54 protein-coding genes and 1 riboswitch (2 of these 55 cut by a window edge) are annotated in these 57,671 nt (G+C 39.6%); of the genes, 7 read left to right on the forward strand and 47 right to left on the reverse strand.

The annotated features are described in order from the left end of the window. Positions 1 to 3,734: the 3' portion of a polymorphic toxin type 8 domain-containing protein gene (locus ACE04G_RS16980; RefSeq protein WP_449005018.1), read on the forward strand. Its footprint begins 1,177 nt before the window's first position; the window shows 3,734 of its 4,911 coding nt (coding positions 1,178-4,911); its start codon lies beyond the left edge, outside the window; its stop codon occupies positions 3,732 to 3,734. Positions 3,735 to 3,753: 19 nt separating this feature from the next. Then, the gene (locus tag ACE04G_RS16985; protein WP_376034865.1) at positions 3,754 to 4,128 is read left to right on the forward strand and encodes a DUF2750 domain-containing protein; all 375 of its coding nucleotides are present in this window, start codon (positions 3,754 to 3,756) and stop codon (positions 4,126 to 4,128) included. An 802-nt stretch (positions 4,129 to 4,930) separates the two neighbouring features. Here ACE04G_RS16985 and ACE04G_RS16990 read toward each other — a convergent pair. Both ACE04G_RS16990 and ACE04G_RS16995 read right to left on the reverse strand, forming a co-directional pair. Further along, a complete protein-coding gene (locus ACE04G_RS16990) occupies positions 4,931 to 7,027 on the reverse strand; it encodes a CAP and S-layer homology domain-containing protein (RefSeq protein ID WP_449005017.1) in 2,097 nt (698 codons plus the stop codon). 364 nt (positions 7,028 to 7,391) lie between these two features. Further along, positions 7,392 to 7,685: a hypothetical protein gene (locus ACE04G_RS16995; RefSeq protein WP_449005016.1), complete on the reverse strand. Its 294-nt coding sequence runs from the start codon at positions 7,683 to 7,685 to the stop codon at positions 7,392 to 7,394. 160 nt (positions 7,686 to 7,845) lie between these two features. On the opposite strand from ACE04G_RS16995, the gene ACE04G_RS17000 reads away from it, so the two are divergent. Then, on the forward strand, positions 7,846 to 8,136 hold the full coding sequence (locus ACE04G_RS17000; protein ID WP_449005015.1) for a hypothetical protein: 291 nt from the start codon (positions 7,846 to 7,848) through the stop codon (positions 8,134 to 8,136). A 252-nt stretch (positions 8,137 to 8,388) separates the two neighbouring features. Here the strand turns inward: ACE04G_RS17000 and ACE04G_RS17005 are convergent, their stop codons facing one another. The 4 genes from ACE04G_RS17005 to ACE04G_RS17020 form a co-directional block, all read right to left on the reverse strand. Beyond that, a complete protein-coding gene (locus ACE04G_RS17005) occupies positions 8,389 to 8,961 on the reverse strand; it encodes a hypothetical protein (RefSeq protein ID WP_449005014.1) in 573 nt (190 codons plus the stop codon). Positions 8,962 to 9,018: 57 nt separating this feature from the next. Then, the gene (locus tag ACE04G_RS17010; protein ID WP_449005013.1) at positions 9,019 to 10,308 is read right to left on the reverse strand and encodes a competence protein CoiA family protein; all 1,290 of its coding nucleotides are present in this window, start codon (positions 10,306 to 10,308) and stop codon (positions 9,019 to 9,021) included. Between the two features lie 219 nt (positions 10,309 to 10,527). Continuing rightward, positions 10,528 to 11,382, reverse strand: coding sequence for a hypothetical protein (locus tag ACE04G_RS17015; protein ID WP_486094557.1), 855 nt, complete (start codon positions 11,380 to 11,382; stop codon positions 10,528 to 10,530). 259 nt (positions 11,383 to 11,641) lie between these two features. Further along, a complete protein-coding gene (locus ACE04G_RS17020; RefSeq protein ID WP_449005011.1) occupies positions 11,642 to 11,986 on the reverse strand; it encodes a hypothetical protein in 345 nt (114 codons plus the stop codon). Positions 11,987 to 12,420: 434 nt separating this feature from the next. Between ACE04G_RS17020 and ACE04G_RS17025 the strand changes: the two genes are divergently transcribed. Continuing rightward, positions 12,421 to 13,194: a hypothetical protein gene (locus ACE04G_RS17025; RefSeq protein WP_449005010.1), complete on the forward strand. Its 774-nt coding sequence runs from the start codon at positions 12,421 to 12,423 to the stop codon at positions 13,192 to 13,194. A gap of 1,208 nt (positions 13,195 to 14,402) precedes the next feature. Here the strand turns inward: ACE04G_RS17025 and ACE04G_RS17030 are convergent. From ACE04G_RS17030 to ACE04G_RS17055, 6 genes are all read right to left on the reverse strand, one after another. Further along, the gene (locus ACE04G_RS17030; protein ID WP_449005009.1) at positions 14,403 to 14,942 is read right to left on the reverse strand and encodes a hypothetical protein; all 540 of its coding nucleotides are present in this window, start codon (positions 14,940 to 14,942) and stop codon (positions 14,403 to 14,405) included. Further along, positions 14,935 to 15,606 carry a hypothetical protein gene (locus ACE04G_RS17035; RefSeq protein ID WP_449005008.1) on the reverse strand — a complete coding sequence of 224 codons (672 nt, stop codon included), beginning with the start codon at positions 15,604 to 15,606 and terminating at the stop codon, positions 14,935 to 14,937. The genes ACE04G_RS17030 and ACE04G_RS17035 overlap by 8 nt, the downstream gene beginning before the upstream one ends. 183 nt (positions 15,607 to 15,789) lie before the next feature. Then, complete coding sequence (locus ACE04G_RS17040) at positions 15,790 to 15,960, reverse strand: Spo0E family sporulation regulatory protein-aspartic acid phosphatase (RefSeq protein ID WP_486094558.1); 171 nt, start codon at positions 15,958 to 15,960, stop codon at positions 15,790 to 15,792. 122 nt (positions 15,961 to 16,082) lie between these two features. Next, positions 16,083 to 16,247, reverse strand: coding sequence for a hypothetical protein (locus ACE04G_RS17045; protein WP_449005007.1), 165 nt, complete (start codon positions 16,245 to 16,247; stop codon positions 16,083 to 16,085). After that, complete coding sequence (locus tag ACE04G_RS17050) at positions 16,244 to 17,617, reverse strand: helix-turn-helix domain-containing protein (RefSeq protein WP_449005006.1); 1,374 nt, start codon at positions 17,615 to 17,617, stop codon at positions 16,244 to 16,246. Before ACE04G_RS17050 ends, ACE04G_RS17045 begins: the two co-directional genes overlap by 4 nt. A 272-nt stretch (positions 17,618 to 17,889) precedes the next feature. Then, entirely contained in the window at positions 17,890 to 18,681 is a 792-nt protein-coding gene (locus tag ACE04G_RS17055) for a LytR/AlgR family response regulator transcription factor (RefSeq protein ID WP_449005005.1), read from the reverse strand. A 182-nt stretch (positions 18,682 to 18,863) separates the two neighbouring features. Here ACE04G_RS17055 and ACE04G_RS17060 point away from each other — a divergent pair, with 182 nt between their 5' ends. After that, positions 18,864 to 19,097, forward strand: coding sequence for a hypothetical protein (locus tag ACE04G_RS17060; RefSeq protein WP_449005004.1), 234 nt, complete (start codon positions 18,864 to 18,866; stop codon positions 19,095 to 19,097). A gap of 124 nt (positions 19,098 to 19,221) precedes the next feature. Next, a riboswitch (cyclic di-GMP riboswitch) is annotated at positions 19,222 to 19,310 on the reverse strand. A gap of 84 nt (positions 19,311 to 19,394) precedes the next feature. Here the strand turns inward: ACE04G_RS17060 and ACE04G_RS17065 are convergent. From ACE04G_RS17065 to ACE04G_RS17155, 19 genes are all read right to left on the reverse strand, one after another. Continuing rightward, positions 19,395 to 19,895 carry a hypothetical protein gene (locus tag ACE04G_RS17065; protein WP_449005003.1) on the reverse strand — a complete coding sequence of 167 codons (501 nt, stop codon included), beginning with the start codon at positions 19,893 to 19,895 and terminating at the stop codon, positions 19,395 to 19,397. A 94-nt stretch (positions 19,896 to 19,989) separates the two neighbouring features. Beyond that, positions 19,990 to 20,511, reverse strand: coding sequence for a hypothetical protein (locus ACE04G_RS17070; protein ID WP_449005002.1), 522 nt, complete (start codon positions 20,509 to 20,511; stop codon positions 19,990 to 19,992). Positions 20,512 to 20,625: 114 nt separating this feature from the next. Then, positions 20,626 to 21,600 carry a site-specific integrase gene (locus ACE04G_RS17075; RefSeq protein ID WP_449005001.1) on the reverse strand — a complete coding sequence of 325 codons (975 nt, stop codon included), beginning with the start codon at positions 21,598 to 21,600 and terminating at the stop codon, positions 20,626 to 20,628. 17 nt (positions 21,601 to 21,617) lie between these two features. Beyond that, positions 21,618 to 22,154, reverse strand: a complete 537-nt coding sequence (locus ACE04G_RS17080) for a hypothetical protein (protein WP_449005000.1) — start codon at positions 22,152 to 22,154, stop codon at positions 21,618 to 21,620. Between the two features lie 339 nt (positions 22,155 to 22,493). Further along, a complete protein-coding gene (locus tag ACE04G_RS17085) occupies positions 22,494 to 26,249 on the reverse strand; it encodes a hypothetical protein (protein ID WP_449004999.1) in 3,756 nt (1,251 codons plus the stop codon). Between the two features lie 529 nt (positions 26,250 to 26,778). Continuing rightward, a complete protein-coding gene (locus tag ACE04G_RS17090; protein WP_449004998.1) occupies positions 26,779 to 26,997 on the reverse strand; it encodes a hypothetical protein in 219 nt (72 codons plus the stop codon). Positions 26,998 to 27,029: 32 nt separating this feature from the next. Beyond that, entirely contained in the window at positions 27,030 to 27,464 is a 435-nt protein-coding gene (locus ACE04G_RS17095; protein ID WP_449004997.1) for a hypothetical protein, read from the reverse strand. Positions 27,465 to 27,959: 495 nt separating this feature from the next. Continuing rightward, a complete protein-coding gene (locus ACE04G_RS17100) occupies positions 27,960 to 29,009 on the reverse strand; it encodes a hypothetical protein (RefSeq protein WP_449004996.1) in 1,050 nt (349 codons plus the stop codon). A 199-nt stretch (positions 29,010 to 29,208) separates the two neighbouring features. Next, the gene (locus tag ACE04G_RS17105; protein ID WP_449004995.1) at positions 29,209 to 29,463 is read right to left on the reverse strand and encodes a hypothetical protein; all 255 of its coding nucleotides are present in this window, start codon (positions 29,461 to 29,463) and stop codon (positions 29,209 to 29,211) included. 55 nt (positions 29,464 to 29,518) lie between these two features. After that, a complete protein-coding gene (locus ACE04G_RS17110) occupies positions 29,519 to 29,731 on the reverse strand; it encodes a hypothetical protein (protein WP_449004994.1) in 213 nt (70 codons plus the stop codon). Between the two features lie 291 nt (positions 29,732 to 30,022). Further along, positions 30,023 to 30,697: a hypothetical protein gene (locus ACE04G_RS17115; protein WP_449005112.1), complete on the reverse strand. Its 675-nt coding sequence runs from the start codon at positions 30,695 to 30,697 to the stop codon at positions 30,023 to 30,025. Positions 30,698 to 30,805: 108 nt separating this feature from the next. Continuing rightward, entirely contained in the window at positions 30,806 to 31,327 is a 522-nt protein-coding gene (locus tag ACE04G_RS17120) for a tyrosine-type recombinase/integrase (RefSeq protein ID WP_449004993.1), read from the reverse strand. Between the two features lie 43 nt (positions 31,328 to 31,370). Next, entirely contained in the window at positions 31,371 to 32,093 is a 723-nt protein-coding gene (locus ACE04G_RS17125) for a hypothetical protein (RefSeq protein WP_449004992.1), read from the reverse strand. Positions 32,094 to 32,328: 235 nt separating this feature from the next. After that, on the reverse strand, positions 32,329 to 33,192 hold the full coding sequence (locus ACE04G_RS17130; protein ID WP_449004991.1) for a hypothetical protein: 864 nt from the start codon (positions 33,190 to 33,192) through the stop codon (positions 32,329 to 32,331). 25 nt (positions 33,193 to 33,217) lie between these two features. Further along, a complete protein-coding gene (locus tag ACE04G_RS17135) occupies positions 33,218 to 33,979 on the reverse strand; it encodes an abortive infection family protein (RefSeq protein ID WP_449004990.1) in 762 nt (253 codons plus the stop codon). Between the two features lie 28 nt (positions 33,980 to 34,007). Further along, a complete protein-coding gene (locus ACE04G_RS17140; protein ID WP_449005115.1) occupies positions 34,008 to 34,196 on the reverse strand; it encodes a hypothetical protein in 189 nt (62 codons plus the stop codon). Positions 34,197 to 34,562: 366 nt separating this feature from the next. Continuing rightward, entirely contained in the window at positions 34,563 to 35,090 is a 528-nt protein-coding gene (locus tag ACE04G_RS17145; RefSeq protein WP_449004989.1) for a hypothetical protein, read from the reverse strand. A gap of 863 nt (positions 35,091 to 35,953) precedes the next feature. Then, on the reverse strand, positions 35,954 to 36,994 hold the full coding sequence (locus tag ACE04G_RS17150; protein WP_449004988.1) for a M48 family metalloprotease: 1,041 nt from the start codon (positions 36,992 to 36,994) through the stop codon (positions 35,954 to 35,956). Positions 36,995 to 37,037: 43 nt separating this feature from the next. Beyond that, a complete protein-coding gene (locus ACE04G_RS17155; RefSeq protein WP_449004987.1) occupies positions 37,038 to 37,949 on the reverse strand; it encodes a tyrosine-type recombinase/integrase in 912 nt (303 codons plus the stop codon). A 433-nt stretch (positions 37,950 to 38,382) separates the two neighbouring features. Here ACE04G_RS17155 and ACE04G_RS17160 point away from each other — a divergent pair, with 433 nt between their 5' ends. Further along, a complete protein-coding gene (locus ACE04G_RS17160) occupies positions 38,383 to 38,799 on the forward strand; it encodes a C40 family peptidase (protein ID WP_449004986.1) in 417 nt (138 codons plus the stop codon). Beyond that, on the forward strand, positions 38,796 to 39,524 hold the full coding sequence (locus tag ACE04G_RS17165) for a hypothetical protein (protein ID WP_449004985.1): 729 nt from the start codon (positions 38,796 to 38,798) through the stop codon (positions 39,522 to 39,524). The genes ACE04G_RS17160 and ACE04G_RS17165 overlap by 4 nt, the downstream gene beginning before the upstream one ends. A gap of 293 nt (positions 39,525 to 39,817) precedes the next feature. Here the strand turns inward: ACE04G_RS17165 and ACE04G_RS17170 are convergent, their stop codons facing one another. From ACE04G_RS17170 to ACE04G_RS17245, 16 genes are all read right to left on the reverse strand, one after another. Continuing rightward, entirely contained in the window at positions 39,818 to 40,510 is a 693-nt protein-coding gene (locus tag ACE04G_RS17170; protein WP_449004984.1) for a hypothetical protein, read from the reverse strand. A gap of 15 nt (positions 40,511 to 40,525) precedes the next feature. After that, complete coding sequence (locus ACE04G_RS17175) at positions 40,526 to 41,077, reverse strand: protein kinase domain-containing protein (RefSeq protein ID WP_449004983.1); 552 nt, start codon at positions 41,075 to 41,077, stop codon at positions 40,526 to 40,528. A gap of 55 nt (positions 41,078 to 41,132) precedes the next feature. Next, the gene (locus ACE04G_RS17180; protein WP_449004982.1) at positions 41,133 to 41,324 is read right to left on the reverse strand and encodes a hypothetical protein; all 192 of its coding nucleotides are present in this window, start codon (positions 41,322 to 41,324) and stop codon (positions 41,133 to 41,135) included. Between the two features lie 179 nt (positions 41,325 to 41,503). Further along, entirely contained in the window at positions 41,504 to 41,704 is a 201-nt protein-coding gene (locus tag ACE04G_RS17185) for a hypothetical protein (RefSeq protein ID WP_449004981.1), read from the reverse strand. Between the two features lie 1,094 nt (positions 41,705 to 42,798). Continuing rightward, positions 42,799 to 43,659, reverse strand: a complete 861-nt coding sequence (locus tag ACE04G_RS17190; RefSeq protein ID WP_449004980.1) for a ThiF family adenylyltransferase — start codon at positions 43,657 to 43,659, stop codon at positions 42,799 to 42,801. Further along, positions 43,652 to 44,947 carry a hypothetical protein gene (locus tag ACE04G_RS17195; protein WP_449004979.1) on the reverse strand — a complete coding sequence of 432 codons (1,296 nt, stop codon included), beginning with the start codon at positions 44,945 to 44,947 and terminating at the stop codon, positions 43,652 to 43,654. The genes ACE04G_RS17190 and ACE04G_RS17195 overlap by 8 nt, the downstream gene beginning before the upstream one ends. 47 nt (positions 44,948 to 44,994) lie before the next feature. Further along, positions 44,995 to 45,726 (reverse strand): hypothetical protein, encoded by a 732-nt coding sequence (locus tag ACE04G_RS17200; protein WP_449004978.1) that lies wholly within the window; start codon positions 45,724 to 45,726, stop codon positions 44,995 to 44,997. After that, entirely contained in the window at positions 45,723 to 46,445 is a 723-nt protein-coding gene (locus ACE04G_RS17205; protein ID WP_449004977.1) for a hypothetical protein, read from the reverse strand. Before ACE04G_RS17205 ends, ACE04G_RS17200 begins: the two co-directional genes overlap by 4 nt. Positions 46,446 to 46,477: 32 nt before the next feature. After that, positions 46,478 to 46,810, reverse strand: a complete 333-nt coding sequence (locus tag ACE04G_RS17210) for a hypothetical protein (RefSeq protein WP_105410403.1) — start codon at positions 46,808 to 46,810, stop codon at positions 46,478 to 46,480. A 552-nt stretch (positions 46,811 to 47,362) separates the two neighbouring features. Beyond that, positions 47,363 to 47,710 carry a hypothetical protein gene (locus ACE04G_RS17215; protein WP_486094559.1) on the reverse strand — a complete coding sequence of 116 codons (348 nt, stop codon included), beginning with the start codon at positions 47,708 to 47,710 and terminating at the stop codon, positions 47,363 to 47,365. A 220-nt stretch (positions 47,711 to 47,930) separates the two neighbouring features. Next, entirely contained in the window at positions 47,931 to 51,101 is a 3,171-nt protein-coding gene (locus ACE04G_RS17220; protein ID WP_449004975.1) for an RCC1 domain-containing protein, read from the reverse strand. A gap of 13 nt (positions 51,102 to 51,114) precedes the next feature. Next, positions 51,115 to 51,687, reverse strand: coding sequence for a WxL domain-containing protein (locus ACE04G_RS17225; protein ID WP_449004974.1), 573 nt, complete (start codon positions 51,685 to 51,687; stop codon positions 51,115 to 51,117). A gap of 18 nt (positions 51,688 to 51,705) precedes the next feature. Next, complete coding sequence (locus tag ACE04G_RS17230) at positions 51,706 to 52,887, reverse strand: WxL protein peptidoglycan domain-containing protein (RefSeq protein ID WP_449004973.1); 1,182 nt, start codon at positions 52,885 to 52,887, stop codon at positions 51,706 to 51,708. Positions 52,888 to 52,940: 53 nt separating this feature from the next. After that, entirely contained in the window at positions 52,941 to 56,267 is a 3,327-nt protein-coding gene (locus ACE04G_RS17235) for a DUF5704 domain-containing protein (protein ID WP_449004972.1), read from the reverse strand. Positions 56,268 to 56,281: 14 nt separating this feature from the next. Next, the gene (locus ACE04G_RS17240) at positions 56,282 to 57,229 is read right to left on the reverse strand and encodes a stalk domain-containing protein (RefSeq protein ID WP_449004971.1); all 948 of its coding nucleotides are present in this window, start codon (positions 57,227 to 57,229) and stop codon (positions 56,282 to 56,284) included. A gap of 311 nt (positions 57,230 to 57,540) precedes the next feature. Then, positions 57,541 to 57,671, reverse strand: partial view of a hypothetical protein gene (locus ACE04G_RS17245; RefSeq protein WP_449004970.1) — the final stretch only. Its footprint extends 916 nt past the window's final position; the window shows 131 of its 1,047 coding nt (coding positions 917-1,047); the start codon falls outside the window, past its right edge — the gene reads right to left on this strand; the stop codon is at positions 57,541 to 57,543.

Genomic DNA, 57,671 nt, shown 5'->3' on the forward strand with positions numbered 1-57,671 from the left:
TAGATATCACACTGAATAGTGTCAATAAAGCCTGGACGGAATACTCTGCATCCTGGATGTATGCAGATACTACGAACTTGTGGAGTAAACAGGGTGGAGATTTCAATGCTTCGCAAGTCGCTACAACTGCTGTCGGACCTTTAACATCACTTTCAGCAAACTATAAGTGGTCCTTGCCTGCCAATATGCTAGAAAAGTGGATCAATGACCCCACAACAAACAAAGGGTTTATGCTGAAAAGCAATTCAGAAACAACAAACAGCTACAAGAAGTTTATATCCGGTGATGACACGGCCAATCCGGATTACACGCCGCTTTTAAGCGTGACATACACCTCTGCTAGCCGACTTGGTCTAAAAGATTATTGGACATATGATAGTCATCCGATAGCTAACGGAACTAGTTATACCAATTTGGGCACGGGGAACAATATCATCCAGTTTAATGATTATTCCTTAACTGGTAGAGGAGATACCTCCGTAGACTTCATGCGGACATATAATTCAAAATCTAGCGAGTCTTCACCGTTTGGCTACGGATGGTATTATACGGGTGGTGAAACCATCGTAGATGCTTACAAAACCGGAGACGTATTGTTTACAGACCACACTGGATCTGCTTATGAATTCAAATATAACGCAACAAACAATACGTATACACCTTCAGCGGGCGATTATCTGACACTAAAAAAGGTGAAAAGTAGCGCAGGGGCCACGACCGGTTATGAGTTAACAGACAAACATGGATACCTGATGCATTTCGATACGGTCTCCAATGATGATCAAGTAAGCATTACTCAAGCCAAACTCAGTTATGAACAAGATATGCATGGAAACCGAATAACGTATAAAAGGAATGGGAACGGAGCAATAACGGGTATAGAGGACCCATCAGGCCGTACCATCACATTTGAATATACTTCAGATGGGTTAGTTGATTATGCCATGCTAGAAGGGCGTAAGACGGATTATACGTACCAAAATGGAAAGCTAGTCACTGTAGATCAGTATAGTGAGGATGGTACTTACAGCCGAACTCAGTTTAGTTATGGCGGCAATTACATTAAAACTATCTTTGACCCGAATAATCGATTAACCACTTTTACCTATGATCAAGAGTACTTGGTTAAAGTGCAGGAACCTTCAACGGTTTCGGTTACAGATGCAAGTGATCGGCCGGCAACCCAGTACAAATACGACAGCGCCGCTCGTACAGCAGACGTAACAAATGCAAATGGCCATACGACAAACTATACGCTGAACGCTAACTTCGTGGCAGAGAAAATCGAAAATGCTAAAGGTGAAATTACCCAGTATGTCCTAGATGAAAACTACAATGTCAAGAAAGTAACCAACCCAGATGGAACTGTTGCTGAGCAGACATATGATAGTAAAGGTAATGTTCTGACTCAAACCGATGAAGTCGGAAATGTTACAACATACGAGTACAATGATTTGAATCACATTGCTAAAGAAATTGACCCTAAACAGAATGTGACTAATTACTCGTATACCGTAGCTGGTGATTTGGAAACCATTGTTGACGCCAAGCAAAAGGTTACGCGTTATGAATATGACACCTATGGAAACTTAAAAAAGACGACGTATCCAGACCAATCGATAGAAACCTACAGCTACGACGATAAAGGTAACGATATTAAATCGGTAATAGATGCAGCAGGAAACACAACAACAGTGACAACAGATACGGTTGGGAATATGATCGCAAATACCGACGGAAATAACAATCGTACCGATTACCATTATGATAAGTTAAATCGTTTGAAAACTGTAATTGATCCGAAGCAAAAAGAGACAACGTATGAGTATGATACAGCCGGAAACTTGACTAAAATGATTAATCCAAAACAGGCTGTAGTTCAGTATGAGTACAATGGGCAAAATCAGTTAATGAAAAAGACAGATGCCATTGGCAAGGTGACAGATAACAAATATGATTCAAATGGCAACCTAATGGAGACCACGACTCCTAATGGGAACACAATTTCTTCAACATTCACGGCTTTGGATCAACTCAAAACTATAAGTATAGATGGGCAACAAAAGTGGTCTTATGAATATGATGAAAATGGATTACTGGTCAATGTAAACAATGGTGCTCGTTCCTTTACGTATAAGCCTGATGGATTACCTGAAACAGAGGTAGATAGAGGGCATCAAAAGTCATATATCTATAATGCGAATAGTGGACTTCAGGAGCTCTCATATTCAACCGGTGCACATTCGTCTACTGTAAGTTATGATTACACCGAGTTAGATCAAGTCAAAAGCATTAGCAAGGATAATCAAAACCTCGTTTCTTATCAGTACAATGATATGGCTGCAATGGAACAAGCCGATCGGGCAAACGGAATTGTAACCAAGGCTCACTACGATACTGGGGAACAGTTGCGCACTTACGGTGATTACTCTAGTACAGGGAGTGTAATTCGGGAGTACGACTACACGTATGACTCCAATGAGAATGTAAAAACAATTCATTCGGAATTAGGCGATACAACCTATGAGTACGATGCGCTTAACCAACTCGAACAAGAAACTCTACCCGATGGGACGACGATTAAATACAGGTATGACGATGTAGGTAATCGGACACAAAAAGTAGTTGTCATCAATGGGCAGGAGCAAATCACTGTATACGAGCATAATAACGCCAATCAATTAACTTATGTTAATGGACAAGCTTATCAGTATGACCATAATGGAAACCTAGTAAACGATGGTAAACAAACGTATATATATGATGCACTGGATCAATTAATTGAAGTGCAAGATCAATCTGGTCAGAGAATACAAAAATACAGTTATGATGAGAATGGAAGACGTATTCAGTCCACTGGTCAGTCCGGAACAGTGAATTTCTTCTACGATGGCGATGAAGTCATCTATGAAACGGACGAAAATAATAAAACACTTCGAGAGTACACATGGGATGATAGTGGAAGTCCGGTAGCAATGACTAAAGATGGATTGACCTATTATTACCATTTGAATGGTCATGGAGATGTCGTCAGTTTAACAGATCAGGCTGGTAACGAAGTAGCACAGTATGAATATGACGCATGGGGGAATATTGTAAATCAGAGTGGCTCGCTTGCGGATGAAAACCCATACCGTTATGCTAGTTATAGATACAATGCAGAAACTGGATTGTATTACCTGATGTCAAGAAACTACAATCCGCAGCTTGGTTCCTTTATCTCGTTGGACTCGGAACAAGACTTGGATCTAGATAACCCGCTGAATCGAAATGGATACAGCTACGGACTAAATAATCCAGTTGCATATGTAGATGATAATGGAAACAACCCATTTATAATTTATTTAGTTATTTTCGTTGTTAAAGTTGTCGTTAAGGAAGTTGTCAAAACAGGAGTCAAGAAGGCTGCGAAAAAAGCAACTGTAAAAGCAATAAAAAAGGGAACATCATCTGCAGCAGCAAAGAAGACGGGGAGGTCAGGAAAACAAGCTAGACTCAAAGAAATAGCAAATGATGCTAAGGTTTCAACTTCATTACGAGGAGAAATCAAACGTGATCTAAATGAAATTAAAAGAAAAAAACGCAAAAATGTAAGAGTCCCTCAGGGATACCAAATGCAGCACAAACGTGGTTTCGAGGCAAGAAAGGGTTACGGTTACGAACACAGTGTTTTAAATATTACAAAAAACCATAAGACACAACATAGATACGATAATAATGGAAAAATAAGATAAAACATCATTAGGAGGAAATATGAATCAGAAAGAATTTGAATCTGTCATCAATCTCCCTGCAAATATTCGTTATGAATACTTCATCAAAAGAGTAGTAGATTCAGAAGAAGTGTGGGGCCTTTATGAGAATGGTTGGTCAGTTACTGAAGATGATGAAGGTAATAAATTACTTCCATTTTGGCCTAAGAAAGAATTCGCGGAATACTGTGCAACTGATGGTTGGGAAATTTACTCAAGTAAAAGTATGGATTTGTACGAGTTCATAGACGAGTTTCTACCCAATTTAAAAAAAGAGGGTTTTAAACCTTCAATATTCTTAAATAATGCTGATTCTGCTGTATTAGAAGTCGATATACTGATTGAGGATTTAAAGACAGAACTTGAAAAATACTAACAGATTTGATAATGGCCGTTCCTAGAACTTTGCTCGATCGGGGACGGTCGAATGATTTTTTTATCTGAGATGTATAATTAATCAAATAATGTGTTACAATAATACCATAAAAAGAGCAGAAAAACGTAGACAAGTAAAGAGTGAGTGTAATGCTAACAGCAAAAAGCGCCGATCTCAGAAGACGAGATTCGGCGTATTTAAGTCTACAGACTATTAGTCAAAATACGGCTTTTGTGCACATGTCTAAACATAAAAAAACGATATTATCGTCAGGTCTCTATATCCTGCGCTAAATATCGTGATTCAGTACCTTATTCCATAGGTACTTTAATTGCTTGCTAAGATAATATCATAACAAAAGTAACAAGTCAAAAACCTATCTATGCCCATACATCATTCTGTTTTTGTCTTTGGCTCGGGATAAGAACTTGTACCGATAAAAAAATCCACTTAAATAGCGACTCTCAAACAGTTATCGGTATTTGTAATTATGTTACCCAACAGTATCGTTTCTCATACATACTTTAAATTTATTATTGATTTCTTTTAATTCGACGTTCTCTAAGCAAACCAATGCAAGGCCTGTTACAAAAATTGAATAAATCAAAGAATTAATTAAATTTGGATGAGTAATGACCTTACATATCAGGGTTTCTTCTTACCTACACACCAAATCCTAATACTATCTTTGACTTTTGCTCCAAGTCGGACTTTCTCGACACGAAGAAGCCTCCGATCCAAGTCGGAGGCTTCTTCGTGTTTTAATGTTAGTTTGCGAATGCGCTCGTAGGGCTTTATTTTCTTAACTTGAATACTCGGACGCGTTCATTGTGCCTCTTTTGACCCCAATGTAATAGATGACTTCTTCCGTTCTCAGGTTCACATCCAGGATAGCATCTCCATAAGTACCTGTGGACGAAATTGAGAATCGCCCCAATGAATCGGTCTGCACTGAAATTTTATCTAGTATCTCCCCGCTTCGCCTATTATTCTGGTGTTGATTGATTTGGATCTCCAGCTTCTTGTTCGCCTGTTCCGCGAATTGTCCCTCCACCTGCAGCGTACCTTCCTCACGGAATTCAGCAATTAACATCTTATTGCCAAGCACCGGTTTCTTATATACTTCAGGAAAAGGACGTTCAGGTAGCTTCTTCTCAGACGTAATCGTTTTAGGTGCGCCGACCAAATACTTCATGCGGGACTGCAATTGCATCAAGATCACCGCTGCCTGTGCCCGAGTAACGATATCGTTGGAACCGAACGTCCAGACTTGGTTACCTTTGGTTCCGCGCATATAATCACGAGCCAGCACGTATTTTTCCGCATTCGGAAAATCGAAGTTTACGCCGTCTGCTGACGCGATCAGTCCAGCCACTCGATTGCGGTTAATTGGCTTGTCCCGAAAGTCGCTTTTTCCCGGACGTGCACTGAACAACAACAGGTTGCGGGCTTTCGCCACGTTATAGGCGCCTTCCGCCAAGTGCTTCTTCTTTTTGGAAGCGTACGATTCGTCATCGACTTTGTAGGTGCGCAGCAGCATGATAAGAAACTGTTCTTCGCTCACGGGATCTTCTGGGTGGAATTTGCCCTTTGCATCCGCTCCGGCGACGCCCGAACGAAGCGCCCACTCGATCGCTACTTGATCAGAGCGTCCAGCGATATCTTTCACCTTGGCCGGATTAGTTGCTGGATAGATCTTACTCTTGAGACGTTCGAAAACTCGTACCGGCACCGTGCCACGTACTGCCCCGGAGCTGAACGTCACCTTGTAAGTGCCAGGCTTAACCCCTTCGAGCATTCCGTCTGCGGAAACTTTCAAACCGACAGAGGAACTGCTGGAGTAGGCAATCGGCGTTTTCGGGGTTCCATATGTGCCATCGCCGTAAGAGGCAACGATCTTGATCGGCAGCTTGCTTCCCGGATTCAGCATAAATTCATCATATTGGGCGGATAAGCCATGAATCGTGCGTCCTTTGCCAGTCGTGAACGACCAGGTCTTGCTGCGAAGTTCCGACTCTTTATAAAGCGTATAATCGAGCTTCACCGTATAGACGCTGTACCCGTCTAGCACATCCTTGGGAAACAAGAACACCGTATCGCCTTGCAGTTCGCTGTAGTACGGAACTTCTTGCCCTTGCGAGTCCACGATGCTCGCTTCGAACGAGTCGATGCCGAGGCCTGCCGTAGCCGAGATGATGCCACCTGAGTGTTCAACACCGAAGCGGTCAAGCGGATTTGGAATCTCCAATCCATAGAATCCAATGTTGGCTCCTTTCATGCCGTCATATGGATACACATTGGCTTCCGGGTCTTTCTTCTGGATTTTCACGTAAGCCGGGTTCATGACCGCAGTACCACCTTGCAACCCGATGCCGACCGATGTATACTGGCCGTCCAATATAATCTTGCGATGATAAGCGGTGCTTAGCCAGGAATCAATCGCTTCCCTTGTCGTTTCTTTTTCAAAAGACATGACTTCAGCTACCGAAATGTTTGGCCATCCTGCTGCTTTGCCCCGGTCTCCAGGCGTCGCTCCTGTAAACCCTGCCGTACCGGGCTCCTCCCGATGCGCTGACAATCCTTCGAACTGAGTGGTATTGTAATAAGCCGCGTGCGCCTGCGACGCCTGCGTCAATCTCGCATCCAGCTCCAACGGGCCTACGCCTACCCTTGCCCGAATCTCGTTCAGATAAGCCAATCCATCGAGCTGATCCTGCGAGTACCCTCCTTGCGAATCCATCCTAGCCGATGCCGCCGATGCGCGTTCTGCCGGATAAACCGGTACGATGACCGTTAGGGCCAAGACCGAGGCGAGCAGACAGGAGGCCCACCTGCGCCCCGATCTTCGGCTGATCCCCCGATTTGGCAAGTCGTTCTTGCTGCGTTTGCTTACGTTCATTGTGTCTCCCCTCATCTTTCCTTTTTTACGAATCTTGCTGCGACTGTAAAGCCTTCGCCTATTTCTCCTGAATTTTCTGCCTCAGCAAGAAAGCTTCAGGCGCAGTTAGTTGGGGCTATTATGTTGCTTGTTGAGATTTTAATTACATCATCTTTTATTTAGAGATATTCATCTAATCGGAAATCGGACGTTGTTCTAGTCCATTCCGGTAATCGGAATAAGTTCAGGTACTTGGCTCGAGACACAAACTTGTACCGATAAAATAACAAAGCCGCTAAATTAGCGACTTCAGTTAGACTATGTACTTATCCTTCGACACTAACTGTAAAGAAAGTAAATAAGATTCATAAACAAATACCAAGTCCTACTCTTTTAACCTATTGATTAACTCTTCCGCTTCCTTCAATTCTTCAGATTCAAAATCATCCTTGTAATTGTCAAACAAACGAAGTGCTTCTCGGTAACTATCCTCTGCATTTTTTTCATATTCATCTTTGTAAGCTTCCGCTTCCTGTAGTTGGTGTTTAACCGAACTGTCTTGTATCTGATTTTTCAAACCAGATATAATGTTTGCTTTAAGTTCTGCAAAGCCAAAATTTCTTTCATATATAATTACATTATCTCGTATGTCTTTTAAAATTTTTGAAGCAATAGACATTTCATTCCCCCCTTAGTATGTATGAAATAACTTTACCATATTTTAGCGGTGAAATACCAAGAGAATATACACTGTGATCTAATTCCTATGATACAATACAAGGAATTGTGTTTGACTATCTATATTTTGTAACTTTTTAATCTAAAGGAGATTTAGATAAATGTGTATAGAAACCATTACTCTTAAAAATAACTTAAATGAAAATTTTACAGTTACACTACGCTATATATGTTCTGATGTTTTATCCGTTGAAGTATTGAGGGAAAACCGAGTATTCATTTCAAAAAATTCCGATCCAAAGAACAGATCAGAAAAAGATGACAATTCTCTTGCTGACAATTCTCCTCTTAATGTTGCATTAAAATTTGAGGAAGTTGTTGAATTCATCAATGACAACACTCATTATACTGGTGATGAAATACAAGATAGTATTGTTGCTCTTTTCACTTAATTTATTTTGCAAGGCCTCCTTAATATATCTAATAATTTCTCCGAAAACTATATCCCAAATTCGTCCACAACCAATCTCTCAGACATATACAAAAGGACGGCTGTGGCTATCCTTTTGGGTTCCTTACGTGATTTACCCCTGCATCACAATTCCCTAAAAGTTTAACTCTAAGCCCTGTGTTCTCTATAATTTTAAACTCATTATATATACCATTAACTACTTAGTCATGTTGTTTTCCTAAACGCAATCTTCTTAAACAACATCCTTTACGTTGTTAATCTTAAGAAGATAAACTACCTTCTCAGTACGTGTTTCGGGTTTCACCCTAGTAACACCAGATACATCAAACCGTTCAATTACCCAGCTAGGAACGTCTGCCGCAGGATCTGGACTTGCCACTCTTAACAGGGAGCTTTCGGGATCAAAAACGAATTCTAGATACTCTCTGTCCGGTCTGTACCCTTCAGGTGAAAAATGGTCTGTAAGTACAAAAGCCCGTGGAACTTCCATTTGCCCAAAATAGTATCTCGGCTTTGATATTAACTCAGTTAATCCATTAAATTGTGCTTCTTCGCTATCTCCTCGTGGATAGATAATTCCTGCAGCCACATTATTTTTATGATCTTCAACCTTTTTGAACAATTCATCAATAGAATGACATTCTTCATCTTCTTCCTCACCAGTAATACCGTTACTCCAACCGGCACTCCAGGTAATCCAAAGGTTTCCCTTATTTTCTTCATCTACTTCGACTACAGTAAACGCCCAAATCTGTCCATTTACAACACAATCGTATGTACTGCCAACCTTGAATGTTTCCTTCATCGTTAACCGCCCTTCCATACTATAATTGTTTGAACTACGTCTATTCATTATAACAAACTATAAATCTACAATCTCAATAAGATGTATTCTCACATTGGGATCCGATATTTTACCCAGTGCTTCAAAAGCCATTTTCTTAATATCACGAAGGTCCCATCCCTTAAAAATAACCAGCTCCCTGTTATGTCTCAAATATTGCGCCAGTAAGGCGGCATCCTCTACAGAGATGTACTTTCGTTTAAGCCTTTCGATGAGGTATGTAACTGTCCCATCATCCCAATAGATCACGGGAAGATCCTTTTGAGGTTTGTTCTGTCTCACAATTTGTGGTAATGGTATTTCAACATCATTCAATGCATGGGTGTCCTCTGTTCTTCCTTCATCAATTTGCGTGAGGCGATCTACCCCCTTAGCAAAATCTGATCTAAAAATATCCATTTGCCGATTTTCGAAATCATCATTAGATAACTGAAGGTAATCCTGGATTACCAAAGCTTCAGTAAGTTGCATCTTGTACCCCGTAGTTACAGCAAAAGCTCGGTATGGGGGCTCAAGTTCATCAAAGATGATTCGATGAACAGAAAACGATATTCCATCAGACGTAGAATGAACATAGTACAAGCTGCGGACATCATTATGGAGAATCTGTTTCTCATTATAATTAAAAACCTCTGATATCGAGTAAGTATCGTTACCAGATAGATTATTCAGTAGTTTATCCCATTTGTGATCCCAATCTGTTTTGGTACTAAGAAGGGTCTCAGATTCCCAAAGAAACAAAACTCTATACGATAAATCTAAACTCAGCTCTTGATCCTCTATAAACCAGATATTATTTAAGCCTTTCTCATCGAAATATTGATTCCTTTTTCGAATTATCTTTACGAGTGACTCATCACCCTTCTGATATACATTGGTCAGGACTGATATACCGAACTCATAGTTGCCCTTTTTTACGATGATATCAGGGACAACCTTCCAACCTCCTTCAGCTTTCGCTTTATAGCCATGCTCCACTTTAAGATCAGGTTTATATCTCTCCTGCGTTCTCAAGTCATCGTAGATGACGTCCCGTATTACCGAGTGCTGAGCTGATTCTCTCTTCACTTGCTGCTCGTATTGTTCATATGAACGGGCAACTGTACAGGACTTCCCCTGTTTATGTGCAAAATGAGGTTCATTCATGTTCCCCGCACGAAGTATGAGATATTCATCACAGAAAGGACATCTAAAACCATCTTTTCTCCCCTTTTTCCTGATCTCTGTGATAGCCAGATCTTTCCGGGGATACTTATTGAATTCGTCAAACAGAGAGATTAGAGTATTCTCGTAATTGGCAATTTGCAAATCATTCCACTCCTTTCCAACGTACTCTTTTTTGGTAAGCGACTAGTTCAATGTATGGTAATTCCGGCGCATCATGATTACATTTAAGTCCTAAACTCTAATCGTAATTCTACAGTCCCCCTCACTTTAAAGATAAGATAATAAACAACGGCATTCGCTTGAGGGCTTGATTTCGTCTTCAAGATTCTCCAAAATCTACATCCAGAGCAGGGTTTGTCATTATACTCGAGTTTGTTCATACTGTTTCGTAATGTTATCTTTAAGAGATTTCCACCGCTCAAGTGTTTCACCCAAATTTTCAACGACATCCTGAACAGTCGGTCCTTCAATATATTTAATAGAAGACTGTGAGTAAACCTCGTAGCTCGTACCCCATAAGACGATATCACCTAAATCGAGATCATCATCAAAATCAGGGTCAGCAAGATTCACTATAATTTCTGTAGTACTATCCAACGACTCTAAGAATTCAAAAAATAACTGCCGATTTAAACCGTCATAAAAAGGGCCTCCTGCATTATAAAAGTCTACCAGAATATCGTAGAATACCGACCAGCCATTGTAAACCTTACCATTCCCGAAGACATGAGGATCTATTTTTTTTAATTGAGTAATGACGTCATTCAATTCCATCATCGTGTTGTACTCAATTTCATTCATTTTTTTGACAATAACAATTGGGGAGTCTTGTTCTTCCTGCACTTTGATAGGTTCAACTAATTTAGTTTTTGCCATTTCTTTATATCCGATTGTGATAACAACGATGCCAAGGCCAAATAGTGTAGCCCAATCTCCAGCTCTTTGCACAATCCAAAACCCTGTTAGATTGTTGAGTACAGGGATTAGTAATAAAGAGACGAGAGATGCGATAAGAAAAACCAGACCGCTAACAAATGTGTTAGTGGCCCACTTTTCATTGTTTTTCACATCGCTGTAATAATCCGCTAAGGTAAATAATGCTGCAGCTATGGATAGTAATGCAATAAACAATGTTGGAACCTCAATGATCCATCTCATAATAGAAATGACTATATAAAAATAGCCTATCCCTATAGTTATAATTATCGATTTCAATTTATAAATCCGCTCCTGATTAAAGATTTAAAGTTTATTCATGAATTTTGGGCATACTGAAGCTTCCATACATTATCTTGGCTATAAGATTGCAACATCTCTCAGGCTCAATAAAAGACAAACAACTCCAAGGTCAATCTTAACTAGGAAACGTTGAGCCTGGCCCCCACGTTAGGTACCCTTTTTTACTATCTAAAGGACCACACCCGAACCAGGCTTTCATAAGATCCAGTAGAACGAATATTGGATTGTTTAGCCATTACAATGAGTTCTCTATGATGTCTTCCAGTTGTTTTCTAAGATTTTCAATTTCTATAAGAAGTTCTTCATACCGTTCTTGGCTGTTACAGGATCGGCATTCTTTTTCCAGTTCATCTATTTCCGTATTTAGAATTTCACGCATTAGTATCCTTTCCATCTCTTGATTCGCGGAAGGGGTAAAATATACATCACTACACGATATACACTTAAGAGCAGAGAGCTCCGGCATCTTAACCTTCTTCTGCTCATTAATTTGGACTTCCGTAGATTGTCTTGTTTCTTGCAAGTCTCCTCCACATTTAGGGCATGTTCCCATTATCATATCTACCTGTCCTTCCTCCATTAATTTAACCCGTGTTCTGATAACAAGTGAGTTAACATCTTTATAAGAATTTATTATTTTGATTTGTAAACGGTAATCTGTTTCAAATTTACAAATTCATTTGTTTTCACCAGGCATTGGGAGCAGTAGGTCTTATTGTTGCTTGACGAGCGAGGTGGTTCAGTGTACTTCGAAAAGCAAGTTGGGCATGAAAATACTCGCGAAGGAACCTTCCCTTTTTTGTTCCAGCGTCCCTTCTTTTTCATGATAGAATGTGAGGTTTTAAAAGACAATTCCTTACCCCCTAAGTTATATGCTATATTACCTTTAATATACAACAACAACTATTAATAGACCATTAATTAAAGTTGTACAAATTGTACTGGCAAAGATACCACCCAGATACTACGAATAGTATCTGTCCATGGATATATATAGTTTAAGGGAGGAATTTGATGTTAAGCATGTATGGAAGATACATACGTCCAGTAAAAATTAATAATAAACCAGAAAAAATACTGTCAAATGAATCAGTTCAAGACCAGATTATTAAACGAGATCTGTACTCTCTATTAAATGAGAATTCAAGAAGTAAAATGCTCATGAGTACTACAGCTAAGGTTTTTGAATGGATTGCTGTAATAAATTTAAGTTTATTAATTTTATCAATCTTCGGTAACCTAATCTTCTCATGGTGGACTGATAAAGAGACACCCGGTTACTGGGGTATAATTTTTTTAGTCATGTTCTTAGGAGGATTCGTCGGTCTTATTGGATCAGGTACTGCTTCAAATTTATTTGTGAAAAAGGAATATCGCGAGCTCTCCTTTCTAGTTAAGTACTGGATCTTAAACTTCAACAAAGAAGTCCTCTTCTCTATCCAGTGTAGTGTTATTCATAAATACTTAAATAATAATAGCAAGATGGATAAGAATTACATTGATTACCTTATTGCCTACTACACAGAACGAAGCGATAGCCTCCGCAAATTGCGATGGTTGCCAGTAGCCATTTTCACAGCTTTTTTATTCCCATTATGGAACATCTCATTGAATAAACTTTTTGCTGCTTCTAATTTAAGTACTGCAATAGGGATTATTTTAAGTCTTATACTTGCAGCAACTATTATAGTCTGGCTATTTCGAAAAGTTATTGAACCAATAATTTTTTATAAACCGATTAAATATCTTCAATTGGCGACGATTCTCCGGACAGTAAAAACATTCTAAATTCAACAAACGCAAGATACCCCTGGGGTTAACACCAGGGGTATCACTATCTCTCAGTAATTAAGTAAGCATAAGTTAATGCATATTAATCTGAATTATTCTAGTTAAACCGGATACTACATATGGTATGTTCAAACTTCGGAAGTTTATTGATGAATTACGTAGAAACACGATTTATTTTTCTATATTTTTTTAAAAATCCTTCGTTTATAGCCTTCTTACTCTCCCATAGCACTTGAGTCAGGTAAGGTATTTTGTTACTACGTATATCTACTAAGCCCTGTTTACAAAATAGCATATGTTGGGTTACAGTATGATAGTAGCAGCTGTGGTGCCCTCTATGAAGGGAGGGGACAGACATTAGTAAGATTATCTTAATTATAATTATGGTTACCTATGCAGCAGAATTTCTAACAACGGCGTTGAATTTAGGTACAGCATCAATAAAATTTATTCATACCCTTCGCACATTCTTTTGGCCGAGTAAGTCTTCTTCTCGTAAAAAAAAGAAGCATTAACAGCTACCAACTGTTAACGCTCCTTTTTGACTTTCTTAATGCATTACTGCTAGGACATCTTTGACATGGAAACCTAGCTGTAAAAAAGAGTGGCACTACTGCTACTACTTTAATCTGACTTTATGTAACGTTACTAGGGGTAACGTTACTCATAACGTTATGGCAATTATAGCACCACTATATAACATATACAATGTATATGCAACCTTGGGTTAATAGTGAATTAATTCTGAACGATCAGTTACATTTCTTGAACGCAATCACTTTCTATACTAATTTTAATGAGAAGACTCGCTATATTATAGTAGCCAGTCTTCATTGTAGTTTGGTATAAATGCCTCTAAGTAACCATAGAACCTTTCACTCAATCCACTAATTACATCAATTAGTTTTGGAGTAATAAATCAACAATTCCCGCTAAACCAAAAAGCACCAGCAACATTAAAGCGATTAAGGGTATCCCTATTGCTCTCTCTAATTCGTTCTTTTCATTCACTCTCATCTTCTTAAGCTATAGTCCGATCATACGTTCATAGGCTTTACTTTTAACAAATCGGTAACCCACAAACATAACTATAGCTAGAAGAAGACCATATAACCCCAAAGTGTTCGAGAATTGACTAACTCTTTCTAGATTTCCATTGACGTTTTCCATATACCCTCCATCTTTAAGATATACATTTAAAATCTTTATACATTCAAGGGCAACTTTCTTTTTCCAGGGTTCATGACACAGTGAAGAACAGGATATTTTTTACGTTTCCATGCCTCTACCTTATAGAAAGTAACAATAAAACAAGTTGCTCTATAGAATAGCGCTTGTAGCCAATTCGCCGGTCGGATCTCTAATGCAACATTTAATCTTTTCGCAAGTTCATCAAGCCGGTGCTGGTCGTAATGATTAGTATAGAAGAATACACTAACATCCATCTTCAAAGCAATTCTTCGAATTCTGGCCACTCTTATGGCTATCGTATTCCAATCTGTGAGGGATCCAATATGAAACTCAAAATTATTAAATAACCGATTGTACCATATTCCGTGTCCGTACTTTTTACTCGAAATAATCACCTCAACCGAAGGATAAATAATTGCTAAGGCAATCATAATAAAGATAGGGATAGCGGTACCGAGATAATTAGCAAGAGAAGCAAAATAAGTCGCAACACTAAACATAATTAGTGTAATTAACACTGCAAATTCTAAAAGCTGCATTCTTATTTTATTCATTTAGGTTCTTCTCCTCAGTTTTTTTTGAGTTGTAGCTTTCGTAAACTGATTTCACCAAGTCTTTAAGTCGTTCTGATTCTTTTCTTCCTCCCCCTATGTACTGACATTTCATAATATTGAACACCAAACCGTCATTATAAAATACATGTACATCTTCTTCTTTAGTGTAGTAATTGTACTTGCCCACTACATAATAGAAGAAATCATCACCTTTGCATTTGAAAGCAAGAGCATTTCCATCCGTGGGCTGACTAGCTTTGTAGATATTATGTTTGGTTCCCATATCTTTAAAATTATCAATGATAACATGGAAGACAGCAAAAAAGTCTATTGTGGACATTAAATCTGTTACAACATGCTTGACATCTACTAAGTGATTCTCATTTAGGTAAGTTAAGTACTTTAAGTGTATACTAGTTGACCACTCGAAGGGTCTGCTCATTTCTTCGGCATACTCCATCTGAATTGCCCAGTGAGTTGCATGAATCCAGGTGCAATCGTTTTCCTCTTTAAATTGAATGGCCTTCCGAAAAGTTTCGAGTGCCTTTTTATCAAAACGCTCATTATTGCTCATTAAATTCAACTTTTGAAGCTCACTACGAAAATTATCGACCGTCCCTCTCCTTTGACCTGTTGATTCCATTACATCATTTACGGTAAACATTCTAAATCCCCCTTAATGATTAATATAGGTCTAATTCTACTACAATTAGACTATGCAAACAATCAAAAAGATACCCCAACATTAAATGATGGGGTGAACGCAGCAATAACTTCTATCTAGCTGGACTTATCAGATGATAGATAATGTAATCTAATTCAGGGAATCTACCAGATACAAGACGAGTTAACTCTCATTGATGCGATTTATGTAATTTTTATAGTGCTGATTTATTACTTCATCTAATCGTTCGGATTGCTTTATGACTAAAGGGTGTGCAAGCCCATATGCGTTTACTAATTTATTTAGGCACTCTCTCTCTTGTTCCAAAGTGCTCATGTCTGAATTTTTAATCATAATGATTCACCTCATTATATATCCTATCGGTTTCTGCTCAAATTATTGACTTAACCACATGAACAGAAATTCAAAATAAAAAGCCTCCATTACAATGGAGACTTACGTAGGCCACTAAACTTCTACCAACCACCTTCACCGTGTGAAGAGGTAGTTACTATAGTGTTCAGAGAAACGGGAACAGCAGGTTTAGTAACATCCGTATTTGCTGATACCTGGTTTAATGGGCTGAATAACAGGATTGCCAGAGCCACAAATGCGGAAACTAGTACTGATTGGCTTTTCATCTGTTTAATTGAACCTCCTTTAAAATTGCTTTGTACCTATGGAGATGCTCTTCTGTTGCTGAATCCCTTATTTCATCAAATAAACAGAAGCATCTTACCATACAAGCATCATTTTTGATCTTAGCAGAGATTGCTAAACTATCTAGTATAAAGAGAATTCCAACCTTTGGGCGTAAACTCTTTGAGAAATACTCCCCTAAGTCGGCTAGGAAAATTACAAACCTGTCATTGATAATCTGTGAAGAATACGATCCTACTTTACATTGTGAAACCACCTGAGATTGGATTGTTTCATCAAACCGTTCAAGTACATGATCGATGTTCATGTCATATCTCAGAGCAGCCTTAACTATCTTAAAAAGTGCACGCAATATTTCACTGTCGTTAGTCGCAAGGGATTCCACATAATCATCGAGTAAATCAGTTTCCCCTGACATTAACCTGTAAAGAGTTTTGTTAGCAGTAGCCCATAATAGAAATTGTTTTTTTGTTTGCTCAGCTGCTACATCACCTTCTACAATCCAATCATGATTCTCGTACATTGCAACATGTTGCAATGCTTCATTGTAATCTTGTTTCTCTTCAGCAATAGCCCCAAGAATTAAGTAAGAGTACAAAATATAGCCAAAGAGAGGTTTTTGTGGGGTTACTTCTCTTCTATCTTGTCGCTTACGATTATGATTTTGCTCATACAGAATTTTCGCAATTCTCCCCATTTCGCTACCAAGACTCATTGCTTTATCCCAACGTCTAAGTGACAAATACAGATTCGCAAGATCCTTTAGTGCATCTAGCTGTTCGGATTCACTCAGTCTTGTAACAAACGGTTCAAATATCAAGCCACGCTCTAAATTTAGGTCTTGGTCATCATTTAAAGTAGACTTAAAAATTCTGTATTGGCATATAGCCAGTCTCTCTGCATGTTGATAACGCTCCCCCTCGGAGACTTTCTTGTAAATAATTAATGCAACAGATTTATCCCCTTCTGCGTATAACATTTCTGCAAATTCAAAAAGCGAGGAGATATAATATGATTTTTCCAGCATCAAATCAACAACTTGTTCAACACATGCGAGTTTATTCAATTCCGCGCATCGTGCAATGAATGGTCTTAATCTTCTCCAATCCGTTGAGGGATCCTGCATCAGCTCTTCAACATAGAGGTCATAGAAAGCCCCTTCTTCTAATCCCATAGTTGAAGTCAATTGGTCCAGGGTTCTGATCGGTATAGGCTTCGATCCATTAATGATTCTACTCAAGGTACCTGAATTAATTCCTGATTTCTCAGCAAAATGATAAATAAGTAGTTTATTCTGATCTATGTAGTGTAGCAATTCTGTTCGGATCGTCTTTATATTATTTGATTCCAAGTGAGATTCCACCTCCACAGATAATAAACCATTTTTTATGAGTTTTTCTCTTTATAAGTAATACTATGGATTAATCTACCATAGGTCAATGCCTTTTATGCGGAATTTCTGATTCTTTTAAATTTAGCAGGACAACGAACTGATCTTTATAACATACGCGGTACCCCTAACAAAACATTGTACTATGAAATTTGAAATAAAAAGCAAATAGACCAGGCTAATGAGCTGGTCAAATAAATACATTGATGATTAGCTGTCCACACTATAAGGTGTTAATCTTCATTTGATATATTTAAAATATTCGAATCATTGTTACTGAGCCTGTAGGCCTCTTCAAATAGTTTGCGTTTGCGTCTTGGCAAGTCAATTTCAACAGCATTGTGCAATAGGATGATATAATTCCCAATCGTATTCTCACTAGCAAACACTTTAGACACATAGTTCATGTTAATGATATTTGACTGATTAGGCATAAAAAAGCTGCTTGAGCATTGACTCATGATATCTTTGAGTGAGCTGGTAGATATGATCTCATCTTCACTGCCTTCAGCATAAATGATAGTCCGATGCTCACCTTTAAGCTTACTTGCATAAATAAGATTATGCTCGTTCACATAGATGGTCTTGTAACTCGATTTCAGGCTAATGATTCTCCCAGGGGATCCATGTGTAATGCTCAGGTCTCTATTCAATGTCATTCTAACCTTGTCTACGGCTTCAGTCATACGAACTAAATTCACAGGTTTATTCAAAAAATCAAGGCAATTCAGCTGAAGCCCTGCTAGCATTAACTCTGTATTCAATTCATCAGCCATGATGATCAAATAGGGTTTAACTCCATAATCAATTAGTCTTTCATATGCAATCAATCCCGGAGTTCCGTTAAGATCATTTTTTAAAAATACAATATCTGGCTTGTAACGGATACAATCGTCAATTAGCCATTCGCCTGACGCGACGGTACTTAGAATGGTAATCCCTATCCTTTTTGCGTAAACCACCATTTGTTCCCGATTTTCAATGTTATCTTCAGCAATAATTGCGGTCAATATTTTGTTTGGCACGTGGACTTCCCCCTATTACTGTTAAATTCGCTGTTATTCGACAAATTTTTCTCCATATAAGGCCAACCTTCGTCCAAATATGCCATATCATACTAACGACCCATTCATGCGGTATAATCGTACTAAAAGTAGTACATTTTCACTACAAAAAAAATTCACACACTATCCACGGAGGGCAATATATGAACAGCAGAGAAGTAATGATTTTGGTTGAAGAAGACTATTCTTCTAAGAACGTCAGCGCATACGCTCCAGAGTTTCGGTTGAGCGTTGTTGGAGATACAGAGACGGAAGTCCTTGAAAGTATAAAGGAACTTATCAACTTAGAATTGGACAAGTCAGTGAACGTGAAGAGATTCTCTTCTAAATTTGTTACTATGGCATTGGAATCTACTCTCCCATTAACAGCAGTGTAGGAAGTTCTTATAACAATCAGCTCCCGGCCGCCAATGAACAGGGGGAGCTGATTTTTTGCAATAAAAAAGGGCCTCTCTGAAGAGATAAGCCCATTCCACCGGTTTAAATCAATTGATTTTCAACTTCGGTAACCAGGCTGTCATAGTTCCAACAGGAACATTAGACCCTCGGCTTTGCGTCCTCACTTTTCAGTAAGTTTGCCATTTATCGTACAATACATTGTATAACATCTTTATTTTTTAGCCAAGTTATCTCAAATCTAAGAGGGAAATATTGTGAACATCTTTTCACTGTATTTATGAATGTAGATTTGTGGTTATCCATGCTTTTCCATAGATAGTATCTACTTTGTTACGTAAACGATTCGGATATAGTAATTTACCACAGTATTTGCAGTTCAATTTAGTTAAATCATCTCTTAGAGTAGATACATACCTGGCACCGCAGACACACTGAACTTTGTATGAGACTTTAGTTATAGCAACTACGTCCAATTTTGATTCATTTTGTGGAAATGTTTTTGTTTCTTCGACTACTTCTTTATTTGGTTCTAAGGTATTACCATGCTCACTATTCTTCTTAATTTTAAATACAGAAACAAGTTTGGGATTTAAACCTCTGATATATCCACCTTCTGTAGTGATATATTTACGACCATCCTTATAGTGTTTGAACCATTCCTTTTGTTGAGCATTGTTCAGTTCTATGTTTCCGGTGACCCCACTATGAAGTGTATACATCATTGTTTCGGTACTTTTCTCACTATCAGTACTCCGCGTATTGTTGTCATTGAACATATGTAGGATCGTTCCCCTTCAATTTTCTTTAAGTTACAAACAATATAGGGTTTAGCTGAATAGAATATAGATCTAAGTAAACCAGCTTGATATGTTATTTCTCTTTTTTATCTGAAAAGTCCTTAAACAGTCCTATGACATCAGTTGCTAAGAAAAGTGGGAGCAATACAACCATTAAAGCAGGATTAGTAAGAAGCACTATACCAAACAGGACAACAGCAGCTGCACCAATAATATTTTTTGTCGTTTGAACAGCAGCCTTAACACCAGCAACCGTTAATTCCCCGCTCTTTCTAACTTTAACATCAATTTCATTTATAAAAAGTTGCACCTTCTCTGGTATTGCAATTCCCATCTCAACTGCTTTTTCAAGTACGTTACCCTTTAGAATAACATAAGCTATGGCAGTAGTTAATGACTCAACAGATCGCGTAGGCATACTTCTGAGATAGTTCATTCGTTCTTCTTCTGTTTTTAGAAATAGCAGGGCTCGAACCGGCTTAGGAAATTGAAATTTTGCTTTCACGCTTTGCAATGCATTTTTCCATTGAAATTTCGGTGCTGGGGAGTCAATACTATCAATTAACTCATCTTTACTTACAGTAAAGGTTCCCATCTCCTAAATCAACTGTGTAGCCATCTTCAGTTTTCACTACCGTATACTCACTCATTAGATTCCTCCTGTTAATAAAATTATATCAAGTATTCATAGCATAATACTACAATCTATCTAAAGACCGATATTTTGAGCAGCATTCTCGGTAAATAAGGAACCCATCCGAATATATCTTCTAACCATAGCATCTGAAGCATGACGTGTTTGTTCTTTTATCGACCTTTCACTTTTACCAAGCATAGCAGCTGAGGTAGCAAAACCTGAACGTATACTGTGGCCGGCATAAAGTGCTGGATCCAATCCTACAGCAGCTACATACTTCTTAATTATCAGTGCTACGGCCTTGTCTGAGAGTCTCTTTTCTGAAACATGGCTATGTTTATTAACAGGTCTGAATATTGCTCCATCAGTGATACCTGATTGTTTTATCCATTCATTATAACTACGGACAGGACAAGTCTCTAAACGTGAACCATATGGAATACCAATGAATTCACCTTTCCCCTCCTGGTCTGTTTTCGATTTTGCGATCCGCATAATCATCCCTTCAGGAGTAGTTCGGATGTCCTTCACATCAAAATTCACTAATTCGGACCTTCTGTATGCCCCGCTAAAGCCGATTAATAGCAGAGCCCTATCGCGATAACCTATCATTCTATTCTCCGGAACATGCTGTAATATCTCTTTTAATGTGTTAACTGTTATTGGATTCTTTCCTACTTCTGCAGAACCATGAATTCTTTTAATTCCGGACCATATCGTTTTGATATGAATAGTATTAGGCGATTCTAGTTTCTTCATTATATGTGCTCGAGATATTGAGGAGATTCTACGTTGAATCGTACTAACTTTATACCCGGATGCAGCTAAACTTGTTAAATAGGACCCGTAAGCTTCATCGGTGGTTGGCAAGTATGGTTGCTCATACTTGATACACCATGACTTAAAATGTGCCCAATCACTTTTGTAAGATATAACTGTGTTGTCCGCTTTTGCTTTGGACATATAGTGTTTACTCTGCTCTAAAAGTAGCTCCAGGTTTAACTGGGGGTTTTCTATGTCAGTAGAATCATATTTTATAAGTACCAACTGCTACCACCTCCAATTTAGGACTGCTTTAACCCATCTTGCTTTTGAATATATTTGAAGTATAGATTCTTCTTAAATTCATCAACCTCTTCTTCCAAATCCATCAGCCGTGCATGTAAGGTATTCATCTCACATTCAGTTTTTTGACGAATATTCATAAAAACTCTTCTAATTTCCTTTTCTTTCTCTTCTATATAAAGAAGCTCATCTTCAGACAGTAAATCGATATTTAAATAAGCAGAAACACTAGCCTGAATTTTCTCTATTTTCAACTCATTACTGATTACTGCTCTGTGGTTACCACCACTGCAAACTACGTGATGTGCAGTGTCCGGAAGAAGAACAAGGTGCAGCCCTCGGGGGGTTGGATCCTTCCACCCATGCTTATTGACTTTATTTCGAAGACTCTCTAATTGTGATTCCACCGGAATTCGTGATAAAGCGATAATGGACTTTGGATCAATCGTTCTAATTCCTAATTCAATGGACATGTACAATCCGCTACTCTCATATTCTTCAATTAAGGAATCTGATGATTTCCAGTTTTCATACATGTAGTATGACTCAACTCCTTTTTTTGTAATATTGAGTACTTAAATGTATTTAATTAAGCAAATTGGGCATTATACATAGAAGTGTAAATTATCAATATAAAGATAATCATACTCAACTTAGTTAACATACATATTATTATGTAAAGTATTTTTAAAATGTAAGTAAGTTAACTCTCGTAAGTTCCAATACCTTTAAATTATCGGAACTTATGATTTCTCAATTATATCACAGAAAAAAATGCTGTTCAGAAGTAAAGTTAGTTTCAACTACTACTGACAGCAATTTATAAATTAAAATTCAGAAAATCTTGTTCTATACATTTAATAACTGAATTAAAGCTAACCTAAATCTTCTCTTAATTCAGCACTCATATCTTCATGTTGAGCCTCTCTAATATATCTGTCTGCAATAGAACGAAGAATTGCAGTTGTTCTCGGCCAACGCACACCTGAAATTCTTGCATATTCATTGTATCTATCAGCCAATTTCATTTCCTGAAGACCTCCTTCATATACTTGTTTAGTCACAAAATCCCTACTGTTGTACACTTCTCTCGTAAATGCACTTTCAATATTAATATCGCTAAATTGTTCTATGACATCTCGAACAGCTTCGTGAGGCCACCCGCCATCCTCTCCTAGAATAGAGGCACTCAAGACTTCTCCAATATACATAGCTCCATACTCACCTCTACCTGAATCTAAAGTTGCTTGGAGCGAGTTACTTACCCAATCTAATAACTCTTGTTTGTTAATACTGTTATCCCCCCTTGAACCTGGTAAAGTACGCCATGATTTGAGAAGATCCTCACCTTGAGATGCACGTCGACGGTCCTCCGAGGAAACTTCTTTCGATTCCCCATCTTCTGCGTTATAAACAAGTGATAGTACTTCAACAAAAAAATCTGGATTACGGGACAATTCTCGATGAAGAAACTTAGGAGCATGATTAAATCGTTCGAGTATAGGGAGATATGCCCATTCCAAGGATGCTATTATTCCATCGTCAATTTCTTTGCAATTCTCAAGTGTACTAAGCAACTCAGAGATTTGGTACGGGGACGAGTGTGATTGCAAATGGCCTATATTAGATACACCGAGCAATTTTGTCAATGCTTCAACAATTTGATTCGGTTTGGCACAGGATTTTCGTAGTGCTAATAAGTCGATTGCAGAAAATGGAAGTTCAAAGTGCAAATACATATCCACGGCAGTTTCCAAGTCTTCTACTTCTATAGATAAAGGAGAAACTATTGACCAGTACCTTCTTTCAACATTATCACCCATTTCAACCAGTAGGCTCCAAGTGCTTTTATTAGCAGGTAAGAAAATTAATATCTCTGCTTGTTTATTTGTTCCCCAATCGCTTGCAATTTCTAACTTTTCAAAAACCCAGTTAGGCCCAAGACATTTAGTGCTACCAAATATATAGCCACGCGCGAATTGAGCATAATTGTTATCGGTAGAGGCTAGATATTTTTGAAGAATTTCATCCTCTTCTTTAACTATCAATCGGATTTCTCCAAGCGCTGTACCAAGCTGATATGGTTGCTCAACATTATCTAAAAGAAAAACTATTTCCTCAATTCCCCCTCTAGCATAAATACTAGATAATGCATTTATTCTTACTTGATTTAACTTATGATCACGCTCTTCCCAATCTCCTTCTCGACCTTCTGGCAACTCTGGCGAATTGCTAAATAACCAACTATAAAGAGCGGATGTATCGACTGGTTCAAATTTTCCGAAGATCTCTTCTAATCGGTCTACTTCACACTTAGAAAGAGCCCAGTCAGCATCAGGAAATGAACGATGTTTTGATAATTCTTTTCTGAGCGAATTCCAAATAAGTGCCTTATCTTCCGCGTTAAGGTCTGTATCGCCTAAAATATTAAGTTCATTTAATACAACTTCTAGGTCTTCGAGAGGTAACATGGGTAAAGATTGAATGATTTGATTCCAACGAACCCCAGAGTTCCCTACTTCCGTTAATAAAATCTGTATAAGCTCATGAGTCATTTTGTTATACTCTGATCTTATAATATTCCTCTTATGATCCGGGGCCCAATCTCTCCATTTTGGTTTCGCTGTACTATGTGAAATCCCATGATATTGTGGTAACAATATACATAACAACTCCCAAGTTACATCTGGCTCCCTTTGTACAAGTATCCTTAGGACATCAATACGTTGATCAATAGAAGCGGCAGTTTGCGGATTCCATGTTAAAAATATTTCGCGAAGACTATTTATGGGCCTATTTTGTAATTTTCCACCAGGATCTATTCTACCTAACTTTGCTAACAATAGTGAGGCTCTCCTAAGGTATTCAGGATTCCATGCAATTGTCTCCAGTGCCCAAAGTAAACCAGTATGTGGTGATGAAACAAACATAGGGTCTTGTTGATCATTGAAAAGCTTTAAAATTACCTCTTCATTCGTAATTTCTCCTTCAAGCGCTTGAAGAAATTGATCTGGTGCTGCCTCCGCAAGAAGCGGTAGAACAGAGCATAATGAAGACCACACTTGAAAATTACCCTTTGAACTACTGAATAATTCATATATTATATTAGAGGCATGAACTCTTAATGATAAAGCAGGACTAGCCCAATCTTCCTTTGATCCCATGAATGCTAGTGTATCCGCAATGTTTCTGATGAAAATCCCTGAATAATTAGAGGTATAACCGAGCACCTCCGCCATCCACTGTTTCTCAAAAGGTAGTTCTAATTTAGGGTCAGTTGCACCAAGAACCTTGAGAGCAACCGATCTGAACTTTTCCAAATCTGCCAAGGTAACATATCTTCTCAAGAGAGACCAGGCGTCCTCTTTTGAAATTATATACCAGGCGTGATTTATACGACGTATAGGAGGGTCTGATTCGTTTTCCCATCGAAATAGAAGTTCATTAAGCTTATCGTATGAACATTGTGCTAACTCATTAAGACTCTCTTGATCACCATCTTTAGTATCACTCCAACCACCTGCTAATAAAAGTGGAACCAAAGATCGCGCTTCACCTGGCAGAGCCCATAAAGGCTGCCTAATCTCTGGACTGAGCGCAGTCCGTCTACGAAATGTAGTAAGTCCTCTTCGAGCTAAAAGTCCAAGTTCACGTGAGAGTTGTTCATTTAAGCCCTTGTCAATAAGAATGGAGGTCACTCTTTCACGTGAAAGACGGGGTATCTGTTTAGTGTCCTTCGTTGTACTATCTGATCGACCCAAAGGTATCATAACGTGATGCCCATTCCTAATGGCACGACTCAAACCTTCAGAATCAAATGAGGGAATCAGTATTAAATTATTTTGAGATGATGACAAATAGGTCCAAGCTTCTGAATTATTCACTACTATTGCTTTTGATAAGTTAAAGTCCCTATCTAATGGGGAAAGCAAACTAATCGATGCAGCAAATACAGCTATAGCTTCATCACGTGTTTCTGCTTGTATCGTTAGTGGAGAATTTGCATTTCTAAGCCATTCTGATATTTCTTCTTTAATACTCTCGCGGCCAGCTAGTACCATTTCTGGTGGGATCGTCGGCTGAGTTTCTTCGGACCAATCAATCCAATAATTACTTAAGTCAATACAATTTTGAGGGTGCTTACCTAAATGCATAGATAACCAGACATGAACAGTGGGATTTTGGCTTAACCAAGTTTCGAGATCATCAGCATCATATACTTGTATATCCTTCCAGATCCCTTCTTTCTTCCTTCCTTCTGTCCATTTATCTTTATCCCTCCATCTCCTTAATGTAATAAAGATATACGTTGTTTCATTGGGACTCATAAATAAAGGATCCGTACTTCGTTTCTCGTAATCAGTGTCCGCTTTCACTTTAACGCCTCTACTTACACCCATTTCCCAGACCGTTGTACCTTTTGGAAGAAAACTATCACCATCCTGAGCCACAGTAACTCCATCCCAACCTCCAAGGCTTACTCCTTCACCAGCAGCAAAACTAATCTTATCAATATTATCGCTGCTAGAGAGTATTAAATTTCTAATGAGCATAGGGAGTAAAGCTTGCGAGTCGCGTCTATCTGCCCATTTGACTAGATCAGTTGCATCAACTAGTATTTTAGAGTGCACGATATTTTTCCTCCTATTTGTCTCGTTCATCTAGCATTTATAAAAATAAAATTATATATATACATTCACATAATATAGTACGCAGAAATAACTTGTCACTCCTAATCCTTCTATAGTTGATCATACGATGTATAATGGTCTCTGATTCGGTTATTTGAAAATAAATGGACATGATTTGTTGGCTAAATAATTGGGTTGTTGTTAAAGTATATCATGACTTTTTGCAAACTATACAAGACTATTAATCGTAAAATAACCAAGAGGGTCACCTCATTGAGATGGCCCTTTTGAGCGAAGCAGCTTTTATAATACTATTATATCCTCTTATGTAGATTGTATGCTAAGATTCTCAAAATGAATTAAACAATATTTCCGTGTGCCCATTATAATGAAGTAAAAAAGCACCACCTCATACCTGAAGGGCATGAAACTGTGCTTCCGCTTATACTTTATCAGTCGGTGTAATATTCACTTGATGAGTTAACAATATGACCGTATTTTCCTGAATGGTGGATTGTGATAGATTATATTACTCACAACTTTGCATATGATCGTTATAACAACTATCGCAAGGAGTACTGTCTGTCATTTTCTTGCCTTGATCCGTTAATTCTTTAGCCTTATCTCTAGCTTCAACCTCTGTATCTAACTCCAAAAAGTTGAAGTAACAACCACCTAAACTGCAAATATTCATAGGTATTAACCACATATTACTTTCATCGTCTTGAATACAATCGAAATTCGACATACATTATCCTCCTCTCTAATGTACTCTTATTACTATGAAACTTTTATTTTTATTCCTAATTTATCAATAGTGACTGAATCTCGAGAGAATTGATTCACACGATTCTTGGATTCTATGTTGATCAAATCTTCAGCGTTTGATCGAGCTGCAGACAGGCTTGTTCCTTTTACACCTAGCCTTAAAGCAGGAATATATGCTGTTACGCTACATCCTTCTTCCTGTACCTCAAACATCACGAGGAATTCATCTCCTGTGATTCCTTTTATCGAATCGATAACTGCCGTTTCTTCAGGCAATTTATTTTGCCTGCTTTCTAATTCAAGTTCAATCAATTCGATAGCTATTGCACGTGCTTCTTCTATGCTGTCTCCCTGCACACCAAGACTCAGGGATGGTACATATGCAGTAACATTTTTCTCAGCTTTCTCTTCTTCAAACATAACCAATAGTTCTATAATATTATTCATGTATGGATCCCCCTTAAATTTCGTGAAATTGAGCTGCTACCAGGATGGGCAACTTATTGGAAGAATCAAGAAAATTATCGCTTCCTCTATAAATGTCCCAGTAATATAACTAACTCTGATTAAGTATCCTAATTCCAAAAAAACAAAAAAGCATGGAAACACAAAAAGACACCAAATTTGGGTGTCTATAGTCTCCATGGCAAATTAAGCCCTATTATATATACTGATACACGGAATGCCTTACCAGTACTTCTCCAACTCTGTCGAACAGTAGCGGCAGAGTAAATCAAATGAATCGTAGTAATATATTTGTACCATATACTTCTTATTTCGTCAAATAATATAGGCAAATAGGCAGAAGGAAGAAATACCTATTTTGCTGTTAATTGCGCAGGCGTGCCAGGAATGGCACACCTGCTGTTCATCAGTGCAAATCAATGCGAGCACGTTCATTTAAACCTTCCTGCAGCTGAGCTGGTACGAGGCGTATCTAAATCAATGTGCTTTCTTTTGTATAGGAAATAACTCTATATAGCCATCCTTATTACGAACATAATTAGAATAATCGGAATAATCAGAAAGCCTAACCGATTTTAGTTTAACCAATATTCTTTTAAATAATTTTCTGTTGTTTAATATAAGATGCAATTGCTCAAATAAAACACCTTTCTTATCTAAGTACCAGATTCCATGTTTTAATCTATACTCTACATGATCAGCACCATCGTATAAAGAACCATCTTCAAGTGAAACAAACGAATCAGCCCCGTACACCATGTGATCCCTTATATAGTTGTTTTTCTCAAGTGAAATAATGATTTCATTAAACTTAACTTCCTTTATTTCTTCAATAGCTTTATTTTTTATTCCGTTTATATCTAAACTATTACTACTGTGAGAATTATTAACAATTAGAAAAATAACGAATCTACTATCTTCAGCAATATCATTTAATGCGTCGAACGTATTGCGTATATATTTTTCATCGAAATTGTAATCTGAATTATTTTTTATCATGATCTTTTCAATTAATATGGGATCGATGGAAAAGTAATCATCATCGTAGGATTCAGAATATGATTTTAGGTTTAAATATTTTTCTCTTAGCTCTCGATAGTTTTTATCTAACAGTCCAGAAATATTGGAGTTAGAGAAATAATCAAAACCACACTCGTTATCTTCAGCATATTTTTTACACTTCTCAATCTCATCACTCTGTGGATCAAAACTAAGAAAAGCAATGCATAATGCATCTTTGTTCTTTTTGATACTTTTTAATTTTTCTATACTTTTCTCTAGGTCTTCATAGATTTTCCCTTTTGAAGGATCAGCGGTTGCCTGTATATAAACCAGTGTTCCATCTTCACGATCGCACCAAGCGTCCGGAGTACCTTTTCTTGTTTTAAATGTTCCCTCCACTCCTCCACTCATTTGTAACCCTTGCCAGCCGTTATACAATTGTGGCAACAGGTCATATGCTAATTGTTGAAGCTCTCCTGCGCTTAAGTTTTTAATAAAAATTTTGGTATGATCCACAGCTTCCATCACCGCCAGTTCCTTAATTTTCGACTCTTGAGATTAATAAATTTACAGGTACTAATTCCATAAGTATATCCCTTAGCCTAGTCGTGCTGCCAAACAATATTGTCATCATAAGCGGCTCATTTCTATAACATACTACCCTTACATTTCAAATAATGTCTACTCTAGTAAATGTGAGACAGTCTCATATTGAAGTCTTCACTCATCCAGGTACATTCCTATTATTGATTGATGCCCAGTGAGTAACCGAATTAATCAAGGAATTATTGATCCTCCAACTATTTATCCCCGTACCAGGTATACTGGCATGCTGTGCCTCCATAATGTTGCGGCCATCCGTTACAAGATGGTTATCTTGACTTTCAATGCTACGATCCTTTGGATCATAAATACACCAGCCTATCTTTTCGGAGTTAAGTCCCACAGTATACTCACGAATTTTTGCTTCAGTCGTCATAGTTAAATCCTCCTTGTTTTCCAAATCATAAAACAAATTCCCACACGATTCCCAATCATTTATCTTCTTGATCGTCCAATTCTCGCAGATCTGGAAGTATTTCACCACAAGGAGGACAATGATCAGAAATCCCCAGGCGTACTTCCTGGCCACAATCTCCACAAATCATTCGATCATTCACTTCATCTGGTTGACGATAAGTTTTCAAGGTACGCTGTTCATTGAATTTTTTTAATAACACTGGTTCAAAAATAAATGTTTTTCCCACTCAAAATACTTCTCCTCCTAGTTCCTCATTTCATCCGTTTTGATCAGTCAGCTTAATCAAACTACTTCCTCCCAGTTCGGACCCGGTACCCTGATTCTTCAGCGCATCGATCAGAACGACAAGCTGCAGCTGGTCGCTGAGCCGGGTCACCTGCAGAAGCCATACATCGTTTATATAAAACGCTTCGGATATATAGCCTCACCACATTACTCAGAGGAATGTATTAGAACATAACGGTGTATCAGACTCCAACGTAGCCTCCAGACCCTCGGCACCAGGAGTCGTATAAATCTAAATTGCTACCAAAACATCCTTAGTTACAGCTTCCACCACTTCTGGAGAGATCTTTTCCACCTCTAGCAGGTAAACGATATTAAGTCTAGGGTTGTAAATTCCTAAACGACGTACCTTCTGAAGCTCCTTATGAATAGAGCGGAGGCCCAAAATATAGTACATCAAAAGCTGTAAGGTGTGCTTATTGGTTGGTCCATTCTTAGATAGTTTGAAGTCCCACAAAGTGTCCTCTGTCAGATAATCTCCATCCCCCGTACTCACCTCTTCAGTGTATCCAAATTCGAACGTAAAGCTATCTTTAACAATTGGTCCAAACTCTTCCCAAAAAGCAAGACTTCTACTTACCATTGTACGAATATTACTCACCGTTTCATCGTCAGCACAAATCTCTTCAACAGGTTTATACATGGCTGTGCCAGCACGAACGCATACATCGTATCCTACAAGTTTACAGGCATTGCGTATAGACTGGTCATCTAAACCATTAACCTCTTGTACAAGAGATCTTGCCAAAGCATCTTCTCCTACCAGAAACGAACCGCTCAAAGATATCTCGAAGGCTTCCTCTGCAGAAGACCCGGACAAGTATCTGGTCAAATAATCGACAGCCATTCCCACTAAATTTGCGTGAAGGTTTTCTTCTGGGTGAAGCTCAATCCCATCACTCAACACTATCTCCTCAAAGTCTCTGGGTCGTATGTAGCCTCCTCTAGGTTGTTTAACTTTGCTTACTCTCTGGGTAACTGAAACCATAGCAATCCAACTCCTACTTATAATTCATTAAGTCCAGCTGATCGACTCCACCGCAGCCTCCAGATCCTCTTTGCCCGGTGTCGTATAGATCATCGCCATGGCTATATTGGGATCTCCGTTTTCCTTGAAGTGTCCCATCAACATGGCCACTTTTTGTAGATCCTTTATTTCCGTAAGCAATTCATGGCCAAAAGTATGCCGCAGGCTACGACAGCTCAAATCCTTAATTCCAGTACGCTTTCGATACTTTTCAACAATGTGTTGTCCCCAAACAGACATTTTTGCGGATCTCTCAGAAGTGAACACGTAAGGATTCGAATCCTCCCAACCAGCCAGGTAACCCTCTAACGCATATCGGGCATCTGCATTTAGTGGTAGTTCCCGATCCCTGAAACCTTTACCACGTACATAGACACTACCCGAGCGAGGATTCATCTCCTGCTCGTCACGTAATAGATCGCATAGCTCATGAGCACGCAGCCCAACATGCAAAAATACAGTGAAGATTGCATTATCCCTTTTACTCTTACTTCTCCGGACTTCTCGCATTATGGCATTCTGCTCACCGAGAACGTCTAATCGGTTGGTTTGTTTAATCTAGCAATCCAAAATTCATTTCGCCAACGATTTCATTAAGATTGATATTTTCAACATCACAGAATTTTTTTAAATCAATCCAAAATGGCCATCCTGTTAATATGAATGGTTTTATAGTTACAACTACTGTGTTATCTTCTTCTTCTCTCTCTGCTTTACTGATGAAATTGTATTTATATAGTAGATCATAGTGTTCCTTCATACCTTCAAAATCTAAATCTGTGACCTTTGCTATCTCGTGAATTATAACTTGAGGCTGATCCCAAGAATTAAGAGTAGAACGATCAATCATAATTGAGAAGACGTTGCGAGTATCAGGTGACAGTTTTCTTAACCTCTCTACCCATTGATTAATTTCATCACACATATCCTTTAATTGTGTAGAATCTAATTTCCAATTTAGAGACTCGTTAATACGCTTGCATGATAATGTGTATGAATAATCTTGAAGGGTTGTTAAATCACTAATTGAATTCTGTAATTTAGAAACAATATCTGAGAACTTTTTTTCATGATCCCTCTTCATCTTCTGAAGAATCTCAACAGTATATTTTTTTACATTATCTGTTTTTTTATGGCAAGCATGACACATCAACATTAAGTTTGAAAACGCCCTGCGATCCTCATTACTTTGTTTTGGATTAAAGCGTTGTCCACCTGTTTCAGCAGCTTCAATATGGCAAACTTCACCTATGAAATCACCATCAGCATCCATCATAAGATGGACACATCCCGGGAAGGCACACTGATTACCCGATTTAAGATATAGCTCTCTCAGAATATCCTTAGTAGGTGTGAGCCTTTTTACAGACTCTGATGATATAGGAACTAATCTCCGCATTTAATTTTCCTCCCATTGCATTTTTTAATATTAAGTCCAGCTGATCGACTCCACGGCAGCGGTGAGCTGAAGATCTCATAATTCATAAACCGGCAGCCCAATCCTGGAACACTTAAACAGGATTCGCGTCAGGGATGCTAAGAATTAATGGGTGGACGCGATCAATAAGTAGTTGGTAATTAACAAATAATGAGTTCATATCCTCTTCAGAAACGCGAACCCCAGTCGGATGGCCAGACTCATTTCTTATTTGTCTTAAAAAATCTAAATACTGAAAATGTAAATTAGAATTTTCTAACCCCAGAGACTCAAACAACCTTTCTTGATTGCCTACAGTTCTTTTAAAACCATCTAATCTCGCGTGTGCTTTTTTTGCTTCAACAACGTTGTCATTGAATTTCTTAATCTCAGTTTCAGAACCATGATTCCGAAGATACTGTAGGTAGGATCTCGATAACAATAGCAGCAACTGTTCTGCCGCGCAGCCCAACATTGTTACTGCTGCTAATCGTTGTCCGCTTATAGCACTTGCACAAGCTTCGAGTAAATACATTTCCTCAGTTGGATCCAAAGTACTATTATGAACTTTAGTTCTCAAATTTTCGTAAACTTGGTTTTTGCTATAAAATTGAATATCTCTATTTATGTTACTTGTGCTCGTTAGCCCTACGAGAACTCCAATCTGTAAGCCTGCATATCCATACTCATCAGTATTTTCATATAGCTCGCTACAATATCTATTCAACCTATGATATAGATCATCTGCCTCTAAAGCTTTTTTAGAACGTACTGGAACTTTAATATCTACATATGCACTTCTCTGATTCCACAGTCGACTAGTAAATCTATCAGAATAACTTATAGACAGTTTAGAAGGCTCTAAATGCTTTAGTATATCCTCTGCACCTTCTGATTCAAGATATTCCTTTAAAGTACTTAAAAACAAATCATTTTCAGAATACTCGACTTGACTCATAAACAAACCTTCAAGTGTAAGTTATTTATTTCAACTTTCTATGGGTCCAAGTTGATATTAAAAAGTTTGCCATCGTTCCAGATAAATTAACTGATAACTCAGCATGACGAACACCAGGTTTAAGAGGCTTTCCAGGCAGAACGCGTTTAGTACTTGGAGCATGAGCATCACCATCATTATTTCTCAAACTTCCTAACCCCTGTATGATTGATGTGCATCCGCGTAGTATTTGCTTGAAAGTTTCTTCTGTATGACCATCAGGTGATAGATTCAGTACAGTATGTGTTTTTTTGTAAAGTGTAGGTAGATCATCTGTTTTTTTGTACTCAATGTTTTCACTGTCCAGAATGAATTTAATAGTTTGCTCTATCAAAGTAGAAGCAATTGTAATAGCTCCTTCGGGATCTTCCTCTCTTCGAGTTAACGCCTTGTTCCAGTTTTGCTGAACAAACTCATGAATGTTGTCTCCCGAGAGCCTTTCTCCAATTATTCCATCAAGTGGACTACCATCTACACTTTCTACATATTCCAATACTTTTCCGAATGCCTCTTGGATATGTGCCCTTCTTTCTTTATATCCTCCTCTAACTTGCAAATCATTAAAAATCTCACCGAGAGTTCTGCAGTCCTTTATAAATGAAGGTAGCAACTCTTTTATCGCGTTTGTTTTAGTCATTTTGTTTCGTAAAAGCTTATACTCTTCATCTGTACCCCATTTCCTATAAGTAGCAGCTTCAGTGACAAGATCCTTCAATCTTTCAATTTCTTGAATCTTTTCCTCAATCATTTTCGCTCGCTTCCCCTTCACTATTTCATTAAGTCCAACTGATCGACTCCACCGCATCCTCCAGATCCTCTTTGCTCGGGGTCGTATAGATCATCGTCATTTGGATATTTGGTTCACCATTTTCCTTGTAGTGCCCCATCAGGTCAGCAACCTTCTGCAGATCCTTCGTGGTCTCGAGTAAAACACTTGGCCAAAGGTATGCCGCAGAGTGTGACAACTCAAATCCTTACTCCCGGTACGCTTCCTATACTTTTCAACAATGTGCTGCACTCCACGAAAAGTCATCTTTGCGGATCTCTCAGAAACAAACACGTAAGGGCTTGAATCGGAATCTCCGCAAACCTATCCTTTCAAATCAGTGACAGGGAGGCTGCTCCCCGCGTTACTGTCGTCAGGATAAGCTGGTTCAGAATCTTCTTCAGACTACGCCCAGTGCTATACCTAGTGATATCAGGAAGCGCTGTAGCATAGAAAAACTCCGTTATGAACTTCTCCCCTTTTGTAAACGGTTTGTCCGATTCTGGTTTACGGGCTCTAAACAATAAGGAGAGGCAGATTCTGCCTCTCCTTTTACATTTTTCAGTTATTCTTGCTCGTTTGCATCATACTTGGGTGTAATCCCATAGATAATCTCGTTTTGAATTGCTTTAGTTTCTTGCTCATTTTTTCTAACTTTCTCGTAGGCTTCTTCAAATTCTTGCTTGCTAAAGATGCCTTTCTCGATCAGTAGAAGAGTGAGTGCATGAAGATGGACATGATCCTTAACTTGAATAGCTAATGCTGTAGCAGTTATGTCATGCTTCTCTGGCAGGTCAGGGTCATACTCTATAAGATTACATCTTATACTAATAGTTGTATCTGCGCCCATATATCCACTATAAGAAGTCGAAACATTTTCCAGTTTAGCATTGAACTTGACGTGTGAGGTAAGCACTTCAAAATCAATAACCGTTCCTTGCATTTCTTTGTAAATATCGTGTTCAGTAGTACCGTTCAGAACGAATGCAGCCTCATAAGCTTTCAGCGTCTTTCCTGTTGGGCTAATCGTTTCCTCAAGAGGTGTTAGCATGGCATTACTGATTTCCAAGTCACCAATTTGAATTACAGCCATCGTAAGATCCCCTTTTTCCGTTAATATATGAAGTTGCATGATTCTATTACGTTGTTTACGTATGAGAGGTTTCTATTTATAAAGAACTAGATAGAAGAGGCCCAAACCAGCTGGTCCCCGCCATTAATGCAAACACTGATATTACTGCTGTTCCTCTCTCCTTACATTTTTGCTTGAGGCTTTTTCTTGAGTCTGCGATCCAGTACATTAATGAAGATCAGTAACCCTAAAGTAATTGTGAGCATTCCCGCTCCAAGTATGTACAAAGCTTTGTTACCACCAAACGTTGCAGACAATGTTATAACATTGCACATTAAGAAAAGAAACGCATATTCCAAGATTTTTTATTCATAAATTGCCCTCCATTTCAGATACACCATATTATATGGTTATCCTTTTATTCGAACCTAATGGCCATCTTGTATAGAGAAAGAGTCATTACGTGAGGAATGTATAGTAATTGGGCTATTTTGTTCAAAAGACCATTCATATCGACCTTTTATCCAGCCATCACCAAATTTAGATTGATGTGGAGCTGCGCCGGCGCTGCCTGGCCAACTGCACAGACTGCCATCCGGGAACCAGGAATGCGATCGGGATTTACACGTGCAATTTACATTAACCAAAAAAACTCTCAAATTTAACGTAGCTTGCTTAACGGCTTCACCGGATCTAAACCGACCAAACATTTTTTCTAACCCAATAATCCGCTAAAAAACCGACCAGATCATGATCTGGTCGGTTAACAGAATATCACTCTTAATTTAGTTAATCAACAAATTTATCATCTCACTGGCTTTATACATATTCCTTTGAAGAAGCATATTCCTGTGCTCAGATCCTTCGTGTTTTCTTGTACAAACCTAACCTTTCCACCACTCTGTTTTCCAGTGACCTAACTCATTGTAGTAATCACGAATCCAAGAAGCTATTTCATTTAGGATCTCTTGAAATTTATTAGCTATGCCCTCATTAACTTCAGAAACCTTACTTAATAGATTTAGATATCTATCTCTTAGTGAAGGATGTTCCGGACTAGATTGCTCTGGACATTTATCACGCATAGCAAGCAATAGTATTACCATTAATGGTGCGAATAAAAAATAAACATTTATCTCTTTTTTCATGCTTCGAACTAATAGATCGAATCCAAAATTATCAGCTGCAAACTCATCTAATTGCAGAGCATTATAAGTTAAGGAATCTGGTTTAAATTTCGATACAATATTTCTTCCATCTGAGGCTGTATGACTCAATATGTGATGGCCAATTTCATGACCTAAAACAAATTTCATACCTCCCTCAAATAATTGTGAGCCTATTTCCATTCTTCGTGATGCTAAATCAATATCACTATGGCTTTCATTTAAAAAATTATCAATGTGTTCAAGAAAATAATCATCATCTATTAAACACAAAAATAGATCCATCATTTCTGTAGCTAGTTTAGCTCTTTCACTCTTATCATCAATCTCCATAGACCACAAATACTGTGAAACAATTAAGGAGACGAGATGAAGATCTATGTCCATCCCAATATTCATAGTAATCAAATATCCTTCAAATTCCCCATCTACATTCATGGCCATTGCGTTAGGATTCCGTTTATCAGTTACCCCAACCCACACTTTTCTCAGCTCTTCGTATAGAACATCATCATCTTCTGCATAGCTTATTAAGTCCTTGATCTGACAGTGTATAAAATATTCATTGCTGTACCAAAGATCCCTTCCTAATCCATAATTTGTTGAATTTCCGTGCTGCTCCTGCTCATCTAAAATTTCTTCGTATCGAGTCCTTACTTTTACGTTGGTAATATCTTCCGAAATATGTTTATTCCAATCTTCAACTGCACCTGAGATTTCACTTAGAAATCTCTTCTTTACTGAATCCTTTTCCGTCATTTTTCATCCTCATTATCTTCTATATATAGTTTTAACTCTCTCATTATGTCCAGCTGATCGACTCCACCGCAGCCTCCAGATCCTCTTTACCCGGTGTCGTATAGATCATTGTCATGGCAATATTGGGATCCCCATTTTCCTTGAAGTGCCCCATCAACATGGCCACTTTCTGGAGATCCTTTATTTCTGAAAGCAATTCATGGCCAAAGGTATGACGCAGGCTATGGCAACTTAAATCCTTAATTCCTGTACGCTTGCGATATTTTTCAACGATATGTTGAACACCACGTACAGACATCTTTGCAGATCTCTCGGAAACAAACACATAAGAGCTTTTCTTGTCAGTCTCGTCACGCTCAGCCAGGTAGCTTTCCAATGCATATCGAGCATCTGCATTTAGTGGTACCTCCCGATCCCTAAAACCTTTACCACGCACATAGACACTACCTGAGCGGGGATTGATCACCAGCTCGTCACGCAATAGATCACAGAGCTCATGAGCACGCAGCCCAACATGCAAAAATACAGTGAATATTGCATTATCCCTTTTGCTCTTACTTCTCCGGACTTCTCGCATAATGGAATTCTGTTCGTTCCTGGAATGCCATTTCGGTTTTCGTCTTGCAACCCGCGGTTTGCGTATCGGCTCAACCGGGTTTGTCGGTATGTCCCCCTGTTGATGAAAATACCTGAAGATCGCATTGAGATGTACAAACATCAATTGCATGGTTGACTCCGTTGCCGGCTTTCCACCTCTTCCACCGGATTCTTGCAAATAACGTTTGTAATTTGCGATGTCTCGTTGAATTGCTGCACCTGGATCATTCAAATCCGGATCGACCTTCTTTAGCCATTTTGAAAATTTACTCCAGCTTGCTTTGTAGTTTGCAATCGTCTTGGGATCTAGTCCTTTCTCATCTAGGTGCTGTAAAAATGAATCGAACATTTGAGTCATTTGTAGTTCCCTCTTTTTCCACTTATAGAAGATGACGAATTTTTCCCGCCTTACGAAACGGTGTAATACGGGTTCGTAAATCCATTATACCATAGATTCGTCATCTTCTATATAGAGAAGATGACGAATATATGAAACACACCCTCCTGGATCAAAATGAGGTCTAAGATGGTAACTTTTTTACATTCGGAAAAACGTCAGTATCGTCTGCTCAACAACAAAAGAAAGACTGAAAAATAAAGTTCTACTTATTGGATATCTTTTGTTGGTTAACATTTTGGATTCAAATGAATAAGGTTGTGATAATGAGTATTTTTCGTAACCATAAAACATTTTCATCTAGAAACGCCCATAAAATAATTGTTTATATGCCGCATTTTCCAGGCTTGGATGATGTAAACAGAGATGACTTTCCAGGAAAAGGGTTGAAACGATGAGCGGTAAGATTGAGGCCATAATAGCGGATGCCAAACGATTGCTAGGTGTAAGATTTAGATGGGGATCCAAATCCTACCACATTTCTAAGCGGTTCGATTGTTCCTCGTTTACACAGTACCTTTTTCAGAAACAGGGAGTCTTGTTAGCGCGTACAGTACGAGAGCAGGCCAAACAAGGCAGTTCTGTTCCACGCTCCAGAATCAAAAAAGGTGATCTGTTGTTCTTCGCTGTACCTGGACGTTTCAGCAGCGACGATATACCGGGCCACGTCGGTTTATATATTGGCCGCAACAAAATGATCCACTGCATTCCTTATCCGAGGAACAAAGTCATCATATCTGATTTGAATCAGCCTTATTGGGCACCGTTGTTTCTGTGTGCACGACGAATGTTTGGACGAAAAGGAGAGTGAAAGACCTGAAGAAGAAGGTAAGACGTCTTGCCCAGTGGCCGATGATTGCTAAGAAGCCGGTTCAAATCTCTCAGTCTTATACACGAATTACAATTCCAGTTCCAGCTACCCCAGCCGATGTAGCGCTACCAGCTCAATTGACGTTTTATGTTGATAATCGGTTTACGACATCACAGAGGGGTAGGATAGGAACACTTATTGCTGATCTTCTTCGTTTCTGGAATCGGCACTACACACAAATCGCTGCAGGAGGTAGATCAAGTTACCAGTCCTGTGTGAATACTTATGCAAGGTTTAACTTGCCTCCCGTATGGTTCGAAAATAAAATTGCCAATGGGGCTACTGCAGCTGCTGTTCAAATGGATGGATTCACAAGGCAAATTGTTGCTAACGGGTTTGGGAGAGTTCCGCGTGCATTAATCATGTATCAAGTTCCCTCAGCAACAGTACCCAACTTCACGATCAAAGCAGTGAACGCCTCCAACCCGGATACCGCTCCATTATCTATAACCGTTAATCCTAGAGTGATCTCAAGAACTGATTTACAAAACATCACACTTGTGGGTTCTTTACAACATGCATGGCTCCATCGCGAAGGTTATCGACATCCTTCCAGAGTGTTCACCTCCTACATGGCTGGTGAGTCAAGCATGTGCGTCATGCGGGCCAACGCGAATAAAACCCCTGGCGTGCCAGACAGTAGGTACACGGTGTTTTTGGATTGAGTTAACCATAGCGAATAGGAGGTACAGTGTGATATATCGAATTTTTGAAGAAGCGTAGATGCATCCGTACGATTCGCACAAGCGAAGCCGTTGGTTCAAAGAAACAGCGATAGTCACGGACTTTATTTTCTGGTCCTAGGCTGTCCATGTTTCAGACTTCAAACATGCAAACTAACTATGTAATAAAAAAATTTAAAGTTCTGATTTCATCATGATATTGGAGGAATCACTGTTTTGCTGAGAACATGAATTACAAAAAAAAGCCGGTTAGAAATTCGACCGGCTGTACTTTATTATTGACGCCACGTACCGTATGGATTTCTTTCTGGCATGGTTGAAGGTTGAGACAGTTGGTTCATGGCTCCCTGTGCGAACCAGTTCATCCATCTATCAAAAAATTCATGTTCATTTCCAATTTGGATCTTCAGAAATGGCCAAGCTACTTGATATTCCGCAAATACTCGACTAAGAGCTTTTCCAGATTCTTCACCAGGAGAGAGGGAAAATGGGTTTCTGCTACGTCCTCTCTTAATGTCTGTGGATGTATACATATATGCGGTTTCGTACCAATGAAACACCCCTTCCTCTTCAGCGTCACAGAACCAGAGTGAATGCTCTCTTCCCTCATATCCATAGCTGTTTGGTGGAATTTGAACTTCAATTGAAGTATATGCCAACACCTGAAAGGCTGGTTTGTAATACCCCCAATTGGTATTAACGCTCTCTTCAATCGGTTGTATTGTTAGTGTTGTGGAACCTAATTTGGCAGACAAACCATGGTCATCTCCATCAAAATTACGGAGTACCCGACCTCTCACACTGACCACACTCCGCTTGTTTCCTATTTGTTCTATCGTTGCGCTTGGTGCATTATCACGGATTGATTGTTCTAGTTGATTGAGAGCCATAGAAAATATTTGACTTGCTGATTTTACAATCTCTCTCCTCCGCTCATCCTCATCCTCAGCTGCTGACCGTGCTGCCATTTCACTAGCTAGTTCTTAAGACTGGGCCAGGTTAGCTGACTGTAACAATGAAGCACCTCCAGATGATGGGCGAAGGATTGGACCAAGACGAGATATGAAGTCTTTGGCTAAAGGTCTTACTTGTGGAGCTTTCATCAGACATTGAGCTACTAAGGCTGTCAAAAGTGGCGGGCAATCAGTCAACGGAGGAGGATTCTGTGTGAGATGTTCTTGTCTAGGATCAACACCAGGAAGCGGTCGTTCACCAGTGATTAATTCAAAAACAATAACTCCCAATGAATACATATCTGAGGCTGCAGTAGCACGGTGATACTGCCATTTCTCCGGCGCGTTATAGGCAACCGTCCACGAGAATTTATGAGTGTCAACTGCAGTGGAAGCCTCGGCATACCTTAATATCCCAAAATCGGATATACACCATCGTCCGTTAAGAAGTAAAATATTCTCTGGTTTAATATCTCTGTGAACTACCTTAACATGAATATCAGATAATGCTGTAGCAATATCCGATAGGACACTCACAGCTTCAAAAACAGGTAACTTCCCCTTCTTCCCTAAGGTAATCACGTAAAGACTTTTCTGCTAATGGCATCACTAGAACCCTCAAATTCTCCGGAATCATTTATGGGAATGATGTTACGAACACACTAAGGTCTTCAAACAAAAGCTCACGATCTGCACCAGGCGCCTTTGGAATTAGTTTAATTGCTGCTTTAATATCACCGTTTTCATTTTCAGCTTCAAAAACTCTTCCAAAGCCACCACTCCCTAGTTGCGATCCAAGTGTCCATCTTTGCTTCAGTTCAATTTCCATCGTCTTTGACACCCCTGATTAATATTGTGAACGGTATCGATAGCGATAGCTCACAACTAACAGAATAACAAAAGCCTAGTAGGCTTTTCTTTCTAAGACATAAAAAAGACAAAGAACAATAAAGGTACCCTACAGGACCACTCTGAGATACAGCAATTATTCAAAGGGTCTTTATGTTCTCAATCCTCTTCTCCATCCAACACCATTCGTACCTTCTTCTGCTCTTCAATCGCTTTCTCAAGTGCATAGCTCATAACCATGCCCAAGGAAACATAGTCGTGTGGACTCTTCGCATCGATGTGGCTTGCTAATCTCCGTATTTGTTCCTCTGTCGTTTCATCCAAGTTACTCTTGATCAATTGAGCCATAATGTCATACATTACCTTACCTTGTTTCAGTACTTCTGTTATGATCTATGCGGCTGCTCCCTGAACTGAAATGTCCATTGCATAAGCTAATTCGGATATTCGTTCATAGTCATCAGATCTCAGCCGCATGGACAAACGCTTGCCTCGAACTCCTAGTAAGGCATATGGTTCGTTATCTATGTGACCAATGATAAAACGGTTTGTTTTATATCTTAAATTACGGCGAAAGTGAATTTGAAAAACATTCATGACGTCATCCTTCTGAAACCCGTTTACGATTAGAGTTTCCCCGATCGTTTTCATGGGCAGCTCACATAAGTAGCTGAGCTCCAATATTTTTTTCATATTGAGCTGTGGTTAATGGTGCACCTACAGCTCTCTTTTTATCTGTTCTGGTTTTTCTTCCCGTAAAAACATATCCTCCTGGATCATCTCGAAGAAATCCCGGAGGATTTTTTGCATTTATATATTTTTTGAGGTCACAAAATAACACACCTAGCGATATTCCATTTATGTTTCAGCGAGAAATTCAGAAATGATTTGTTTCTGATATGCACCTCTGAAAGCCCACTTCCACCGGTTGTTGTCAATTACACGTTCCTGCGGGTGTGACATTAAGCCAAGCTGGAGATACAGAATTAACGAATTTTGAGGTGATCCAAAAACCCCGGAGATTGATGATGTTGGACCAGGAGGAAAGCCGGCAGAAGTGCTCCTGAAGCTGAACAATAAATTATTAACCTTATATCCAATTTAGGAAGGAGGAGATTCTTATGGAACTCATGCAATCTTATATTGAGCTGATCACAAGTGTAATTGAACTGTATATTCTCTTGAAACACCTGCAAGGCGAAAACAAATAAGCCTAACGTGATCCTAACGGAGTTGCTGAACCAATTTGGAGATCATTGTTTAGGCGGTAGCACAAGAGCTGATTAGATATGCAGTATCCAAATGGTCAGACAAGTCTGTCAAAAAGAAAAAAGCCAACCCCCTAACAAAAGAACCGCAAGAAGAGATAATAGTTTCATATTAATTCCGTCATTCTTTGTAATTTACTTAAAAACCCCTGATCTCTCATGATGAGAAATTCAGGGGTTTCTTTTCTATACTTCCTGTACGTACTGTGGACGGCAACTGCCAGTCCTAGCATTAAAATTTGCGTAGTGTACAAAAATTGCATTTTTACTTAACAACTCATTTATAATCGTTGAGATCTGGAATGCTGCCATCTCATTTGCGATCATACGTTGAGGCTGATATGGCTCCAGACCACAATTGTGTGAAGGCGCAATAAGATCCGTTGCATTGATCGGGTAAATTCTATTAAGTGGTTCAAGGATTTCTGTTCCATTTTTCTTGAGACCCACTACCACTTGCCCGGAATATCCGCTTTCCATATGATCTGTTATTTCTTCTTCTCCCCACTCACTCTTTGGTTTATCACCTGATGGTAAGAAGACCCCTTCGATCCCTGCGTCAATATAAATCAGGTCATCAGTCTGCATAAAGTACTCATGCATTACATTACGCGTAAAGTCATTATCAACTGCCCCGATTAACACCTTCTGAATGTGTTGCCCGGTCTTGTGGCGAAAATCAGTTAACGAAAATAACTGATCTAGTTTTTCAACTGATTCCACATATTTATCAACATAAGAACCGATTTTCAGTCCGTATGTTCTACCATAGCGTTGGGCAAGAACACTTGCCTTTTTTCCGCCTATATCCTGGTTAACGAAAGGCTGTCGTAGCAAATTCTTTTCCTCTACCATATCCGGATCAGCAATCATAAGAAATGAATCTACGGATGCAAATGCACTTAACATTTTGGTAATTCGTTGAACTGCATAGCCACCGGTTCCTCCGGCCCCAATAATTACAAAGTAGTAGTACATACTTTGGATCCGTGATTGACGAACGGTTGAATCTTCATTCTTAGCGTGATAATTAAGTAGATTAATCATGATTAACCACCTCCACCTGATCAAACAAGACACGATCATGCCAGGCTGCAGGGTACTGCACTTTTGTAATGAGGTTCCATGAATCTTCTTGGTTATCATACTCTCCCTCTAGCAGTGCTGAAGGAAGCAAGGAAATAAATTTCCCTGCCATACCAGCTCTTGTTTGAATATCAAACCGAATGAGTCCTTTTGCTTGTTTTAAGTTTCCAATCACACCATATAGATGGGTGCCGAGTTCATCTTCGTTATCTACAGAACTGAAATATGCTTTCATTGTATTATGAGAATGTAACTCACAAACTTTAATAATCCAATATGGCATAATCGTATAATGCTGATCGATTGAAGTCTTCGACACACTTTGATTAGGAACATCCAATAGATAAACACCTTGCTTGGTATCCCAGTAGAATACACCCATCACTTCTACATCATTATCAGAATAGTCCATAAAAAATGATATTAGTTGGTGTACCAATGATTCAGGGATCTTCGGTAACTTGGATTTAAAGCCGGTGCGACAGGAATCAAGTTCTTGGGCCCTGGGCTGCTGAGCAAAAAATTCATCAGCATTGCTCCATCCTTCTAACTCTTCCTTGTTGCATTTGGAGATAAACACCCCGATCCCATTTTCACGAATCTCATAGTAACCGTTTTTGGCAGCCAGGTAACAGATTGAATACTTATCTTTATGCTCGACGAGTTGGCTCGCAGAGTAGAAGTATGCTCTCGAATCGTTGAAGTAAACGGGCAAAGCCCCCTTCTTCCCACCTGTGATGGCCGGTACTATTATATTCTTTTTCTCGTCAAAACTCATGAACGTTCTTTGTTTTGACATCTCAGGAAAGTCTTTTTCTAACTGCTTGCGAACATCTTCTAAACTGAGTAGCCCTATCTTTTCACTATCAAAATATTTAGTTAAAAGCTTGGACGTACCGGCATAGCAAATATATGTTGTGTTAGTAAAGACGGGTTTTTTATCTTTGCTATCTGCATTTTTGGACGGATCTTTTTTCACTCCAAGTTCTGCAGTGTCGGCTGATGACTCACTTATAGGCGTTTCATCCGATAGAGCATTAATCTCATCCTGAGTTAAGCCCTCACATGTGTCTACACCAGGTCCATCAATTGATTTGTCGGATTTACTTCTGGATTGAATGCGTTTAGTGATGTCGATCGTATTACCCACTGATTTTAGTGTTTCTTCCTTATCAACTTTCGTCGGCTCTACGAAACCTCCCCCAAAGTATGAAAAGAGATCAGAACCACCAAATAATTCGTTAGACATATCTATTACCTCCAGCTTATTGCTAATTTATTTGAGTTGTATTTGGCCTAAAATAGAGAAGTCAGTCCACTTATCCAATCAGCGAGGGTCAGGCCAGTCGTTTTCAGATAATTATCCGGGAATTCTTTGCCTTTGACTTTCTCTAATAGTTCCCTATAGGTAAGCCCACTACCATTTGCATGACCATAGTAACAGTCAGAGTTCTGTGAATTGAAAAAAACCTCTGGCACTGTCGATAATTGAGAAATGCGTGTGATTTGGGGTAACTGAGATGACCCTAAACATACTTCATAGGTTCTATCTACGTTTGTATAGGGATAAAAATATACTTCCGACTCTTCATTGGTTAAGCCCTTCTCTAGAGCACCCACAAATACTTTACATATCTCAAACCTATCTGTTCTTGACCTAAGTTCATAACCAAAAATTAAATTTGGAAAAGGCACATCATCGATAACCGCATCATGGTAAAACACAGTTCTGCGATGTGATGGAACTTCGAAGAAACAATAGGTTTTAAATGTACTCTCCAGGTATGAGATACAACCCCGTGGCAGGATAGGTGTCTTAAAGACACTGAGGTTTTGAGCATGCAATAACGCTTCAGCTAAATCCTCATTCGTATAAAAACCTTCTCCTACCTTAATACCGTTCTGAAATTCAGCTACCAGGGGTAGGCTATGATCTCGCAACCTGATTACATATTCATTACCTTCTTCACTAATACTTAGCGAATGCTCAACAGTACCCGCTTTATTATCCGTTAGAATTAAACTCATGCTACCTCATCCTTTTCATAAATTTTTATGACGTCCCTTAACAAAGAACACATCTTCTTTGGACTGAGATTCTCTGCAATCTCTGTGGAGAAATCCACCCCACACGTTTTCATAAGTTGTATGAATACGAATGAAGTAGGTGCCCAAATTGAGATACCTAATGGTATTGGCCGACTAAGAGACAACATTTTCATCATGAAAATATTTTGGATTTTTTGCATGAGCATCTTCTTTTTATGTGCTATGAACCCAAGTACGATAGTTCTCAGTTCAATAATTCTGCCTAAGAAATTCGAATATATCCCATAGTTTCCTGTTATCTTGATGTAGATGTTCTTTCCCTTTATAACTCCGCTCATCCCCATTTCAAAATTTGGACATTCATAATGCAAAAGAATATCTACCTTTTTTAACAGTTCATTTGCCTCGTCATTATTGGATAGAAGCATCATTTCTTCAATTTCCGGAAATACGATGCTATACTCCCAAGTCTCTCCTTGGAGATTGTCCGAGTAGGATTGGTTGCAGCTTTCAAACAACATTCTTTTGATCGCCTCATGGAAGATATCCGCCTGATCACCCCATCCGTAACAATAATAATTAATCGGATTGTTACGGACATCTATCCCAGCTTCATGCAACATCTTCACCATTGTGATTGCATCATACGTTGCTTGCATCTGACCTACTTGTTCATCACAAAAATAAGCCCGGTTCATACCCTCACCTAACTTTCTCTAATTTGAAATCTTTAGAAAAACTCGTTATCTTCCGTCTCTTGGTTTACTGGTTTCATTCTTCTTAACCGGTACATTGACTCATTGTTATGTAGGTACACATGAATAGCATTCCCTTCATTGGGACGTACTGAATATTCATCAGCTATTTCATCTGCTACATACGCTAAGGCCTCGTTAAGAGCTTGCTGAGCCTCCTGTAGAGAGAATGAATTCCAATCAACCTCATTACTCTCAACATTGCACATAGCCGCATCAATTACTTTGAACAGTCCATTGGAGTATGAACTATGCGGTTGTTGAGTAGTTAAGTTTTCTTTGAACTTTGACAAGTTTACAAATGTCATTTAGTTATCCTCCAGTAGATGCAAAAAAGCCGCAGAAAACAATAAAAGCACACCTAAATAGGCATGCTATTGTTCTCCACGGCTTCTTTGCCAAAATTTAAACCGGTTTTCACCGGGAACCACTCTTTGTCTTTTGAAAAAGGCAAAGAAAATTAATCTCAAATCATAATAATCTGATTATAACACAATTACAATAAAAGTACTAATTATTATCCCCTACTAACTATCCAATAGATTGACACAATAAGCATAAAGAGTCCCCAAGAAACAGGCTTGATGGTTGCTGACCAATCAAACTTATCCTTCCCGTTTGACCCATTCGTTAATCCAGATGCTACTACAGCAACACCAATAATTAACCCTACCCATGCGAGGGATAAGCGAATACCTTCTACCAATTCAAAACTCTCCTTTATAAAAGTAATCATAAGATTATCTACGTAGCTCTGTTCAAAGCTTACCTGTTAAGTATTTTCCATATTCAAAAAGAAGTTGCTAAATTATAAAGCAACCTCCTTTTCTAATTTAAGCTATTTAATTATGTACTGATGATTAGCCAGCTGCAGCACTTAATAAATTCCTTCTAACCTCTAATTTATATATTTCTTTTTTAACTTTCTTTTTCTTCGTATTCAGTGATTGAATTTGATCGTATACCATCTGCATGACTGGTAGAGATATATCATCACGGAGTTCAATTAAGCGGATAATCAACTCTTTATCTGAACCGCTTTTCCTTTCATTATCAATGAGCGTCCCGACCATGGTGCAGCAAGTATGTAATTGTTCCATGCATTGAAACGTGTCTATCATGTTATCCTGGTATTTCTCAATAATACCGTTGCTTGTGGCCCTAATTGATTTTTCCAATTGCTCATATATATTAAGCAAATGAATCACTCGCTTTCCGTTTCATATTAATTAATATACTAATATACTAACACTAATTTATGGAGAATCATATGATTATTTCAAATCAATTCGGTGGTGGGGATGGTGGATGGGCTGGAGGAAGAGAAGCATCTCAATTTTCTTCATTACTGTCAATATCCTTTACACTTGCCCTCAATATGAAACTAATTGGAAGGGGCTTCATAAAAGCGAAGCCCCCTCAAAGTTCCTAAATACCTGATGTTAATGTACTAACAACCTTGGCTTTGTAAGTTCCCGCCATCAGACCAGTAGACTGTCCTGGAACGAACTTACTTCCAGATCCAGAGGACACAATTTTCACACGATCCGGAACACCTAACGTGAAGTTAAGTGGAATTTCGTTGTATCCCATACCTTCAAACGGTCTCGCTGTGGCCAACATTTCTGGTCCACTACCAGAGAAGACATGTTTTCCAATGTTGGACAGCTCCGCTGCCGGTCCGTTTAAGGTTTTGGTATTTAATACCTCAACAGACAACGCATTGGCCGGAATGCTAACAACAAGATCTTGTGAGTTTGTTGAGTTATCCTGCATTGGTTCTGAAATGAAATCAGTCACATCCATACTGTATTGATAACCTTTTCCGTTGCCTCGGCTGTCTTCAATCAAAGCCCGGCTTACCGAATTGATAGATTGGTACGGCTTCGTGCTGTCGATGATGATCGTAGAGAGATCCGCTCCCTCGAATTTTGCGCTAAGTCCACCGCTATTTACCGTGAAATCAACATCTTCTTGTCCCACCGGCGTGCCGGTACCTGGATTCGGTGTTGGTGTTGTGCCACCGTTACCCGGATTACCTGCATTTGGATCAGTCACAACGATTGTGAACGGTCCTCCAACGTATACAACATCACCAGAAGCATCTTCCCGAATCTCTACATCAAATGTGTAAGTTCCAGGCGGATAAGTTACAGGACCAGTATACTCAGTCCAAACTCCATTCACATTATCTTTGTAGTAAGTTTTCAAAGTAGGTGCAATTACACCAATGTCAATCTTAAAGTCTCCATTGTCAAACTCAACCTTAGGATCAACCTTAGTAGTTACAAAGTCTACAACTTCACTTTCTTTTCCATCATTTGCAACTACTTTTACTCTCACAGTGTGAACACCGTTCAGAACAGAGATTGTCCCCGTGGTTGCTGTCCATGTTCCGCCATCCACTGAGTATTGAGCTTCTCCTGCCGCACTATCAAACTGGACATCCAGGTTTAACCCATACGTACTGTTCAGTCCCGTTTGAGTTACAATAGGTTTAGCTATAATCACCGGAGTAGGATCATCTGCTGTTACAGTGACGGACTTATTAATTAGTTCTTCATCTTTCGCATTCAACAATCGTACATCGATAGTGTGCGAACCTGGGTCAAGCAAAAGGCTGTTAGCTACGTTGTGATTCTGCCAAGCCGCACCGTCTACTCGTACTTGAGTTTTAACGGCACCTGTTGCTTTTGCAGAAACCTTAAACTCATTTGCAGATACCTTGGTAACGTTGGGTTCCCCTGAATCAATCACAATAGGGTTGCTTACTATTTGGAGGACCCCTTCATCGCTTATGTTACCTTTGCTATCTGCAGAACGAGCTAAGATTCTTACGGAACCTGTATCTGTTACTACAAACTCACCTGTGTAAGGAGTCCACCCTTTGCTGTTGATTTGATACTCTTTAACAGTAAGATCAGCGCTAGTTCCATAATTAATAGATACTGAAAACTGGTCGAACTTATCTTGAGACGTTGTTGTCAGAACTGGAGTCTCTGGCTTGGTTACCGGAACAACATAATCTGCAGGATAGACTACCGGAGAATTTGTATAAGGAACAAACTTCGTAGAATACCTATCAAATCTCCCCAGAGCTCCGTCTTCCCGGATAGCTAGGATTTCTGTTAGACCCTCTTCATTCTGTCTCATGGTGTACATCGACAAATACTTGTCAGGCAAGGTCGTTACAGCACCGTCCTGCTTCCATGTAAGCATTGTACCATCCTCTTGCAAAGCGTAGACACTTTTGTCGGTGTATGAAGAGGTTGACACTTTAATACCGAAATCTTTGATATTTTTTATCTGATTCTCCGGTCCCGTAACTCGGATGGGTATCGCAGGTAAAGTGTCTGACGTGCCAGAAAGACGCTCATAATTTGTTCCGGAAACATATAGATTTCCATTACTTTTCCGGAACATTATGGTTCCCAACCCTGTACCCTGTACCTTCTCAACTCCTGTGGCTATCTGCATTCTTGTGGAGGAAAAATTGGCAGGAAGCTTACCCCAAGAGGCAAAAGTAGTTCCCCAGTACTCCAGCTTACCCTGATCAAGATTCAGATAGCCTGTACTTACGTTTAAATCATTCTTAGAGTAGCTTTGAAAGCTGTAAGCTCCCATCTTAACCAGATTCTCCACCTTGATGTCCGCAGGTAGTTCTATCAAACCTTGGCTATGGTATGTTTCTCCCCAGCCATAGTAGATGTCTCTTTTATCGTAAGCGAAGAAATCTGTCAGAGAATACGACTTTCCATTAATAACAAACACCCTTCTAGAAGCTTCCTGAGACCCTCCGAAAGAGTTACCGTAAAAATGGTTTCCTTCTCTCAAAGCAGTCCTGTTTTCAACAGCTTTCATTTCGAATTGATCCGCTGTCGTGAACGCAGGAAATTTAGCGTTCATTTTTACAGGAGCCGCTGTTGTTTTGCTGGTAGTATTCAAGAAGATATTACCTACCATGTACACACTTCCATCTTTAATTAGGAGGAGGTTATCGGACGCGCTAGAAATGATTTTCTTAACACCTTCCATCGGATCACCGGTTTCGGGGTCAATAACTTCTGTTGGAACCGTTTTATCCTGCTTATACCCGATACCCAACTGCCCGGAAGTACCTTTACCCCAAGCAAGTACAGTTCCATCATTCATTAGTGCAAAATAACTTGTATACAGGCTCTGTGCGTTTTCTGCCATTACCTCGAAGTCTTTGACATTATCTAACACTTTGACCGCGGGAGATCCTGACCACAACTCTCCTGTATCCGTCAGATAAATATTATTAGGGCCGCTGAGAGCTTTAGCCTTTTTTACTCCGGCGGGGAAACTTGTGCCGATGTTAAAATTCCACGAACTAACCTGAAAATAACTGCCATCGTTCATATTGAAGGAGTAACCAACGGTAGGCCCACTGTAAGCGTCGGTATAAGGGGTGACACTGTCTACTTTAACATATTCTGCTGCCTGAGCTTTTGGTCCAAAATCGGCGAAAGAGTATGTCCCCACAAGTAACGCTATAACCAAAGTCACAATTAGACTTCGTTTCCATCCAACACGGATGGTGTATTTCTTTCTATCTTTCTTCTTTGTGTTATCCACTTTTCACCCTCCTTTAAATTCCCGATGTAGCCGTAGTCGTAATTGTAGATCGGTACGTTCCTGCAATAACACCGATTTCTTTCCCATCTTCCGCTTTTATAATCTGCGGCAGTGAAAGAGAGTAATTAAGCTCAAAGTCATAAGCTCCTTGTCCCGTGCTGACGGCGGCCGAGAATATCGGTGTAGACTGATGCGACAATACTTGATCTTTGGCTAAATGGCCGCCATTAGTGAAGTCAAGTGGTATTCCTGAAATCGTATTTTTCAATGATGCCGTCACTTTTACGGCATCAATAGGAATATAAAAATCCTTTCCATCGATTGTTGTCACAAAATCAGTGGCAGCTTGGCTTACTGTCCAACCATTACCATTGCCCCGATCGTCAATAACTCGCGAAGTCACAATTGCTTGAGACTTCTGTTGCTGACGAACGGCAAGAGTAATATCCGTAAAATTCATTTTTGATTGGGTGACCATAAAATCGCCACCAGTCACCTGTACTTCTTTTTCCATGTCTTCAGCTGCAGCCACGCTCGGCATAGCAAGAGCTAAAGCTAAAATTGCGGCAAACCATAATCGTTTCATTCATTCACATCCCTTTTTTTATTTTGAACAGACACCTTCGATCAATTTAACGATCACATGTAAACCACCTCCCTTCTTGAAAGAAAAGACGCTAAGCCTGTGGTGTTTGGAGGGTTTGCCGCCTAACTTGTTGCAGATCCTGCTCGTCCTCTTTCTTTTTAATATTAGGAATAGCAAAAAGAAGAACGTTCCAAAAATTAGAATAAGCACGAAGGCTCCAGCAACAATAGCCCAGGGATGATTTTTCAGCCAATCTATAATCCCACGTCCTTGCAGGAGACCAGCATTACTCAGACTTTCCTGTGCAAGTTTTGCATCTGCTTCAGTAATCGTAAAATTAAAGGTTCGAGATACTTTTTTATCGTTAAAGTTAGCTTCAAAATAAGCGCTGTACTCACCTGGCCATAGAATCTGATCTTTGACGTGATAGACCATGTCCGCTGTCTTACCTGCATAAATAGACTTTTCTTCAGCAGCAGCATCATAGGATTGACTAAATACTCCTTTGCCGTTAACATCGCGGATCATGATAAGTCCACTTGGCCTTTGCAAGATGGTACCCGTGTTGGACAACTTGACGGTAAGCTGCGAATAACCATTGCTTATATAACTGTGCTTGAAATCATCAATGCTCATGTCTTGCACAGCAGCCTGCTTGTCCTTCTCCAGCACGATCTGGACACCGATGCGTGGGATACGTTCAATCAGCAATACCGCTTTGTCTTGGACCTGGGATGGACTCGCTTCTTCAGCGGGAATTTGTTCAGCTACAATACCGCCGACATATTCTCCGGGATCCAGATCCTTGGGCACTTTTACGGTATAAACGAATTTTTTCTTTTCAAGGGGCTTTAAATGGACCACTTCTTCTTTTGAGGGGAATATCCAGGAACCTACTGAGGTATTTTTCTCACCTTTTAACGCGAAGCTCTTTCCACCGTTGACCATAGGAGCTGCGTCTGCCGGGTAGATCCATAGATCGATCGGCTTCTTAACAATATTCTTCAGGTAAAACGTATATTGTTTCGTTTCCCCTCCGTTAACTACGTCCCGGTAATACCCACTGGATTGTTCAATTTCTTTCACCGGCGAGAGTAAAAAATCAACGTCCGATGCAGCATTTACCTGTGATTGAAGCGTGAAAATCCAAAAAAAAGCGAAAAAAAATAAAGGTAAGCTGATTTTCAAAAAAAATCTCATTTTCAATCTCCCTCCTTAAAAAAGGACGGGGCAGTGATACAGCCCCGTAAATATTAATGTGGTGCTTGTGCGCTAAAGTCATCTCGGCTGGATTTATCAGCGTTGTAGAAGACGACATCTCCATCCTTAACGTTGTATCTCTTCATAAATGAGTCCAGAATTGAATTCTGGTACCCTTCCAATTTCCACTGGTTCATCAATGGTGCATGGATATACTGTAAATGCGGATCATTTACCTTCCCTGCTTGGATAGACTCGATATCAAAGTTCACAACGATATATCCATCTTTCAAGAAAATTGGTGATTTATCAGTGAGTCCGCCATTTGTACGGCCGTATTCAGCCAGATTTGTTCCAGCCGGGACGACATATGGAGCTGCTGGTATGCTGTATTCACCGTACCACTGCTGTATCGATGCATTTGCACGTTCCGGAGTAACTGAAGCATTACTTGGTATGTCCTTTGATCCGATCAAGGTCTTGAGCTGTTCCGGAAGAATGAGCTTATCGTACCCACCAACAGGCGTTTTTAGCTTGGTGTATTTGAGTACGTAGTTCCTCATAAACTCTTCTCGATCAACCCCTACTTTCTCGACTGCCGTCAGGTGCTGATCGTATTTCCAGTACCCTGAATTCTTCATGTCTCCCAGTGGAACATTCCGTAGTCGCTCATTTAAAACGACATAACGCTGGACTGTATCCTCTTCAGATCCAATTTTCACAAACGGTTGGTTATTGGTTTTGTAATACAAGTCAACTGGTATTGGTGTGCCACCGGCCTTACTTGCGTATTTAAATGTCGGTGTTATCCGAATTCCATCTTGTTTACTGAACATGTTCCCCTTCGTCTTGAAATCAAACTTGAAGTGGTATCCAGTTTTCACTGAGACATTGCCCATACCCGTTAATGGGTTACTACCCGGACGGATCGGCAACGTGAACTGCGGCAAGTTACCGCGGGGATCTCCATCTATCCCATTCTGTCCTACCCAGTAGGAAGCCCCGCTCGGATCTTTACTGCCGGCGAATGTCCGGAACACTCTTTCCCAGTTGTAGTCCGCGATATCCGTGACATGAAAATCATATAACCGTCCAATGACTTCTACAGAAACCTCGTCTACTGCTGCGTGGTTCGCGAGATCCAGATTCGCATCCGATTGCCAATTGTATCCGACCGGTGCGTTCTCAGCTATATTCCGGAAGTACACCTGGTAGTTCCCTTCGTCTACCCATACTGGCAGATAAAAATCGGTATCGAGTTGATCCACCGGTATGTCGATCCAAGTATTAGCCGGGATAAATTGATTTCGGCTGCCAGTATAGACATCGAACATGAATCGCACTTGTTTAGTCTGGAAATATTTGGCGTAATCCCGATTTCCGTATCCAGGATACTGACCAACATCCAGGTGTTGTCCAGACGTTGGGATCCGGACGGTAAAGGGTCTCTCCAAAATCAGAGCTGATCGGCTCATATTAGGTATGGTTTTCTGGTTGTGCGGCTGATCGTCGGACACGGCCGAGTAGTTCACGACCGGCGTATGGACGGTTACGGTGTTAATGCCGCGGATCTCGTATTCCAGTTCTTCCTCTTCGGCTTCGATGCTACCATCGGCCACAATGTAATGAATCTGGCCTGTGCTGGTCTGATCCTTCTTGTTGGTCTTCTCGGTCGGGATGTAGTTATACGGGCTGTACAATACGTCCTTTCCGATCTGCACCGGCGCAGGGATCTGTCCCGGCTGCGGACCCTCCTTGGCGGTGCGCTGCTTGTTCATAACGGTCTGACCCTTGAACACCAGGGAGTCGTTTTCGACTTGTACGTCCGGAACAGCAGCTTCGGCCACAGCCTGCAGATTCTCTTCCTCCATGGATGGTTGTCTTATTCCACCATCCTTTGTTCGAGACGGCCCCTGCTGTGTGACTGGCTGCGGAGCAGGGTATTTGTCGCCTGTCGTTTCAGCCTGGAACTCTGGCGGTGTGTATCCCGTTGGCGTGATGGTGATCTCGCTTCCGGAGAATGCGTAATTCTGGAGCACCGCATCCTGGATGTTGTACACGCTCAGTTCACCAATCGTCCAGTAGGCGTATGGCCGTACCACTTTGTACTCCGGATTACGTTCATCATCTACTTCCCTCGGTATATCATAGATCGTATCCGTACCACCATCCGGTGTGGAAACCGTTCTTCCATCTTTCCATGTCAATTTCCATTTCTGATTTACTTTGACCGTATATTCGCATGTGCCGATCATCTGAACGAATTTGTTCTGGAACAAATAATCTCGGCTTAGGACGTTACCGTACAGGCTTTCCGATGTCGGGATACCCTTCAGGACATCGAACATTTCATTGCCGCGCTGATCGGCTTTAATCATGGCTGTGACGACCGGATCCATATACTTGCCATCTAGGGTGCGTCCGGGCTGCGGAGCGGTACATGTTGGCCCTCCAGGTTCCGTTGTGCCGCCTTTGAGCTTGTAATAGAAGTACACATAATAGACCGGATATTGTCCGTTGTATATGAACTGTCCAGGATCTCCGGATTTTCGAGATAGACTCGAAGGGTCTCCCTGCGTACTTTTCTTGTGCCCCTCATACGTGTACTTCTCACTAGGAGCGGTATGGGTGAAGTTGTATGACTTATCCTTCTCTAGCTTCACTTCTTTGTTGGCGAATCCGTCTACACCATCCAGGCTTTGACCAGTTGTAGTCCAGTATTTTACTACAGCTTTTCCCTCATCAGGTTCGAGCTCTATTTTAAAAAGGGTCGGAAAAAAATAACGAAAACCTAATACTCCCGAAGCAAAAACCCTACCTTCTTCTTCTTGCTCTGCTTTTCTGTCAACCGGCGCTACTTGGGCTGTTAATACACCATCCTTTACAAAAACCTCTTTTGAAGCTTGATTTCTACCTTTTCCAACAACAGGTGTATCATCGTAATTATCGTAATTAATTTTTGATGTTGCATACTCGTAGTATCGTTTCGGGTTATCTTTGAGCTCTCCACCGCGAGATGTTTCAAAAATCTCGTTATTAAATGTTCCATCAGCAGTAAATTTATATTGTTCGACTTCGATGTTTTTAACCTTCCGATGAGATGCAAACGTAAATTGATAAGTTCCACCGTCAACTAGTCTAACTTTATCATCGGGTTTATGCCCTTTATCTGTCCATTGACCTCCGCTATTCCTCCATACTTCGTAATAGACCATTCCAACAAAGTAGTATATGTTTGGATTATTTGGATCTTGGGTCAACCTACTTGCACCAACGTTATAAGGTGCCGCTTCAGCTTTACCAGCTTCAAATGTAAAAAGGATAAGTATAGATGATAAAGTGATTACCAGAGTCATTATCGAGCTAATGGTCTTTTTCATTCAATCGTTACCCCTTACTTGAATGGATTGATGATGGCCACAGCGTACTCGTCCAAATCGCCATCACTCAAGAGAATATAATCTGCCGAAGTAAGTTTGAACTTCGTGTAATCATAATTCTCTACGAATTTTCCATTTTGAAAGAGATCCAAGCTACTTACTACTGGATAGTTATTCATTCCTGTTTTATCACCATTATTTATAAAAGCCGCATCTAGCACCTGACGACCCTTTGCAAAACTATTCTTTACTAAGAACGAGATAGGATTTCCTCTGACACTACTTCTAATCTGTACCATATCGCCGCCACGTATAGGATCTTTTACCAGATCAATGCTGTATACCACTTGACTATTCGCTAGTTGGATCGGTAAATCACTCTCTCTGATAATCTTCACGCCAGGGTAACTTTCTTTCTCCAAATTTTTAAAGTATTCCGTGCTTTGTGCATATGCTTTAAAATCACTTAACTTGGTTAACTTAAACGCCTTTTCATCTGTACTCCGGAAGTCTTTGTTCCCGATCCAGACCCAACGGCCAATCTTGTCCCACTCTACCTTCTGACCAAGGCCTTCACTCACCAAACGCAACGGAACGAATGTCCGGTTCTGCTTCAAGATAATTTGAGTACCGTAGTCTTTCTTCTGCCCATTTACTAGGGCAGTAGTCTGCCCAATCGTCATATCCACCTTATGGTCTTTGCTAACGACCCCCACCTTGGACACTTTTCCTTCCTTGGAGTACGTCACCTTGGCACCCAACGCTTCAGATACAAAGCGAATCGGAACCATGACACTACCTTGACCATCTTGAAATGGCTTAGCATCTGGAAACTTCATTTTCACAGTATTCAGAAGCACCTCCACTTGCTTCGGTGTGCTTGCCGCATGAATTGTTGAACCCCCTGATGTTGCAGTAATTGCCATTGCACCTATCAAAGTAGCAAGTAAGATTTTTTTCATTTTAAAATTTCTCCCTTCAATTTGGACTCTTTACAATTTATCGGCATATTAATAAATCTCTCTTAGCCGACATTAACTACTAAGAGCACTCGATGTTAATCAATATATTAACTAATATATTACTATTATATCATGGTGTTAAATTTTCTCCTAAATACTTTTCGGCTAAATTGAACATATTTAATTCTTAGGGGCTCGACTCTGTGCCGGTTCTGAATCATACTCTTTAATGCGGCCACTTAGGAGAATAATTATCCTTTCTCCATCCTTCCCTTAAGGATGAACCGACACAAGATCCAACACCCATATCTTTATCTCTTATTCAGCGAGTCAGTAGGCATGTATCCTGCAGCTGCTGCATCCTTCTCAGATGTAAAGGTTTCTTGAACACGTAGGTTTAATGGATAGTTACTACGGTAGTAGAATTTCAGACCTGTACTTT

The organism is Paenibacillus sp. AGC31, from assembly GCF_057334655.1.

What these genes read in the sequence shown, in the direction of transcription:
- ACE04G_RS16985 (WP_376034865.1), top strand. Translation starts at nt 3,754, where the DNA reads ATGAATCAGAAAGAATTTGAATCTGTCATCAATCTCCCTGCAAATATT.
- ACE04G_RS16990 (WP_449005017.1), bottom strand. Translation starts at nt 7,027, where the DNA reads ATGAACGTAAGCAAACGCAGCAAGAACGACTTGCCAAATCGGGGGATC.
- ACE04G_RS16995 (WP_449005016.1), bottom strand. Translation starts at nt 7,685, where the DNA reads ATGTCTATTGCTTCAAAAATTTTAAAAGACATACGAGATAATGTAATT.
- ACE04G_RS17000 (WP_449005015.1), top strand. Translation starts at nt 7,846, where the DNA reads ATGTGTATAGAAACCATTACTCTTAAAAATAACTTAAATGAAAATTTT.
- ACE04G_RS17005 (WP_449005014.1), bottom strand. Translation starts at nt 8,961, where the DNA reads ATGAAGGAAACATTCAAGGTTGGCAGTACATACGATTGTGTTGTAAAT.
- ACE04G_RS17020 (WP_449005011.1), bottom strand. Translation starts at nt 11,986, where the DNA reads ATGGAGGAAGGACAGGTAGATATGATAATGGGAACATGCCCTAAATGT.
- ACE04G_RS17025 (WP_449005010.1), top strand. Translation starts at nt 12,421, where the DNA reads ATGTTAAGCATGTATGGAAGATACATACGTCCAGTAAAAATTAATAAT.
- ACE04G_RS17030 (WP_449005009.1), bottom strand. Translation starts at nt 14,942, where the DNA reads ATGAATAAAATAAGAATGCAGCTTTTAGAATTTGCAGTGTTAATTACA.
- ACE04G_RS17035 (WP_449005008.1), bottom strand. Translation starts at nt 15,606, where the DNA reads ATGTTTACCGTAAATGATGTAATGGAATCAACAGGTCAAAGGAGAGGG.
- ACE04G_RS17040 (WP_486094558.1), bottom strand. Translation starts at nt 15,960, where the DNA reads ATGATTAAAAATTCAGACATGAGCACTTTGGAACAAGAGAGAGAGTGC.
- ACE04G_RS17045 (WP_449005007.1), bottom strand. Translation starts at nt 16,247, where the DNA reads ATGAAAAGCCAATCAGTACTAGTTTCCGCATTTGTGGCTCTGGCAATC.
- ACE04G_RS17060 (WP_449005004.1), top strand. Translation starts at nt 18,864, where the DNA reads ATGAACAGCAGAGAAGTAATGATTTTGGTTGAAGAAGACTATTCTTCT.
- ACE04G_RS17065 (WP_449005003.1), bottom strand. Translation starts at nt 19,895, where the DNA reads ATGTTCAATGACAACAATACGCGGAGTACTGATAGTGAGAAAAGTACC.
- ACE04G_RS17070 (WP_449005002.1), bottom strand. Translation starts at nt 20,511, where the DNA reads ATGGGAACCTTTACTGTAAGTAAAGATGAGTTAATTGATAGTATTGAC.
- ACE04G_RS17080 (WP_449005000.1), bottom strand. Translation starts at nt 22,154, where the DNA reads ATGTATGAAAACTGGAAATCATCAGATTCCTTAATTGAAGAATATGAG.
- ACE04G_RS17090 (WP_449004998.1), bottom strand. Translation starts at nt 26,997, where the DNA reads ATGTCGAATTTCGATTGTATTCAAGACGATGAAAGTAATATGTGGTTA.
- ACE04G_RS17095 (WP_449004997.1), bottom strand. Translation starts at nt 27,464, where the DNA reads ATGAATAATATTATAGAACTATTGGTTATGTTTGAAGAAGAGAAAGCT.
- ACE04G_RS17100 (WP_449004996.1), bottom strand. Translation starts at nt 29,009, where the DNA reads ATGGAAGCTGTGGATCATACCAAAATTTTTATTAAAAACTTAAGCGCA.
- ACE04G_RS17105 (WP_449004995.1), bottom strand. Translation starts at nt 29,463, where the DNA reads ATGACGACTGAAGCAAAAATTCGTGAGTATACTGTGGGACTTAACTCC.
- ACE04G_RS17120 (WP_449004993.1), bottom strand. Translation starts at nt 31,327, where the DNA reads ATGCGAGAAGTCCGGAGAAGTAAGAGTAAAAGGGATAATGCAATCTTC.
- ACE04G_RS17125 (WP_449004992.1), bottom strand. Translation starts at nt 32,093, where the DNA reads ATGATGGATGCTGATGGTGATTTCATAGGTGAAGTTTGCCATATTGAA.
- ACE04G_RS17130 (WP_449004991.1), bottom strand. Translation starts at nt 33,192, where the DNA reads ATGAGTCAAGTCGAGTATTCTGAAAATGATTTGTTTTTAAGTACTTTA.
- ACE04G_RS17135 (WP_449004990.1), bottom strand. Translation starts at nt 33,979, where the DNA reads ATGATTGAGGAAAAGATTCAAGAAATTGAAAGATTGAAGGATCTTGTC.
- ACE04G_RS17145 (WP_449004989.1), bottom strand. Translation starts at nt 35,090, where the DNA reads ATGGCTGTAATTCAAATTGGTGACTTGGAAATCAGTAATGCCATGCTA.
- ACE04G_RS17150 (WP_449004988.1), bottom strand. Translation starts at nt 36,994, where the DNA reads ATGACGGAAAAGGATTCAGTAAAGAAGAGATTTCTAAGTGAAATCTCA.
- ACE04G_RS17155 (WP_449004987.1), bottom strand. Translation starts at nt 37,949, where the DNA reads ATGACTCAAATGTTCGATTCATTTTTACAGCACCTAGATGAGAAAGGA.
- ACE04G_RS17160 (WP_449004986.1), top strand. Translation starts at nt 38,383, where the DNA reads ATGAGCGGTAAGATTGAGGCCATAATAGCGGATGCCAAACGATTGCTA.
- ACE04G_RS17170 (WP_449004984.1), bottom strand. Translation starts at nt 40,510, where the DNA reads ATGGCAGCACGGTCAGCAGCTGAGGATGAGGATGAGCGGAGGAGAGAG.
- ACE04G_RS17180 (WP_449004982.1), bottom strand. Translation starts at nt 41,324, where the DNA reads ATGGAAATTGAACTGAAGCAAAGATGGACACTTGGATCGCAACTAGGG.
- ACE04G_RS17185 (WP_449004981.1), bottom strand. Translation starts at nt 41,704, where the DNA reads ATGTATGACATTATGGCTCAATTGATCAAGAGTAACTTGGATGAAACG.
- ACE04G_RS17190 (WP_449004980.1), bottom strand. Translation starts at nt 43,659, where the DNA reads ATGATTAATCTACTTAATTATCACGCTAAGAATGAAGATTCAACCGTT.
- ACE04G_RS17195 (WP_449004979.1), bottom strand. Translation starts at nt 44,947, where the DNA reads ATGTCTAACGAATTATTTGGTGGTTCTGATCTCTTTTCATACTTTGGG.
- ACE04G_RS17200 (WP_449004978.1), bottom strand. Translation starts at nt 45,726, where the DNA reads ATGAGTTTAATTCTAACGGATAATAAAGCGGGTACTGTTGAGCATTCG.
- ACE04G_RS17205 (WP_449004977.1), bottom strand. Translation starts at nt 46,445, where the DNA reads ATGAACCGGGCTTATTTTTGTGATGAACAAGTAGGTCAGATGCAAGCA.
- ACE04G_RS17210 (WP_105410403.1), bottom strand. Translation starts at nt 46,810, where the DNA reads ATGACATTTGTAAACTTGTCAAAGTTCAAAGAAAACTTAACTACTCAA.
- ACE04G_RS17225 (WP_449004974.1), bottom strand. Translation starts at nt 51,687, where the DNA reads ATGAAACGATTATGGTTTGCCGCAATTTTAGCTTTAGCTCTTGCTATG.
- ACE04G_RS17230 (WP_449004973.1), bottom strand. Translation starts at nt 52,887, where the DNA reads ATGAGATTTTTTTTGAAAATCAGCTTACCTTTATTTTTTTTCGCTTTT.
- ACE04G_RS17235 (WP_449004972.1), bottom strand. Translation starts at nt 56,267, where the DNA reads ATGAAAAAGACCATTAGCTCGATAATGACTCTGGTAATCACTTTATCA.
- ACE04G_RS17240 (WP_449004971.1), bottom strand. Translation starts at nt 57,229, where the DNA reads ATGAAAAAAATCTTACTTGCTACTTTGATAGGTGCAATGGCAATTACT.